This window comes from Aliiroseovarius marinus, assembly GCF_050881025.1.
In the GTDB taxonomy this organism is placed as follows: domain Bacteria; phylum Pseudomonadota; class Alphaproteobacteria; order Rhodobacterales; family Rhodobacteraceae; genus Aliiroseovarius; species Aliiroseovarius marinus_A.
In genome coordinates, this window is sequence record NZ_JBNNXQ010000001.1 from 228,910 (window position 1) to 285,496 (window position 56,587).

56 protein-coding genes (2 of these 56 running past the window's edge) are annotated in these 56,587 nt (G+C 60.4%); 21 read left to right on the top strand and 35 right to left on the bottom strand.

Going from position 1 to position 56,587, the window contains the following annotated elements; translation table 11 throughout:
• The 21 genes from ACRY08_RS01010 to ruvC form a co-directional block, all read right to left on the bottom strand.
• On the bottom strand, window positions 1–1,348 hold the 5' portion of the coding sequence (locus tag ACRY08_RS01010; RefSeq protein ID WP_432447947.1) for a methyl-accepting chemotaxis protein. It extends 1,022 nt beyond the left edge of the window; the window shows 1,348 of its 2,370 coding nt (coding positions 1–1,348); the start codon lies at window positions 1,346–1,348; the stop codon falls past the left edge of the window.
• 269 nt (window positions 1,349–1,617) lie between these two features.
• Window positions 1,618–2,508, bottom strand: coding sequence for a bifunctional methylenetetrahydrofolate dehydrogenase/methenyltetrahydrofolate cyclohydrolase FolD (folD, locus tag ACRY08_RS01015; RefSeq protein ID WP_432447948.1), 891 nt, complete (start codon window positions 2,506–2,508; stop codon window positions 1,618–1,620).
• 17 nt (window positions 2,509–2,525) lie between these two features.
• Entirely contained in the window at window positions 2,526–3,419 is an 894-nt protein-coding gene (locus tag ACRY08_RS01020) for a bifunctional 5,10-methylenetetrahydrofolate dehydrogenase/5,10-methenyltetrahydrofolate cyclohydrolase (protein WP_432447949.1), read from the bottom strand.
• Between the two features lie 198 nt (window positions 3,420–3,617).
• Window positions 3,618–5,294, bottom strand: coding sequence for a formate--tetrahydrofolate ligase (locus ACRY08_RS01025; protein ID WP_432447950.1), 1,677 nt, complete (start codon window positions 5,292–5,294; stop codon window positions 3,618–3,620).
• A gap of 221 nt (window positions 5,295–5,515) precedes the next feature.
• Window positions 5,516–6,094 (bottom strand): MOSC domain-containing protein, encoded by a 579-nt coding sequence (locus ACRY08_RS01030; RefSeq protein WP_432447951.1) that lies wholly within the window; start codon window positions 6,092–6,094, stop codon window positions 5,516–5,518.
• A 120-nt stretch (window positions 6,095–6,214) separates the two neighbouring features.
• On the bottom strand, window positions 6,215–7,282 hold the full coding sequence (locus tag ACRY08_RS01035) for a Hint domain-containing protein (protein ID WP_432447952.1): 1,068 nt from the start codon (window positions 7,280–7,282) through the stop codon (window positions 6,215–6,217).
• 104 nt (window positions 7,283–7,386) lie between these two features.
• Window positions 7,387–8,226: a hypothetical protein gene (locus ACRY08_RS01040; RefSeq protein ID WP_432447953.1), complete on the bottom strand. Its 840-nt coding sequence runs from the start codon at window positions 8,224–8,226 to the stop codon at window positions 7,387–7,389.
• A 163-nt stretch (window positions 8,227–8,389) separates the two neighbouring features.
• Complete coding sequence (gene ftsH / locus ACRY08_RS01045; RefSeq protein WP_432447954.1) at window positions 8,390–10,306, bottom strand: ATP-dependent zinc metalloprotease FtsH; 1,917 nt, start codon at window positions 10,304–10,306, stop codon at window positions 8,390–8,392.
• 88 nt (window positions 10,307–10,394) lie between these two features.
• Entirely contained in the window at window positions 10,395–11,639 is a 1,245-nt protein-coding gene (gene tilS / locus ACRY08_RS01050; protein ID WP_432447955.1) for a tRNA lysidine(34) synthetase TilS, read from the bottom strand.
• Window positions 11,630–12,460, bottom strand: a complete 831-nt coding sequence (gene ybgF, locus ACRY08_RS01055; RefSeq protein ID WP_432447956.1) for a tol-pal system protein YbgF — start codon at window positions 12,458–12,460, stop codon at window positions 11,630–11,632. Before ybgF ends, tilS begins: the two co-directional genes overlap by 10 nt.
• Window positions 12,461–12,485: 25 nt before the next feature.
• Entirely contained in the window at window positions 12,486–12,995 is a 510-nt protein-coding gene (gene pal / locus ACRY08_RS01060) for a peptidoglycan-associated lipoprotein Pal (RefSeq protein WP_432447957.1), read from the bottom strand.
• A 137-nt stretch (window positions 12,996–13,132) separates the two neighbouring features.
• The gene (gene tolB, locus ACRY08_RS01065) at window positions 13,133–14,464 is read right to left on the bottom strand and encodes a Tol-Pal system beta propeller repeat protein TolB (protein WP_432447958.1); all 1,332 of its coding nucleotides are present in this window, start codon (window positions 14,462–14,464) and stop codon (window positions 13,133–13,135) included.
• A complete protein-coding gene (locus tag ACRY08_RS01070; protein ID WP_432447959.1) occupies window positions 14,461–15,489 on the bottom strand; it encodes a hypothetical protein in 1,029 nt (342 codons plus the stop codon). Before ACRY08_RS01070 ends, tolB begins: the two co-directional genes overlap by 4 nt.
• Window positions 15,490–15,496: 7 nt before the next feature.
• Window positions 15,497–15,982 carry an ExbD/TolR family protein gene (locus ACRY08_RS01075; RefSeq protein ID WP_432447960.1) on the bottom strand — a complete coding sequence of 162 codons (486 nt, stop codon included), beginning with the start codon at window positions 15,980–15,982 and terminating at the stop codon, window positions 15,497–15,499.
• 1 nt (window position 15,983) lies between these two features.
• Window positions 15,984–16,679 (bottom strand): protein TolQ, encoded by a 696-nt coding sequence (gene tolQ, locus ACRY08_RS01080; protein WP_432447961.1) that lies wholly within the window; start codon window positions 16,677–16,679, stop codon window positions 15,984–15,986.
• Between the two features lie 111 nt (window positions 16,680–16,790).
• On the bottom strand, window positions 16,791–17,174 hold the full coding sequence (gene ybgC, locus ACRY08_RS01085) for a tol-pal system-associated acyl-CoA thioesterase (RefSeq protein WP_432447962.1): 384 nt from the start codon (window positions 17,172–17,174) through the stop codon (window positions 16,791–16,793).
• 61 nt (window positions 17,175–17,235) lie between these two features.
• The gene (locus ACRY08_RS01090; protein ID WP_432447963.1) at window positions 17,236–17,658 is read right to left on the bottom strand and encodes a hypothetical protein; all 423 of its coding nucleotides are present in this window, start codon (window positions 17,656–17,658) and stop codon (window positions 17,236–17,238) included.
• Window positions 17,659–17,705: 47 nt separating this feature from the next.
• Complete coding sequence (locus ACRY08_RS01095) at window positions 17,706–18,371, bottom strand: hypothetical protein (RefSeq protein ID WP_432447964.1); 666 nt, start codon at window positions 18,369–18,371, stop codon at window positions 17,706–17,708.
• Window positions 18,372–18,425: 54 nt separating this feature from the next.
• Window positions 18,426–19,481, bottom strand: coding sequence for a Holliday junction branch migration DNA helicase RuvB (gene ruvB, locus ACRY08_RS01100; protein ID WP_432447965.1), 1,056 nt, complete (start codon window positions 19,479–19,481; stop codon window positions 18,426–18,428).
• A 17-nt stretch (window positions 19,482–19,498) separates the two neighbouring features.
• Window positions 19,499–20,224, bottom strand: coding sequence for a Holliday junction branch migration protein RuvA (ruvA, locus tag ACRY08_RS01105; RefSeq protein ID WP_432447966.1), 726 nt, complete (start codon window positions 20,222–20,224; stop codon window positions 19,499–19,501).
• On the bottom strand, window positions 20,221–20,727 hold the full coding sequence (gene ruvC / locus ACRY08_RS01110; protein ID WP_432447967.1) for a crossover junction endodeoxyribonuclease RuvC: 507 nt from the start codon (window positions 20,725–20,727) through the stop codon (window positions 20,221–20,223). Before ruvC ends, ruvA begins: the two co-directional genes overlap by 4 nt.
• Window positions 20,728–21,089: 362 nt before the next feature.
• Between ruvC and ACRY08_RS01115 the strand changes: the two genes are divergently transcribed.
• The gene (locus ACRY08_RS01115) at window positions 21,090–21,287 is read left to right on the top strand and encodes a DUF1127 domain-containing protein (RefSeq protein WP_432447968.1); all 198 of its coding nucleotides are present in this window, start codon (window positions 21,090–21,092) and stop codon (window positions 21,285–21,287) included.
• A gap of 89 nt (window positions 21,288–21,376) precedes the next feature.
• Here the strand turns inward: ACRY08_RS01115 and ACRY08_RS01120 are convergent, their stop codons facing one another.
• From ACRY08_RS01120 to rpiA, 7 genes are all read right to left on the bottom strand, one after another.
• Window positions 21,377–22,858 (bottom strand): Do family serine endopeptidase, encoded by a 1,482-nt coding sequence (locus ACRY08_RS01120; protein ID WP_432447969.1) that lies wholly within the window; start codon window positions 22,856–22,858, stop codon window positions 21,377–21,379.
• A 212-nt stretch (window positions 22,859–23,070) separates the two neighbouring features.
• A complete protein-coding gene (locus ACRY08_RS01125; RefSeq protein ID WP_432447970.1) occupies window positions 23,071–24,105 on the bottom strand; it encodes a fatty acid desaturase in 1,035 nt (344 codons plus the stop codon).
• Window positions 24,106–24,210: 105 nt separating this feature from the next.
• Window positions 24,211–24,402: a DUF2065 family protein gene (locus ACRY08_RS01130; RefSeq protein WP_432447971.1), complete on the bottom strand. Its 192-nt coding sequence runs from the start codon at window positions 24,400–24,402 to the stop codon at window positions 24,211–24,213.
• Entirely contained in the window at window positions 24,402–25,262 is an 861-nt protein-coding gene (hflC, locus tag ACRY08_RS01135) for a protease modulator HflC (protein ID WP_432448829.1), read from the bottom strand. Before hflC ends, ACRY08_RS01130 begins: the two co-directional genes overlap by 1 nt.
• Window positions 25,263–25,270: 8 nt before the next feature.
• On the bottom strand, window positions 25,271–26,404 hold the full coding sequence (hflK, locus tag ACRY08_RS01140; protein ID WP_432447972.1) for an FtsH protease activity modulator HflK: 1,134 nt from the start codon (window positions 26,402–26,404) through the stop codon (window positions 25,271–25,273).
• Between the two features lie 178 nt (window positions 26,405–26,582).
• Window positions 26,583–28,001: a glutathione-disulfide reductase gene (gene gor, locus ACRY08_RS01145; protein WP_432447973.1), complete on the bottom strand. Its 1,419-nt coding sequence runs from the start codon at window positions 27,999–28,001 to the stop codon at window positions 26,583–26,585.
• A 111-nt stretch (window positions 28,002–28,112) separates the two neighbouring features.
• The gene (gene rpiA, locus ACRY08_RS01150) at window positions 28,113–28,895 is read right to left on the bottom strand and encodes a ribose-5-phosphate isomerase RpiA (RefSeq protein WP_432447974.1); all 783 of its coding nucleotides are present in this window, start codon (window positions 28,893–28,895) and stop codon (window positions 28,113–28,115) included.
• 131 nt (window positions 28,896–29,026) lie between these two features.
• Between rpiA and ACRY08_RS01155 the strand changes: the two genes are divergently transcribed.
• Complete coding sequence (locus ACRY08_RS01155) at window positions 29,027–29,710, top strand: glutathione S-transferase family protein (protein WP_432447975.1); 684 nt, start codon at window positions 29,027–29,029, stop codon at window positions 29,708–29,710.
• A gap of 7 nt (window positions 29,711–29,717) precedes the next feature.
• Here ACRY08_RS01155 and ACRY08_RS01160 read toward each other — a convergent pair whose 3' ends face one another.
• Window positions 29,718–30,308, bottom strand: a complete 591-nt coding sequence (locus tag ACRY08_RS01160; protein WP_432447976.1) for an EF-hand domain-containing protein — start codon at window positions 30,306–30,308, stop codon at window positions 29,718–29,720.
• 143 nt (window positions 30,309–30,451) lie between these two features.
• Between ACRY08_RS01160 and ACRY08_RS01165 the strand changes: the two genes are divergently transcribed.
• On the top strand, window positions 30,452–30,832 hold the full coding sequence (locus tag ACRY08_RS01165; RefSeq protein ID WP_432447977.1) for a YbaN family protein: 381 nt from the start codon (window positions 30,452–30,454) through the stop codon (window positions 30,830–30,832).
• Between the two features lie 119 nt (window positions 30,833–30,951).
• Window positions 30,952–32,331: an L-serine ammonia-lyase gene (locus tag ACRY08_RS01170; protein WP_432447978.1), complete on the top strand. Its 1,380-nt coding sequence runs from the start codon at window positions 30,952–30,954 to the stop codon at window positions 32,329–32,331.
• Here ACRY08_RS01170 and ACRY08_RS01175 read toward each other — a convergent pair whose 3' ends face one another.
• The gene (locus ACRY08_RS01175; protein WP_432447979.1) at window positions 32,332–33,009 is read right to left on the bottom strand and encodes a thiamine diphosphokinase; all 678 of its coding nucleotides are present in this window, start codon (window positions 33,007–33,009) and stop codon (window positions 32,332–32,334) included.
• Window positions 33,010–33,151: 142 nt separating this feature from the next.
• On the opposite strand from ACRY08_RS01175, the gene ACRY08_RS01180 reads away from it, so the two are divergent.
• Complete coding sequence (locus ACRY08_RS01180; protein WP_432447980.1) at window positions 33,152–35,560, top strand: hypothetical protein; 2,409 nt, start codon at window positions 33,152–33,154, stop codon at window positions 35,558–35,560.
• A gap of 57 nt (window positions 35,561–35,617) precedes the next feature.
• On the opposite strand, the gene ACRY08_RS01185 is transcribed toward ACRY08_RS01180, so the two are convergent.
• Both ACRY08_RS01185 and ACRY08_RS01190 read right to left on the bottom strand, forming a co-directional pair.
• Window positions 35,618–35,893 (bottom strand): DUF2842 domain-containing protein, encoded by a 276-nt coding sequence (locus ACRY08_RS01185; RefSeq protein ID WP_432447981.1) that lies wholly within the window; start codon window positions 35,891–35,893, stop codon window positions 35,618–35,620.
• Between the two features lie 4 nt (window positions 35,894–35,897).
• The gene (locus tag ACRY08_RS01190; RefSeq protein ID WP_432447982.1) at window positions 35,898–37,211 is read right to left on the bottom strand and encodes an adenylosuccinate synthase; all 1,314 of its coding nucleotides are present in this window, start codon (window positions 37,209–37,211) and stop codon (window positions 35,898–35,900) included.
• A 194-nt stretch (window positions 37,212–37,405) separates the two neighbouring features.
• Here ACRY08_RS01190 and secG point away from each other — a divergent pair, with 194 nt between their 5' ends.
• The 13 genes from secG to ACRY08_RS01255 all read left to right on the top strand — a co-directional run bounded on the left by secG (window position 37,406) and on the right by ACRY08_RS01255 (window position 49,175).
• Complete coding sequence (secG, locus tag ACRY08_RS01195; RefSeq protein WP_432447983.1) at window positions 37,406–37,771, top strand: preprotein translocase subunit SecG; 366 nt, start codon at window positions 37,406–37,408, stop codon at window positions 37,769–37,771.
• Window positions 37,772–38,091: 320 nt separating this feature from the next.
• Window positions 38,092–39,735 carry a CTP synthase gene (locus ACRY08_RS01200; protein WP_432447984.1) on the top strand — a complete coding sequence of 548 codons (1,644 nt, stop codon included), beginning with the start codon at window positions 38,092–38,094 and terminating at the stop codon, window positions 39,733–39,735.
• A gap of 104 nt (window positions 39,736–39,839) precedes the next feature.
• Window positions 39,840–40,220, top strand: a complete 381-nt coding sequence (locus tag ACRY08_RS01205; protein WP_432447985.1) for a TerB family tellurite resistance protein — start codon at window positions 39,840–39,842, stop codon at window positions 40,218–40,220.
• A complete protein-coding gene (locus tag ACRY08_RS01210) occupies window positions 40,217–40,918 on the top strand; it encodes a hypothetical protein (protein WP_432447986.1) in 702 nt (233 codons plus the stop codon). The genes ACRY08_RS01205 and ACRY08_RS01210 overlap by 4 nt, the downstream gene beginning before the upstream one ends.
• 14 nt (window positions 40,919–40,932) lie before the next feature.
• Window positions 40,933–41,226 (top strand): DUF1330 domain-containing protein, encoded by a 294-nt coding sequence (locus ACRY08_RS01215; protein ID WP_432447987.1) that lies wholly within the window; start codon window positions 40,933–40,935, stop codon window positions 41,224–41,226.
• Window positions 41,227–41,277: 51 nt separating this feature from the next.
• Entirely contained in the window at window positions 41,278–41,718 is a 441-nt protein-coding gene (locus ACRY08_RS01220; protein WP_432447988.1) for a TerB family tellurite resistance protein, read from the top strand.
• Window positions 41,719–41,828: 110 nt separating this feature from the next.
• Window positions 41,829–42,758 (top strand): ABC transporter ATP-binding protein, encoded by a 930-nt coding sequence (locus ACRY08_RS01225; protein WP_432447989.1) that lies wholly within the window; start codon window positions 41,829–41,831, stop codon window positions 42,756–42,758.
• A 38-nt stretch (window positions 42,759–42,796) separates the two neighbouring features.
• Window positions 42,797–43,519 carry a transporter substrate-binding domain-containing protein gene (locus ACRY08_RS01230; RefSeq protein ID WP_432447990.1) on the top strand — a complete coding sequence of 241 codons (723 nt, stop codon included), beginning with the start codon at window positions 42,797–42,799 and terminating at the stop codon, window positions 43,517–43,519.
• 91 nt (window positions 43,520–43,610) lie between these two features.
• Window positions 43,611–44,495, top strand: a complete 885-nt coding sequence (locus ACRY08_RS01235; protein ID WP_432447991.1) for an ABC transporter permease — start codon at window positions 43,611–43,613, stop codon at window positions 44,493–44,495.
• Window positions 44,492–45,298 (top strand): ABC transporter permease, encoded by an 807-nt coding sequence (locus tag ACRY08_RS01240; protein WP_432447992.1) that lies wholly within the window; start codon window positions 44,492–44,494, stop codon window positions 45,296–45,298. Before ACRY08_RS01235 ends, ACRY08_RS01240 begins: the two co-directional genes overlap by 4 nt.
• Window positions 45,299–45,591: 293 nt before the next feature.
• Window positions 45,592–46,278, top strand: a complete 687-nt coding sequence (locus ACRY08_RS01245; protein ID WP_432447993.1) for a type 1 glutamine amidotransferase — start codon at window positions 45,592–45,594, stop codon at window positions 46,276–46,278.
• The gene (locus tag ACRY08_RS01250) at window positions 46,275–47,654 is read left to right on the top strand and encodes a glutamine synthetase family protein (protein ID WP_432447994.1); all 1,380 of its coding nucleotides are present in this window, start codon (window positions 46,275–46,277) and stop codon (window positions 47,652–47,654) included. The genes ACRY08_RS01245 and ACRY08_RS01250 overlap by 4 nt, the downstream gene beginning before the upstream one ends.
• A 303-nt stretch (window positions 47,655–47,957) precedes the next feature.
• Complete coding sequence (locus ACRY08_RS01255; RefSeq protein WP_432447995.1) at window positions 47,958–49,175, top strand: DegT/DnrJ/EryC1/StrS family aminotransferase; 1,218 nt, start codon at window positions 47,958–47,960, stop codon at window positions 49,173–49,175.
• A 109-nt stretch (window positions 49,176–49,284) separates the two neighbouring features.
• Here the strand turns inward: ACRY08_RS01255 and ACRY08_RS01260 are convergent, their stop codons facing one another.
• Together ACRY08_RS01260 and ACRY08_RS01265 are read right to left on the bottom strand one after the other, a co-directional pair.
• Entirely contained in the window at window positions 49,285–50,247 is a 963-nt protein-coding gene (locus tag ACRY08_RS01260) for a LysR family transcriptional regulator (protein ID WP_432447996.1), read from the bottom strand.
• A 183-nt stretch (window positions 50,248–50,430) separates the two neighbouring features.
• On the bottom strand, window positions 50,431–52,491 hold the full coding sequence (locus tag ACRY08_RS01265; protein WP_432447997.1) for a ComEC/Rec2 family competence protein: 2,061 nt from the start codon (window positions 52,489–52,491) through the stop codon (window positions 50,431–50,433).
• Between the two features lie 193 nt (window positions 52,492–52,684).
• Here ACRY08_RS01265 and gltX point away from each other — a divergent pair, with 193 nt between their 5' ends.
• The 3 genes from gltX (at window position 52,685) to ACRY08_RS01280 (ending at window position 55,917) form a co-directional block, all read left to right on the top strand.
• Entirely contained in the window at window positions 52,685–54,091 is a 1,407-nt protein-coding gene (gene gltX / locus ACRY08_RS01270; protein WP_432447998.1) for a glutamate--tRNA ligase, read from the top strand.
• Between the two features lie 60 nt (window positions 54,092–54,151).
• Window positions 54,152–55,447: a citrate synthase gene (gltA, locus tag ACRY08_RS01275; RefSeq protein ID WP_432447999.1), complete on the top strand. Its 1,296-nt coding sequence runs from the start codon at window positions 54,152–54,154 to the stop codon at window positions 55,445–55,447.
• Between the two features lie 107 nt (window positions 55,448–55,554).
• Window positions 55,555–55,917, top strand: coding sequence for a hypothetical protein (locus tag ACRY08_RS01280; RefSeq protein WP_432448000.1), 363 nt, complete (start codon window positions 55,555–55,557; stop codon window positions 55,915–55,917).
• Between the two features lie 176 nt (window positions 55,918–56,093).
• Here the strand turns inward: ACRY08_RS01280 and ACRY08_RS01285 are convergent, their stop codons facing one another.
• Window positions 56,094–56,587 carry the 3' portion of an enoyl-CoA hydratase-related protein gene (locus tag ACRY08_RS01285; RefSeq protein ID WP_432448001.1) on the bottom strand. The gene runs 283 nt beyond the window's last position, so 494 of the gene's 777 nt are visible here — the last part of the coding sequence; its start codon lies beyond the right edge, outside the window; it ends in the stop codon at window positions 56,094–56,096.

Here is a 56,587-nt window from a genome sequence, read left to right on the forward strand (position 1 = left end):
CTGCCCGTTTCGAAAAATCACCACGGGTCGCGGCTTTCATCAGAGTCCCAATCTCGATCTGGACCCGCTCCAATTCGGCAAGCCGTTCTTGTTCGGCCTGCGCTTTGGCATCCTGCTCTGCGCGAGCCTTGCGTTCCTGCGCGATGTTTTGAGCCTGAAGCTCACGTTCACGCTCGGCGGCGGCCTTCTGGTCTTGTTCCAGCTTGCGGGTTTGCAGGATACTGTCGCGAAACCTTCTTGCAGCCGCCGCGATGGCGCCGATTTCAGTGGTTTCATCCTGATCGATAATCTCCACATCTGTGTTGCCTTCGGCCAGCTGCTTGAGATCATCCGCAATACGGCGTGCAGGTTCGGAGATTCGGCGTAGCAACACATGTGACGACGTCCAGACCATCACACCGCCGAAAACAGTCACGAGCAGCGCCCCGGCAATTGCTGCGCGTTGCGCCATCAACAAGACTCGATCAAGGTTACGCCCGGCAGCGAGCGCATCCACATCCAACGCCTCTGACAGGGAGGCCAATCCATCCAAAGCCGGTGCATCGGACACTTTCACGGCCGCATCAATATCTGCAACGCTCGCCCCGCCAGCCGCCATCTCCCGTACGCGTTGCACGCCTTTTTCATACTCCATCATCACAGCTTCAATGGCCGCAATTGCCGCGCTTTCTTCTTCACTGATCCCAAGCGCCTGATAGTCTGACAGGGCCGCCCGCGCCGCGACAAGATTGGCCTCAATCTTGGCAATACGGGGTTCATCAACACGCAACACATAGTTCTTGAACTGATGAATGAGACCGCCATAGCCCATTGCACGTTTCAACCTGATCAAGTGAAGATTTTTGGTTTTATCCCCTTCAAGCTCGTCACTTAGTATGGAGTTCGCAATCACATCCAACCCGGCAAGCGCCTCCGTGTCGGGGATCGTCACGCTGGCGTCAATCTGGCGGCTGTCTTTGCCCAGTGTCATGCCTGCGCGAACCTTCTTGGCCGCTTTCGTATACTGTTTGACCGTCGCGCGAACGGCGTCCAATGCGGCAAGATCCTCTTGTGACCGGGCCTGCATCGCCAGCCGATCCAATGCCGCATAGGCTGCATTCGCATCTTCTTCGATGCGGTTTGCATGTTTCTTGGAGCCGCGGATCACATAGTTTTTGAAGTTGTGGATCATACCACCATAGCCAAGGCTGGAGACAAGATCGCTCATTGCGCGTGCGCGCGCCGCGTTCGCATGTTTGTAGGTGTTCCAGGACATCCGACTGTTGTTGATCTGATAGGTCAGAAGCAAGGAGCTGACGAGAAGGACCAAAGCGGCCACGCCCGTCATCCACGTAAGATAGCGTGACATTTTGGTAATCGACCAATTTCCAGCCATGGGGTCCTCATATCTGAAACGAAGCGGTTCAGGGCTGAAACTAGGGCCGGTAAATGAAGATACTGTTATCAAAAAACCCGGTTCGAAAGTCGAACCGGGTTGGATTTGATAAAATTTATCTAAAGCGTCCGACCTTTAACCAGAGCCAGGAAAAGGTCGGGTGCTGCGCAACATATCAGTGTTTCGCGCGCCCTGCCCCAAACCCGTCATTCGGGTTTATGGCAGGACGTTTTATTGCTGGCTCAGGCTGTGAGCCCCTCGGGTTCGGCCAGACCATTTGCACGACAACAGGCCGTGACCGTGTTGGCCAACAGACAGGCGATGGTCATCGGACCGACGCCGCCGGGCACTGGCGTAATGGCGCCCGCCACCTTCGAGGCGCTGTCAAAGTCCACGTCGCCAACCAGCTTGTTTTTGCCGTCACGCTCGATCCGATTGATGCCCACGTCGATCACAGTGGCACCCTCTTTGATCCAGTCACCGGGCACCATTTCCGGGCGACCTACGGCGGCGACAACGATGTCCGCGCCGCGCACCACGTCTGGCAGGTCCTTGGTGCGGCTATGCGCGATGGTGACGGTACAGCTGTCGCCCAGCAGCAATTGTGCCATCGGCTTTCCAACGATGTTTGAGCGACCAATGACTACGGCGTTCAGCCCCGAAAGCGAGCCGTGATGGTCGCGCAGCATCATCAGGCAACCCAGCGGGGTACAAGGCACCATCGATTTCTGACCAGTGCCCAGAAGGCCCACGTTCGAGATATGGAAGCCGTCCACATCCTTGGCCGGGTCAATGGAGTTGATCACAAGGTCTTCGTTCAGGTGACCGGGCAGCGGCAGCTGCACCAGAATGCCATGCACATCCGCGTCATTGTTCAACTTGTCGATCAGCGCCAGCAAATCCTCTTGCGAGGTGTCGGCATCCAGCTTGTGTTCATAGCTGTTCATGCCCACTTCGACGGTCTGCTTGCCCTTCGATCGCACATAGACCTGACTGGCGGGATCTTCGCCCACCAGCACCACGGCAAGACCCGGTGTGATGCCGTTTTCTTCTTTCAGGCGTGCCACGTGGCCCGCGACCTTCTCGCGTATTGTTGCCGCAAAGGCCTTGCCGTCAATGATCTGAGCCGTCATCGTGCTCTCCTTACCTATCAGTCGAAATCCGAACGCGCAAAAGCGTCCCGATAGTGATTCATCTGCATCTCTGTTGCCATTACCGCGTTCGACATAAGCGTGGCAACGGTCACGGGGCCAACGCCGCCCGGCACAGGGGTGATCCAGCCGGCCACCTGACTGCAGCTTTCGAAATCCGCGTCGCCCACGGTTTTGCCATCCACACGGTTGATGCCAATGTCGATCACCGCGCAACCGGGTTTCAGCATCTCGCCCGTGACCAGCCCGGGCTTGCCCACGGCGACGAACACGGCATCCGCAGCGCGGCTATGCATCGCGACCGAGCGGGTCATGTGGTGGCACACGGTGACTGTCGCCCCCAGCCCCATCAGAAGAAAGGCGATGGGTTTGCCGACGATTTCCGAATGGCCAATCACGGTGACGTTCAGCCCTTCCATATCCAAGGGCAGGGTCTTCAGGATTTCCACAGCGGCCACGGCCGTACAGGGCCCAAGCGCCAGATCGTTATAGACAATATTGCCGATCGAGGCCGGGTGCATGCCTTCCACATCCTTCAGCGGATGCACAAGTTTTTGCAGCGTTTTCACCGGGATATGATCGGGCAACGGACGCTGAATGATGATGCCGTTCACGCGCGGATCGGCGTTCAGGCCTTGGATGATGCCCGTCAGCTGCTCCAGCGAGGTCTCGGATGGATAGTTGCGCGCCTCGAACTCGACCCCGGCGCTTTCCGCTGTCTTCTGCTGGTTGCGCACATAAAGCTCTGCCGCGGCGACATCGCCTACGGACAGGGAAATCAACGTCGGCTGCCAACCTTTTTCGGCCAGCAAGGCCGCCTTTTTGGCAACATCTGTCTTCATATCAGCGGCAATGGCTTTGCCGTCGATAAGGGTGGCACGGGTGCCCATCATGGCCCTCTCCTTCTTAAAGCGTTTCGACTTATTGTTGAGGCACAACAATGAGACGAAACGCGCGGAACCTACCCACGTTGTGGGCGTTTCGAAATCAACTTGTGTCTCAAGTTAATCTCGAAACGCTTTAGCGGGGATTTGGGTGAGGTCTTGAAATGCGAAGGGCGGGAATTTCCCGCCCCCCGTTAAACTTCCGGATCAGAACAGGCCTTCGACCTCGCCATCCGCGTTGATCCCGATCGACAGAGCCGCCGGTTTGCGCGGCAGGCCCGGCATGGTCATGATCGACCCGCAGACCACCACGATGAAACCAGCCCCCGCCGACAGGCGGACTTCGCGCACCGGAACCGAGTGGCCCGTGGGCGCACCGCGCAGGTCCGGGTCGGTCGAGAAGGAATATTGCGTCTTGGCCATGCAGACCGGCAGATCGCCATATCCGGCGTCTTCCCAGTCTTTCAGCTGGTTGCGAATTTTCGCATCGGCCAGAACCTCATCCGCGCGATAGATACGCTTGGCGATGGTCTCGATCTTCTCAAAGAGCGGCATTTCATCGGGGTAGAGCGGCCCGAAATTGGCCACTTCTGCATCTGCAATCTCGGCGACGCGGGTGGCCAGATCGGCAGAGCCTTCCGAGCCCAGCTCCCAATGGCGCGACAGGATGGCTTCTGCACCATGGCTGTCAGCGTAGTCTTTGACGGCCTGCACCTCGGCATCGGTGTCGGTGACGAAGTGGTTGATGGCCACCACAACCGGCACACCGAAGGATTTGAGGTTTTCGATGTGACGGCCAAGGTTGTCGCAACCGGCTTCAACCGCCGCGACATTCTCTGCGCCCAGATCAGCCTTGGCCACGCCGCCGTTCATTTTCATCGCACGCACAGTGGCGACCAGCACGACGACCGAGGGCGCAAGACCCGCTTTGCGGCATTTGATGTTCATGAACTTTTCGGCACCAAGGTCCGCACCGAAACCAGCTTCGGTCACGACATAGTCGGCCAGTTTCAGCGCTGTGGTGGTCGCGATGACCGAGTTACAGCCGTGTGCGATGTTGGCGAACGGGCCGCCATGTACGAAAGCCGGGTTGTTTTCCAGTGTCTGCACCAGGTTCGGCTGCATCGCGTCTTTCAGCAGCACGGTCATGGCACCATCAGCACCGATGTCACGGCAATAGATGGCTTTACGCTCGCGGGTGTAGGCCACGATGATGTCACCCAAACGCTTCTGGAGGTCTTCCAGATCGTTGGCCAGACACAGGATCGCCATAACCTCGGAGGCCACGGTGATGTCATAGCCGGTCTGACGCGGGAAACCGTTGGCCACGCCGCCCAGCGAGCAGACGATGTCACGCAGGGCACGGTCGTTCATGTCGACCACGCGGCGCCAGGCCACGCGACGCTCGTCAATCTCCAGCTCGTTGCCCCAATAGATGTGGTTGTCGATCATCGCCGACAAGAGCGAATGCGCCGAGGTGATGGCGTGGAAGTCACCAGTGAAGTGAAGGTTCATCTCTTCCATCGGCACGACTTGCGCGTAACCGCCACCCGCAGCACCACCCTTCATACCGAAGTTCGGGCCCAGCGAGGCTTCGCGGATACAGACCATGGCGTTCTTGCCAATGCGGTTCAGACCGTCACCCAGACCAACGGTGGTGGTGGTTTTGCCTTCGCCCGCAGGCGTTGGGTTGATCGCGGTCACCAAGATCAGCTTGCCGTCTTCTTTCGACTGGACAGAGTTGATGAACTCCTGGCTGACCTTCGCCTTGTCGTGGCCATAAGGCAGCAGATGTTCGGTCGGAATGCCCAGCTTGTCGCCGATTTCCTGAATCGGGCGTTTCTTTGCTTCGCGGGCAATTTCGATGTCAGATTTATAGCTCATGGCCGTTCCTTCAGAAAAGAAAGCAAAATTCACACGGCGCGCGCCCCTGTTGAAACGCGCCCGTTTCTACCCTTTTACATATCGCCAAGAATCCCGGCACACAGGGTGAAATCCGACATGTTTGCCGCGGATCACGTCGAAATGCAGATCAGCGGTTTCCGATAGACCACCGCGTTTCTTGCATGCCGCCCCGGTTTCCCGCCGCAGCACTTGCCCCGTGATCAGGGCTGCCAGCTGCGTTGGTCAGGAATATGCAGGCGCAAACGATCCCCAACCCGAAGCACACCGGGGCGTTCCACCGCGCAGGTCACCCCGCGCTTGCCGATGGCGGCAGGTTTGAACCCGATCCCGTGACCGGGGCGCGCCTTTTCGACCTCGCGACTGACCAGATTGCAGGGGCGGTTTTGCATATCAACCACCAAAGTGGCACCATCTTCCGCCTGCAGTCGGGACGACGGCGGCAGATGGCTGAAATCGGGCAGGCCTTCGACCACAACAGAGGCCCCCAACCATTGCGGATCAAGTGCCTCCAATTCCAGATCATGCGCGATCTCGGCCAGTTCTTCCGCCGAAAGCATGGAAATCTGCCGGGCATTGCGAATTTCAGTGCCAAGCGGGTGCTGGCTGGTCACACGCGGGCAAGACGGGCGCGTCACACCCGAACGCGCCTCGCCCATGATGCCGTCAAATCCCAGCGTGACAGAGGCGCATGACTGGCTTGTCAGCGTGTCCGCGCGGTCGGGGGTTTTGCCCAACCATGTGATCGTTGCGTGGTAATCGGTGGGAAGAAGGGCTGGCATGGGCGGCTCCGGCATCGCGAATTTCACGTCAAACTGAAGCGACACCTTCCCTTTGACAAGTCACGTTCCATGTCAGCGATGTAATGCCCGTGAGGCAATATCCCGATGGAGACCGACGCTTTACGCCGCCCTTGCCTGCCGAACCTCTTGCGGTGAATACGCGCGCAAAATACGTCGTGCTTCTCCGACTGTCAGGCAGGGCAGAACCGGACGGCAAGGCACGGCCCCGTGGAGCGCATCCGGCAATGCGGCCTTGATCTCTGCGCGTGCCTCTGCGCTCAGGCCATGCAAAAGCACGGGTCCGGGCAGCAGGCTTTCGGATGCCAAGCCGTCGACCAAGGCGACACTATGTGTATCGCATAGGAAATGGTGCCATCTGATCGAACGCCGCCCTTGCATGAAGCGCACGGATTTCAGCGCAACAAGAGATTTCGCAGGCACCATGACCGGCGCCTCAAACATATGCGTCAACTGCCCAAAGCCGCCCACAACGATCCGATGCTGGCCCGACACAATCATGTCGCGCACTGGCCGCCCCGGGCCCAACGCATCCTTGGATATCAGAACAGGTTTCTGGTCCCGCCTCAGATCATCCAGGGGCTGATCATCGCTCCAGGTCCAGAGAATTGGGTGTTGTTCCCCGCTGGGCGTGACCACGCAATCCCCCACGGACAGGTTTTCAACTGGCTTCATCCCATCAGAAGTCAAAACAATGCTGCCCGACGCATAGCAGGCCGGAATGACGCCGGAGTTGGTGGAGGGCTGTGTATAGTAGCTCGTGCCCCCATCATCCGATTGAAGAGAGCTTTCTGCATCCGCCGTGCCCACATCCGTGCTGGTCATCCCAGCGGCTGGGCCTTCGGTTGCGGTGACCGTATTGTCCCAATAGGAAACGAACTGCACCACATTGCCATCCGGATCCACCAAGGCAATTGCATCATCCGGATAAAGGTTCCCCGTGGGATCAGACGTGGGAAACCCAAGGGATGTATCATCAATCACATAGACATCATGTCCCCCCATGGTGCCTTCGGCAGTGTCCAGTGAAAAGCTGTTATAAATCGTCCCATCATATTGATAGACGATGACCTGATAGCCGGTCGGGTCCGTGCCCTGGGGCAACGCAATCTCGATAAACTCCTGCGTAGAGTCACCGTAATACTGAAACTCTGAAATATACTCGGGCATGAGGTCTTTGGTCCTTTGTTGCCCGATATTGTCCAACATCCCGATTTATACAGGTTAAAGCCGGGACAGAATATGATTAGGATTTTCGCAGAATTGATCAGACCCTATCCGGTCTGCGCGTTTGTGTCGGCTTTCATCTCGGCGATGCGCGCCAGTGCTTCGTCCCGCGTGTTGCGGATATTGGGCCGGAACGCCTGACTTTCGGCACGCAGGCGAATATCGGCTTCCGTTTCTGATCCGGGCGCATAGCGTACCGACCCGAGCGACCAGTTTAGGTTCAACACCTTGCCCCGCGCCGCATAGCGCACCCAGGCAGGCGCCTGAATACGGGTGTCTTCGTAATTGATGAGGAAAAACCACTTCTGACCGGTGGCGGCAACCTCTTCTTCGATCACGTCATAAAGCAGGTCCACATCCCCGGAATGCTCCAAAGACAGGCCCGTGAAATCCACATCCATAATCTGCGCTTCAGGCATGAAAGACAGACGCGCGCGCAAGGTCTCTGCATCATAATTCGGCGTATGCTGCAGCTTTTTCTTTCGCTTGGACGGCAGGCGTGCCAACCGTGCCAAAGCGCTGTCACGATCATAAAACAGGTTGGGATTGAACTCTGCCGTGCCCTGCGTCTGTTCGATCTGTCGGCGTGTGACCTCTGAGGCATCAAAGCGCACAGAGCCCATGGAATGGGCCAGGTTCAGCGCCTTGCCCCGACGGGCAAAAGCAACCCAGGCTGCGCTGTCGATGCGGGTGTTGCGGTAATCTACGAGGAAGAACCACAGCTTTTCGCCGGTCTCGGCAATGCGGTCTTCAACCCGGTCATAGAAGGCGTTCACCTGCGCGGAATTGGAGAAAACCAAATCGTTGAATGACACTTCCATGATCTCAGAGGCCAGATGGAATGTGATCCTTGCGTCGATTTCGTTCAGGTCCAATTCTTTTGTCATCTTCCCCCCTCGTGACACTATACGCACAGAACAGCCGCTTTCAAATTTCAACTATAAGACGCGGATCGCCCTAAAAATGCAATTTTTTTGAAGACATCTGCCGCCCCAAACAAAAAGCCCCGGAGAACTGGCTCCGGGGCTTTTGGTCATCATCGCTGGGGGATCAAGCCGTGGGTTCCGGCTCCAACCCGCCCTCGCCCGAAGGCTTCTTGCGTGGTTTTGTTTTCGGGATCGCGGCGACCGATGGGGCGTTTCCGTCTTCCGGCGCATCGTCGTCATCAGAAGCAGACGGCGGATCGCCCTTCATGACACGCTCGATCTCGGCCCCGGTCAGGGTTTCATATTCCAAAAGCCCCTGAGCCAGATTTTCCCACTCATCCTTGTTGTCAGTCAGGATTTTGAACGCGGTGTCATAGGCTTCCTGAATGAAGCGTTTCACCTCTTCCTCGATCAGCTCTTTGGTATGCGCCGAGACCGAGAAACCGGCGGTGTTGCCCGAATACCCTTCGGCCGCTTCGGCGTAATCGATATTGCCCACCTTGTCGGACATGCCCCAGCGCATCACCATGGCACGCGCCAGACCGGACGCCTGCTGGATATCTCCAGCCGGGCCGTTCGACACGTTTTCTTCGCCATATTTGATGATCTCGGCCGCCTTGCCGGCCATGGTCATGGCAAGCTTTTCTTCGCATTCCGACAGATGCCAGTTCAGGCGATCAATCTCGGGCAGGCTGACAACCATGCCCAAGGCGCCACCGCGCGGAATGATCGTGGCCTTATAGACCGGATCACATTGCGGCAGTTTCAGACCAACCACGGCGTGGCCAGCCTCGTGATAGGCGGTCTTTTCCTTCTGGTCATCGGTCAGAACCATGGACCTGCGTTCGGCCCCCATCATGACCTTGTCTTTCGCGTTCTCGAAATCTTCCATGGTCACGAAACGACGACCCACGCGGGCGGCCATCAAGGCGGCCTCGTTCACAAGGTTCGCCAGATCCGCGCCTGAGAAGCCCGGCGTACCACGCGCGATGATGCGCATGTCGGCGTCAGGACCCAGCGGCACTTTGCGCGCATGCACGCCCAGAATTTTTTCGCGGCCCTTGATGTCAGGGTTCGGCACGGTGACCTGACGGTCGAAACGACCGGGGCGCAGAAGCGCGGGGTCCAGTACGTCACGACGGTTGGTCGCGGCCAGAATGATCACGCCTTCATTGGCTTCAAACCCGTCCATTTCAACCAGCAACTGGTTGAGCGTCTGTTCGCGTTCGTCATTGCCGCCACCATAGCCAGCGCCACGCGAACGGCCCACGGCGTCGATCTCGTCGATGAACACAATGCAGGGCGCGTTTTTCTTGGCTTGCTCGAACATGTCGCGCACACGGCTTGCGCCGACGCCCACAAACATCTCGACAAAGTCAGAGCCCGAAATGGTGAAGAAGGGCACGCCCGCCTCGCCCGCAATTGCGCGCGCCAGAAGCGTTTTACCGGTGCCCGGAGGGCCCACCAGCAGCGCGCCTTTGGGGATCTGACCGCCAAGGCGGCTGAATTTCTGCGGGTTGCGCAGAAACTCCACGATCTCTTCCAGCTCTTCCTTGGCTTCATCAATACCTGCCACGTCGTCAAAGGTCACACGCCCCTCACGTTCGGTCAGCATCTTAGCTTTGGATTTGCCAAAGCCCATGGCGCCCCCGCCCCCGCGACCTTGCATCCGGTTCATCATGAAGAACCAGAAACCGATCAGCAAAATGACAGGAAGCAACAGGGTGATCAGGCTCATGAAGCCCGATTGCTGTTGCGGCTCGGCCTTCACCTCGACCCCTTTGGCGATCAGCTGGTCACTGACCGCGGCATCACGGGGCACAACGGTCTGAAAGACCTTGCCCGCGCCATCCTGATAGACAACTTTCTCGCCGTCGATCGTTGCCGATTTCACATTCCCGCCCTCAACAGCGGTCACAAACTCGGAATAGGTGGCCTGCGAGGCAGCAAGCCCGGCCTGACCGTTGGAAAACAGGTTGAACAAGGCCAGGATCAGCAGAAAGAGCACGATCCAGAAGGCGAAATTTCTCGCGTTGCCCAAGAGGGATCTCCTTTGAAGTCACGACGACACGTCGCTGGGGCGATCACCCCTGCGCTGTGTTCCTAAAATAGGGATGATCCCCATATGTTCAATGCGATAAAATGGACTTTAGGAATTCAGCGGCCGATGGGGCGGTTTTCAGCACGTTTTTGTCCCCAAAACCCGCCTCAGGCGCGGCAATCAGCGTGTTTTCGTCAAAAATTGCAGGGGTCGTCATCAAACAATCCCGTGACACGCCCGTGTCGCGCCATGTGTCGCAGGCATTGATATCGGGGCCAAGCGCCCGGATCACCTGCCCCGGCGCGACCTGCAAGCGCCAGCGCCCGTCCCAGACCCCGCCTGCCGTGCCGACCACATCGCGCAATGCCGAAAGCTCACGTCCGATGCAAAGACTGTCCTTTTGGCGGGTCAATACACAGCCCGCCAGAGTGCGCTTTTTGCCCGCCAGCGCCTGAGCTTCTGCCGCACATAGCGCGTCATATCGCGGCCGGTACGGGTTTGATGCCACATAGCGCAGCGCCGCGGCCAGCAGCCGATGGCGGGTTTCCACGGGCAGCGCCTCATAGGGCGCGCAGGCGAAGATCACATCTCCCGCCTCGACCCGAACACAGGTTTTCGCCGCATCATATGCCGCCTTTTGCAAGACCTCGCGCGCCGCCCCCATGTGGCGGGCCGTATCGATCAGCCGATCCCGGTCCAACCCCAATGCGGCCAGATCAGACATGGCCTGCCGGACACGCACCCGATCAAAACGCGGGTCATCGTTGGACGGGTCATCGACCCAGCTTTGCCCACGCGCGCGCAGATCACCGCGCAAATCGCTGCGCGAGGCCGCCAGAAGCGGGCGCAGCCAACGCGCGCCCTGATGGCGCCAATCATCGCGCATCGGTGCCAACCCATCCACGCCGGACCCGCGCGCAAGGCGCATGATGAAGGTTTCGGCCTGGTCATCCCCCGTATGGGCCAGCGCCACAGCGTCCACCCCCTGCGCCCCGGCCCAGCCCGACAGCAGGTGATAGCGCGCCCGACGGGCCGCATCCTGCAGATTGCCATCCGGTGCATCTGCCCATGTCAGGACGTCATGTGGGATGCCAAGCCCCTCGCAGGTTTGCGCGACCATGGCGGCCTCGGCGCGGGCCTCCGGGCGCAACCCATGATCTACGGTTGCCACGGCGAGCGACCCTGCGCTGGCCTGCGCCCAGTCATGGGCCAGAAACAGCATCGCCATACTGTCACCTCCGCCCGACACGGCCAGCCCCAGATGCGAAACGGGCCCGCGCGCGCGGGCCCGGTCAAGAGCAGCGGAGAAGATCTCGTAAGGCGTCACGGGCATCCCAGCGCGTTGCGCGAAGACGCGGCATCCGCAACAGCGGGTGCGCCGGGGAAGCGTTTGCCCACCTCGGCCAGGGTTGCGCAGGCTTCAGATACCTGCCCCAAACCGCCCAGCGCATGGCCCAAACGGTAAAGCGCATCTGGTGCCCGGTCACCATTGGGCGCGCCTGAGAAGGCGTTCAAATAGGCCCGCGCCGCGTTTTTGATGTCGCCCGATCCGGTCAACGCCTCGCCGCGCTGAAAATGCGCCTCGGCGGTCAGCGGGCTGCCCGGATAGGCATCGATGAAACGTTCGTAAAGACTGGCAGCCGTCGCAAATTCACCGGCTTCCAGCGCAGCGCCCGCCGCGTCGAAATCCTGCTTTTCACCCACCGCAAGCTCCTGCGCGGGTTGCGTGGTCACCGGGGCCGCAACGGGGCCTTTCGGGGCCTCGCCGCCACCCAGCGTGGTGGTTTCGCCCAGCTTGGTCACGTCACCGCCCTCAAGCTCGACCAGACGAAACTCCAGATCGCCGATCCGGTTGGTGCCGTCCTTGACGATGGAGTTGATACGAAACTCCAGCGTCTCGATTTTCGAGGTCAGCCGCGTCATCTCGCCTTCGATCGCGTCCAGACGCTGGGTCGGGCTGCCTGCCACTGTGGGCGCAGACACTGCCCCCGTGGTCGACAGCTCGGTGCGCAATTTCTGCACTTCGACGTAAAGAACGGTCAGTTCCTGCCGGATATCCGCCAGTGACTGCGCCCGATCCTGTGACATGGCAGGCAGCGCTGCGCCAGCAATCGCCAGCCCCAGAATGCCCGCTTTCAGATGTCTCAACATCATAAGACCCCCTTTTACCCGGCCAAATTCAGCTGCTGAGCGCGCCCGCGGCCAACACGGTCACCGCACGGCGGTTCTTGGCATAGCAGGCTTCCTGCGAGCAAATCTCAAGCGGGCGCTCCTTGCCATAGCTCACGGTCTGCAATCGGTTCGGCGCCACACCGCGTTCGATCAGGTAATTTTGCACAGCCGAGGCACGACGCGCGCCAAGGGCGAGGTTGTATTCCCGTGTGCCCTGCTCATCCGCGTGGCCTTCGATCACCGCCGTGTAGCTGGTGTTTTCGATCAGCCACGCCGCTTGCTTGGCCAGCACCTCGCTGCCCTCGGGCGTCAGCGTCGACTGGTCCACCAGGAACAAAACGCGGTCCCCGATGGTCTGGTTGAAATAGGCCGGCGAACGTGGGTCAGAGGCACTGCCGGGCACGATATCGCCCGCATTTGCTCCGGCACCCGCGCCGTAATCATTGTCGAACCGGTTCTTCGAACAAGCCGACAGGGCCAGTGTGCCGACAAGCACCGCAATAGCGAGATGTTTCATGATCTTTCCTGTATCCACTCATCGCCCGGATTGCGGGCCGTTGTTCTTGTTGTTGGGGCAAGACTAGCATTTTGCAAGCCCGTTGAAAACGTATCACGCTGGGGCAAGTGTCATTGGCTGATCCTTGCCCATCCTCCTTATTTCAAAAGCGGTGACCAGGCCGGGTCAGACGCAGCCCCATCCGTGACCACCCGGCGTAGATTGCGCCCGGAGATATCCACCGAATAAAGCGCAGCCTCGCCCGCGGCCCCCTGACTTTCGCGGGTGAACATGATCACCCGGCCATTGGGCGACCATGTGGGCCCTTCGTCAAGGAACGATGCCGTGAGCAACCGCTCTTCCGAGCCATCCGTGCGCATGACGCCAATATGAAAGCGCCCCGCGTTTTGCTTGGTGAAGGCGATCAGGTCACCGCGCGGCGACCACACGGGCGTGCCATAACGCCCCTGCCCGAAGCTGATGCGCGTCGCCTCGCCGCCGCCGGCGGGCATCACGTAAAGCTGCTGGTTGCCAGAGCGGTCACTTTCAAAGACGATCTGGCTGCCATCGGGTGAAAAGCTGGGCGCGGTTTCGATCGAAGGCGCCTGCGTCAGGCGACGCGACTGCCCGCTGGCAATATCCATCGTGTAGATGTCCGTATTGCCGCCTGCCGACAGCGAATAGACCACCGTGCGCCCATCGGGTGAAAACCGGGGGGCGAAGGTCATCGTGCCTTGCTGGCTGGACAGCGCCTGCCGCCCGACCGTGGCCACATCAAGCAGATAAACCTGCGGAAAGCCCGTCTCGTAGCTTGTATAAAGCACCCGGTCGCCGGTGGGCGAGAAGCGCGGCGCCAGAACCAGTGCCGAACTGTCGGTCAGAAACTGCACATTCGCCCCGTCATAATCCATCACCGCCAGACGTTTGCGCCGCGCGTTCTTGGGGCCGCTTTCGGCCACATAGACCACGCGGCTGTCGAAATACCCTGTCTCGCCGGTGATCCGGCTGTAAACGATATCGGCCACCTTATGCGCCATGCGCCGCCAGCTTGCGGCAGTGCCATTGAACTGAAGCCCCTCGCCCAAAGGCTGGCCTGAAAACACATCGAAGATGCGGAACTTCACCGCGATATTGTCACCCGATGTGGACACCGCCCCGGTGATCAGCGCCTGCGCATTGATCGCTTTCCAGTCGGCATAGGCCACGGGGCTTGCGAAACTGGTCACCGACGAAACAAACGCATCCGAGGGGATTTCGCGAAACAGTCCCGTGCCCGCAAGATCCGCCGCGATCACCCGCGACACCGACCGCGCCAGGGCCGAGGCCCCACCGTCTTCGGGTTGGAAATCCGGGATCGCAAAGGGCAAAGGCTCGATCACACCATCGGTGATTTCGATCCTCAGCGGGCCTTCGGCAAAGGCGGGAAGGCTTGGGGCCACAAGGGCGGCACCTGCGACAAGAATGGCTTTCAGGGCGTTGGTAAAGCTCATTTTATCCTCATCTTTTCAGGGTTGAATGTCATTTCGATCTCGCGCCACTGGCCATATTTCTCGGCAGGCAGGTCAAACCCGCGTGCGCCACATCGAATGATGGCGCGCCGGGCCGCCTGAAACGCCGTATTGGCAGCAGCTTGGCTGGGTCCGTCCCAACTGTCCAGTCGGATCGCTTCGGGGCGGCCTTCGCGGCTCATCGTGACCAGAACGACGACCGTGGTGGACATGGCTTCGGTCGACGAGGACCCAAGATTCCAACATTGGCTGACCGCCACGCGCAACCCGTCCTTTTCACCGCGTGTCAGGGGCGGGCCTTCGGGCACGTTCTGATCGGCACTGTCCTGCGCGCCGGAGGCCACTTCATTGGCCACGGCATTGGCCACCGCATTTGCGGTGCTGGGCTGTGGCGTTTCAGGTTCAGCGACCTGCGGTTTGGGGCGCGACGGGCGTGATTTGGGGCGGGTCGAGGTCGCGGGGGCAGCCGAGGGCGCCTCGGCCGGCTCTTCCGCTTCGGTCACGATCTCTGTCGTGGCCTCGGGCGGCGCGGCGGGGGTGACCTCTTCGGGTTGCGGGGTCGGGTCTGGTGAGGGGTCCGGCGTCACAGCCTCGACCGGCGCGGGGGCCTCTTCAGACGGGACCTCTGGTTCCGGGGCAGCTTCCGGGGCCACGCGCGGCGCAGGCGCGGGCGGCGCCGTTTCGGTCACCGGATCGGGTTCTGGGGTGGGGTCCGGCTCAGGCTCAGGTGCGGGCACGGGGGCCGGTTCAGGCTCTGGGGTCGGTTCTGGAACGGGTTCAGGTTCCGGCTCAGGTGCGGGCCGCGGTGCGGGGGTCGGACTGTTATCCGGGGCCTGTGCCTGAGGCTTTGGCGCAGACAGCGCGGCAAATTCATCTTCCGAGATAAAGGACACATCCGCGACCGGCACAAGCTCTTCGTCGCGATCCCATTTGAAGACCCCGCCAAAAAGCACCCACAGGATCACAATCCCATGAGCGGCTGTCGAGATATACAGCCCCCTGCGCATCGTTCCCTCAGTTCCCCTGCCCACTCAGCGTCGGCCCGCCACCTTCGGTCACAAAACCGATTTTGGAAAAGCCCGCAGCGTTCAAAGCGCCCATGATCTGGGCGGTGTTGTTCCAGGCGACCTCGCCGTCAATGCGCAGGAAAATCTTGTCATCCGCCCGTTCAGCGGCAATGGCGCGCAGGCGCGGGATCAAGTCATCGCGCGCAATTTCTGTGGTTTGCAAGAAGACCTCGCCCGCCTCGGTCAGAGTGATGGCCAGCGGCTCCTCTTCAGGCGCCTCCAGCGATTTCGCCGCGGTTTTGGACAGCTCCACCGGCACGCCGACAACCGACAAGGGCGCGGCCACCATGAAGATGATCAAAAGCACCAGCATCACGTCGACAAAGGGTGTCACGTTGATCTCAGCCATCACGCGGCGATGCTTGCCCCGCCGACGCCCGCGCCGGGCACGCCGATCCGCGCCACCCCCGCCTGATTGCACATTCGCGCCCATCTCAGCTGTCCAACTGGCGGCTGAGGATGGTGGCGAACTCGTCTGCGAAGGCCTCATAGCCCGCCAGAATATTGTCGCTGTCGACGCTCAGCTTGTTGTAAAATACCGCCGCCGGGATGGCGGCCAGAAGACCAAGTCCGGTGGCCAAAAGCGCCTCGGCGATGCCGGGGGCGACCACGGCCAGATTGGTGTTTTGCTGCTGCGCGATTTCGATGAAGGCATTCATGATGCCCCAGACGGTGCCAAAAAGGCCCACAAAGGGTGCAGTCGAGGCCACCGTGGCCAGAAAGCTCAGCCCCTTGTTCATGCCCTCGCCTTCCTTGGCGATGGCCACATCCATCGACCGGTCAATGCGCGACTGGGCATTGGCGATCAGCCCACCATCGGCCCGGTGCGAGCGCCGCCACTCCAGCATACCTGCCGAAAACACTTTCTCGGCCGACCCGCTGGGACTGGCCCCGATCTGGTCGAAAAGCTCATCCAGCGGCTCGCCTGACCAGAACTTTCGGTCAAAGACCTCGGCCTCGGCGCGTGCGCGGCGAAAGGCCATGAATTTCGTGATGATAATCGCCCAGGACCAGATAGATGCGATGATGAGCAACAGCATCACCAGCTTGACCGTCAAAGTTGCGCGAAGAAAAAGGGCGAAGAAGGAGAAATCAATCTCCGCCGCCGCCTGAAGCGTTTCCGTTTCCATAGCTCTGCCTCTGTACCGCTACCTCTTTGGGCAGCTTTTCTGCCTGAATATTAGCGCAAAGACAGGGGGAAAGCCATCAAAACCACGTCATCGGCGGCATTCACCGTGTTTTCAGTGAACAAACCGGCGAATATTTGCCGGAAGTCGCGCAGGCGCACCACTGTCCGAGACGCAAACAATGGTCACAACGGCTTGAAACAAAGGCTGTTCGTCGCGCTTCACGACCTGATCCAGCACCAGACGCGCCCCGCTGACCTGTTGAACAGATGTTTCAACCTGTAACGCATCGTCAAACTTCGCAGGCGCCAGATAGTCCGCTTCGACCCGGCGCACGGCAAAAACCTGCCCGGCGTCCCGCATGGCGTTCTGGTCCACACCAAGCGTGCGCACCCAATCGGACCGCGCCCGTTCGATATAGCGCAGATAATTGGCGTAATAGACGATGCCCGCCATATCAGTGTCTTCATAATAAACGCGGATCGGGAAATGGTGCATGGGGACCTCGTGATTTTCGGGATTGAAAATGCAATCAAACGCAGCCCTGCGCAATGCTGAGTTATAGGTTTAATCGAACGAACTGACTAGTCATGAATACCGTCGCCAGAACCGAAACGCCAATCGCCCAGATCTTTGAACGGCGCGCGCCAGCGGCACTCGTCCAACCCTCTTCCAAGAACAATTTTTCAAGACGATTTAGAAATATGTGAATCCCACAGGACAAAAGGAGCATTCCAACAAGTAGTGCTGCCCCCTCTGGGCTGTTCAACTTATGGCTCTTCCCCTCTTCTATGAAGAGCATTGGAATGAAAAACCCTATAAAATAGGGCCATGATCTAAGGAAGGAACCAAGGAAAGCGGGGATCTTTTTCCTGACCGGAACATGAAACACCAAGACAAACAAATAAGCTTGAAGACGGCCAATCAAGAAACCGAAAGCTGCCACAAAACAAAAAACGAAAATCCACCCAATAATCTGCATAGACACCTCAACAAACTATCGAAAATGGAATTTCATACAACAACACATCAATACTGCGTCTCCTCCTCAGGAGGCGCCACCTGCATGCGCGCATAAAGGCGCAACGCATGGGACGCGTCATCCGCAGCGACCGGCAACATCGGGTCATAGGCTGCTTTGATCAGCGCCGCGATTTCAGGTTTCAGGATGGTTTGCCCATCGGGCAACAGCGCCAGCGGGCTTTGATTGGCGAATATCGCGTCGCTCCACAAAAGCACCGCCTGAACGGCTTGGGTCAGGGCAATGGCCTCGGCGGGCAGCGCGGACATCTCGTCGGTCATGCACACAAAGGTGAAACAGGCCTGAATGGCGTTTTCATCATCAAAGCGGAAGGCGCGATACTGGCTGGCGCCCGCAGCTTTCAGACGTGCAACGGTGGCGCCAAGATCGGGGATCATCTCGCCCAGCTTCGGCACTTCGAGCAGCTCGTCCCAGTCGCGAAAGAAAAACACCATCAGGTTGGCGCCAAGCTCGGGGTCGGTCTCGGCCATCTTGTGACCGGCCAGAACCACCACCGCTTCGACCGCACCCTTCACGACCTCAAGCGTTTCCTCCTCCACGCCAAAGACCACCGGCACGATCGGGCGGCCCCATCGGGCAAAGGTGAAACTGCCATTGGCGCGGGTGAAATGTGCGGTCACATCTTCGGGGGTCATCAGCGGCGCGTCGGTCATATGGGTCTCCTTGATCGCGCCGGGTGTCCCTTAAACGGGCGCGCGTTTCAAGACTTATCCGTCAAAGAGCTGCCCCTGCCCGGGCTTTTGTGTTTCAGGCACCGCAAGGCCCAGATGTTTCCACGCCCGTTGCCCCAACATGCGCCCGCGCGGGGTGCGTTGGATCAGGCCCTGCTGCAACAGGTATGGCTCGATCACCTCTTCCAGCGCGTCCCGACTTTCAGACAGCGCGGCAGAGAGCGTTTCGATCCCCACCGGGCCGCCGCCGTAATGCTCCGCCATCAGCCCCATATAGCGCCGATCCGCCCCATCAAGGCCAAGGTTGTCCACGCCCAGACGGGTCAGCGCATTGTCGGCAATATCTCGGGTGATACGCCCGTCGCCCTCGACCACGGCGAAATCGACGACGCGGCGCAACAGGCGGCCTGCGATGCGCGGCGTGCCACGGGCGCGTTTGGCGATCTCGCGCGCGCCGTCCTCGTCGGCAGGCGCGCCCAGTTTGATGGCATTGCGCGAGACGATCTCGTGCAGCTCGTCCACGGTGTAAAACTGCAGCCGCGTCGGAATGCCAAAGCGGTCCCTGAGCGGCGTGGTCAAAAGACCCAGACGCGTGGTCGCGCCCACCAGCGTGAAGGGCTGAAGTTCGATGCGCACGGTGCGCGCGGCCGGGCCTTCGCCGATCACCAGATCCAGCTCGAAATCCTCCATCGCGGGGTAAAGCACCTCTTCGACCACCGGATTGAGACGGTGAATTTCATCAATGAACAAGACGTCATTGGTTTCGAGGTTCGTCAGGATCGCGGCCAGATCGCCGGCCTTGGCCAGCACCGGCCCAGAGGTCATGCGGAAATTCACCCCAAGCTCGCGCGCCATGATCTGCGCCAGCGTGGTTTTGCCCAGACCGGGGGGGCCGTGAAACAGCACGTGATCCATCGCCTCGGACCGTTTGCGCGCACTTTCGATGAAGACACGCAGATTGGCGCGGGCCTCGGCCTGACCGATGAAATCACCCAGGGCCTGCGGGCGTAGGGCACGTTCAAACTCTGCCTTGTCTTCGGGCGTCGGGGTTGGCCGCAATGTGGGGTCGGGCTGAGGATCGAAATCGGTCATGGGTCTTGCTTACTCCCCTAGCCTTTCGGCGCAAGCAATTTCAGCGCGGACCGGATCAGCCCCGCGGTGTTCAGGGACGCATCCTCGCCCAAAGCCTGCGCCACGGCTGAAGCCGCTTCGCCCGGCGCATAACCCAGATTGGTCAGCGCCGACAGCGCCTCGGCCTGCGCGGCCGGGTCAATGTCTGGCAGGTCAGGCACAGCAGACGCACCCGGTGCCCCCGCGCCGGGTGTCTCGATGACCGTGTCATCGAGATCAGGCTCAGGCGCGGCAGCGCCTGAGCCTGCCCCGCCCGCGTCAGGTGCCAAAGCCCCCGATCCGGTCCCCGCCAAAGCCATAACGCTGGCCGCCTTGTCTTTCAGCTCGTTCACCACGCGTTGCGCGGTCTTGGGCCCCACACCCTTGGCCGCTTTCACCGCGTTCCAGTCGCCCAGCGCAATCGCCCGGCTGACCCCATCGGCCCCCAGACTGCCCAGAATGGCCATCGAGGCTTTCGCCCCGATCCCCTGCACGCTCATCAAAAGCCGGTGCCATTCTTTTTCCACCAGCGAGGTGAACCCAAAGAGCTGCAGATTATCCTCGCGCACCAGAAGGTCGGTATAAAGCGCCACCGCCTCGCCGGGGCCGGGCAGCGCCGACATGGTGCGTTCCGAGACATAGACCAGATAGCCCACACCCTTCACGTCGATCAGCACGTGGTCTTCGGCACGGTAATCAATGCGCCCTGCAATCCGTCCGATCATGCCGTGGCCCTCCTGACAGCATCGTCCAGCCGGCCCGCGCTTTGGGCGTGAAAGGCATGGCAAATGGCGATCGCCAGCGCGTCCGCCGCGTCCGGCCCTTCGATCTCTACACCCGGCAGCTGCATGCGCACCATGTGATCCACCTGTTGCTTATCCGCATGGCCCACGCCAACCACCGCTTTCTTGACGGCATTGGGCGCATATTCCCCGATGGCAAGCCCCGCCTGCGCAGGCACCAAAAGCGCGATGCCACGCGCCTGCCCCAGCTTCAGCGTACCCACGGCGTCCTTGTTCACAAAGGTCTGTTCTACTGCGGCCGTGTCTGGCCCAAACCGCGCCAACACATCCGACAGCTGTTCATGCAGCGACAAAAGCCGGGTGGCCAGATCGCCCGTGCGCGAGGTGCACACCCCATTGGCCACATGGCGCATCCGCGTGCCCGAGGTGTCAATCACCCCCCAGCCCATATTCCTTAGCCCCGGATCAATGCCAATCACACGCATCTCATCTGCCCTGCTCACTGCCCGCGACACATTTGCGTGCCGCTTATTACTGTTGCGCAAGAACTAGCACGAAACAAGAACATTGGCCAGAAGGATTTACCTGCCGTTTACCTAACCCACGTGACCGCGAAGAAATATCTGAGTGGCATTTCCGTCTCATGGTTAAGGAAACCTTACCAAATTCCGCCCCCACAACCGGCAATCTGGACCGTTTTCGACCCCGGATATTCCAAAAGCGACCCGTTGCAAAAACCGCATATGTGACATGCAAAAATCCCGCTTGTCGTTCGGTATTTTCAATCCTAATTGGCGCATTAGAGCTGTGAGGCTCGTTCAACCTCTTTTTTGTGAAGGACACGAAAATGGCTGCTTTCGAAACCACCATGACCCACGCAACCGGTGGCGTCTTCGGGGGCCGTCTGTCCGACGCCATGCGCGGCATTGTTGCCACCATGGTCGCCTGGAATGACGCTCGCGAGACCCGCAACGCCCTGTCGAAGCTGACGGATCGCGAGCTTGAAGATATCGGGCTGTGCCGCGGCGACATCGACCGGATGTAACCGTTTGCCAAACAAAAAACCCGCGCAATCTGCGCGGGTTTCACGCCCCGCACAGGACAGCCTGTGCGGGGTTTTCTTTTACTTTAGGGTCATTCGCCCAAGGACAGCGCCACGAAACGGGGGTTGCCATCGCGTTGCACCAACAGCAGCACGGATTTGCGCCCGCCATCACGTGCAGCGTCAAAGCGCTCCTGCAGCTCATCGATAGAACCGACAGCCTGCTGTCCCGCCTCGACGATCACATCGCCTGCGCGAATGCCCTTTTCAAAGGCTTCGCTGTCCTCGTCGATATCGCGCACCACAAGGCCCGAAGCTGTGGGGCTCATGCCCAGATCGTCGCGGGTGGCAGCATCAATCTCGGACAGGGTCATGCCAAGGATCTTGCTCTGCTCGGGCTCTTTCGGGGTCTCAGCGTCGTCGTCCCCCCCTGCATTGCCAGCCACCGCATCTTCGCGGCGCCCCAGCGTGATCTTCAGCGTTTCGGTCTTGCCATCACGCAGCACCACGACACGCACCGCTTTGCCCACCGGGGCATTGCCCACAATGCGCACCAATTCGCGCGTATCCGTCACATCGACCCCATCGAAGGACAGGATGATGTCATTGGCCAACACGCCAGCATCCTTGGCCGGCCCATCGGGCACCACGGTCACCAGCGCCCCATCGGTGCTGTCCAGACCCAGCGCCTCGGCGATGTCATCGGTGATGTCCTGAATGCGCACACCCAGCCAGCCGCGGCGGGTTTCCCCAAACTCTTTCAGCTGGCCAATGACCCGTTCAACCACGGTCGAGGACATGGCAAAGCCGATGCCGATCGAGCCGCCATTGGGGCTGAGGATCGCCGTGTTCACCCCGATAACGTCGCCATCCATGTTGAAAAGCGGCCCGCCCGAGTTACCCCGGTTGATCGCCGCATCGGTCTGGATGTAGTCGTCATAGGCGCCCGACAATTCGCGGTTGCGCTGTGACACGATCCCGGCAGAGACCGAAAAGCCCTGTCCCAGCGGGTTGCCGACAGCCATCACCCAATCACCCACGCGCATCACATCGCTGTCACCAAAATTGACGAAGGGCAGCGGCGCGTCGCTTTCGACTTTCAAAAGCGCGATGTCGGTGTTGGGGTCGGTGCCGATCACCTTGGCCTGAAGCTGTTCACGCGCCCCTTCCCCACCGGGAAAGAACTCGATCATGATCTCGTCTGCACCTTCAATGACGTGATTGTTGGTGACGATGAACCCGTCTTCGGAAATCACGAAACCCGAGCCCAGCGCCTGACTGCGGCGCTGGCGACGTTCGCCCTCCTCGCCGTTGCCATTTGGCCCGCGCTGGTTGCGATCAAGGAAGTCGCGGAAGAACTCTTCGAACGGGCTGCCTTCGGGGATCATCGGCTGCGGCCCGCCTTCACGCTGGGCCACAATGGTCGAGGTGGTGATGTTCACCACCGCCGGGCTGACCGCTTCGGCCAGATCAGCGAAACTGTCCGGTGCGCCGCGCGCCTCGGCCCGACCCGCCAGCGCAACGACCGCGGCAACGGCCATGACCAGCGCCATAAAGCCCTGCATGAACCGCATCTGAATATGTTGGGGAGCTATTGCCTGCACTCTCACACGTCTCTCCTCTGCTTAGAAACTGCGGGGCCACTGATCCGGCAACGGGGGCCCGTTTGAACGACAGTTTCTAGATAGGAACGAAAAAGCGCAACGCAAACTTCGCACACGCCTTTTCACCGGCATGTGAAAGCCTGTCACACGCTGTGAGCCATCCGCGCCAAGCGCAGCCCAGATCAGCCGTAAATCGCGCGGGCTTGTGTGAAGGACAAAAGCTGACGGCGTTTTTCATCCCACAGATGCAGCCGCGCGCAGGCAAGGCTTTCGGGGATGGTCAGGCGATTGGCCTGTGCCAGTTCGGCATGATCGCGCAAGACCTCGGTCAGGCGATAGAAGGGAATGCGGCTGTAAAGGTGGTGCACATGGTGAATGCCGATATTGGCGCTGAACCACTGCAGCACGCGCGGCATGACGTAATGCGAGCTGCCCTCAAGGGCGGCATCATGCAGCTGCCAGTTTTCTTCACTGTTCCAATGGGTGTCTTCGAACTGGTGCTGCACGTAAAACAGCCACATGCCCGCCGTGGCGGCCAACAGGGTCGACGGCAGGAAGATCAGAAGAAGGGCTGCAAAGCCGCCAAAATACCAGATTGTGATCAGGGCCGCGACGATCACCAGATTGGTGCCCATGGCGCTGATCCAGTAGCGGGCATTGTTCATCAGCCCGAAGGGCAGACGATTTTGCAGCAGGAACAGGTAGCTTGGGCCAAACCCAAAGAGCACAACCGGATTGCGATAAAGCCGGTATTTGAACTGCTCATAGCGCGACAGCGCCGCATATTCATCCACCGTCAGGGTCAGAATATCCCCAATCCCGCGTTTGTTCAGATTGCCCGCGGAACTGTGGTGGATCGAATGGGTGCGCCGCCAGACCGCATAGGGGGTCAGGGTCAGCACACCGATCACGCGACCCACCCAATCACTTGCGGCGCGTTGTTTGAAAAACGCCCCATGGCCGCAATCGTGCTGGATGGTGAAAAGGCGCAAGAGAAACAGCGCATTCACCAGCGAAATGCCCAGCGTCAGCCACAAGCTGATCGACATCGACCACCAGGCCAGCGCCCAAAGCGCCACGAAGGGCACAATGCTGACGGCCAGTTCGAAACTGCTGCGCCAGCCATTGGGGTCGCGATAGTGGGCAAGGATCTTAACCCAATCCCGTCCGGATTTTGGTGTGTCAGCGGAAGGGGCGATGTCGGGTGTATGTTTCATGGGCCTGCTTTTCGATACTTGCCGCACGCATATAGAAGTTGGGCCGTTTCGCAAGCCATTCCTGCAAAATATGGCTGAGTTTCGAATATGTCGCAGGCCCGCGCCTTAACGCCCGGCGCCCGACAGCCAGACCAAGACCACCCCGGCGGCCAGCGCAACCAGCCCCAACAAACGCCGTTGATCCCGGCTCATCGCGGCCATCATCGCCACAAGGTCGTCCAAACGCGAAGGGGCCAGTGCGAACACCAGCCCCTCGATCACGAGCACAAGGCCCAATCCCAGAAGGATCAGAGACATCAGCGCCCCGTATCCGATTTCAGATAGTCGAAAAACTCGCTGTCGGGCGTGATGACCAGCGACGAGTTTCCGCCCGTGAGCGATTTTTCGTAAGCCTCCAGCGAGCGCAGGAAGGCATAGAATTCCGCATCACGGCCCAGCGCCTCGGCCAGGATCGCGTTGCGGCGGGCATCGGCCTCACCGCGGATGATCTGGGCCTGCTTGCGGGCTTCCGACACGGTTTCGACCACGGTCCTGTCTGCGGTAGCACGCAGACGCTGAGCGGCCTCGTTACCACGGGCGATCTCGTCTGCGGCCAGACGCTGACGTTCAGCGCGCATCCGTTCAAAGGTGGCTTCAAGGTTCTGCTTGGGCAGATCGGCGCGCTTGATGCGCACGTCGATGATCTCGACCCCCAAAGACAGCGCTTGGTTGCGGGCCTGATCACGGATCTGGTTCATCAGAACCACACGATCCGCCGACAGGACAACGCCTGAGTTCACCTTACCCAGCACTTCGCGCAGTTCAGCGTTCAGGATGCGTTCAAGACGCGGTGCAGCACCGGCGATCGAGCTTGCGCCCACCGCCCGGCGGAACTGCTTGGCATCGGCCACGCGCCAGCGCGCAAAGGCGTCCACTTCCAGACGACGCCCATCGGCCGGCGTGACTTCCAGTTTGCGCGTATCCAAAGGCAGAATACGGTCGTCATACTTTACGATCTCGTGGAAGAACGGAACTTTGAAGTTCAGGCCAGGATCCCTGATTTCAGCGGTCACTTCACCAAACCAAAGGCGCAGCGCGGTTTCGCGTTCGTCCACGATATAGATCGCCTGCATCGCAGCAAACACCAGCGCGATCAGGACAAAAAGAGAGGCTTGCATACGGCGCATCAGTTCGACCCTCCGCTGGATTTGTTCAGCTCATTGAGCGGCAGATAGGGCACGACACCGCCGTCCCCCCCGACGCCTTCGTCCAGAATGACCTTGTCCACGTTGGACAACACCTTCTCAAGCGTTTCCAGATACAGACGCTTGCGCGTCACATCCTGCGCCTTCGCGTATTCCTCATAGACCGAGATAAAGCGCGCGGCTTCACCTTCGGCCTCATTGACCACCTGCGCACGATAACCTTCGGCCTGCTCAAGCTGCTGGGCCGCTTCACCACGCGCCGCTGCCAACACACGGTTGGCATAAGCATCAGCCTGCTTTTGCAACGTGTCGCGGGTCTGTTCGGCCGCCTGCACTTCGCGGAAGCTGTCGATCACCTCGGCGGGCGGGTCGGCGCGGTCAAAGTTCACACGCACGATGTTCACACCCGACTGATAGCCGTCCAGCGTCGACTGGATCAGCTCTTCCAGCTCCTGCGCAATCACACCACGATCCGACGTCAGGATCGGGGCCAGACGCGACCGCGCGATAATCTCGCGCATGGCCGATTCGGACACCGCCTGAATGGTGTTTTCGGGGGCTGCCAGATTGAACACGAACTTCTCGATATCCGAGATGTTCCAGACCACCTGGAAATCAATGTCGACGATGTTTTCATCGCCGGTCAGCATCAGCCCCTCAGAGGTGCCATCACCAATATTGATGACGTTCTCGCGGGTCACTGGATAGATTTCCTTGGTGACAACTGGCCAGGGGGCGAAATTCAGCCCCTCTTCCCCCACGCCATAGCTCTCGCCGAACAAAAGCTCGACCGATTGTTCGGACGTGTCCACGCGATAGACACTGGCAAAGAGCCAGACCGCAGCCGCAACAAGCGCGATCAGCAGGATCGAGCCACGGCCAAAGCTGGGACCTTCCGATCCTGCGCCGCCACGCCCGCCGCCTTTGCGCGCGTCGCCACGGCCACCCATGAGCACACGCAGTTGCTCTTGGCCTTTCTTCATCAGCTCGTCAATTTCGGGCATCTGCGGCGGCTCGTTGCCGCCACGGTTACCGCCACCGTTTGAGGGGGGACGCCCGCCAGAGCCGCCACGGTTTTCACCGCCGCCCCAGGGACCGCCATTATCGCTGGCCATCTGGTCCATTTCCTTCCGTGTCAAAAACAGGGTTTCGCGCTCATAACTGGCCCGTCGGGGCGCAGATTTCAAGGCAAAGGGGGCAATATACGCCCCCTTTTCATATGTTTGTCGTGATTGTCGCGGATGATCCGTCGCCCGATCAGCCACCGGATCAATCACAGGGTCCGCTCCCCGGTCAATCGCTGCGGGTGGGTGACTTCATCAAAACGATCTCTTCCGACATGGTCGGATGCACCGCCACGGTGCGGTCGAAATCGGCTTTCGTCGCCCCCATTTTCACCGCCACGGCGGCCAGCTGGATCATTTCACCCGCACCGTCGCCCACGATATGCACACCCAGCACTTTCTGCGTGGCCTGTGATACGATCAGTTTGAACAGCACCCGTTCATTCGACCCAATGAAGCTTTTCTGCATGGGGCGGAAAGCGGCGCAATAAACGTCGATCTTCTCGGCCGCGCGCGCATCTTCCTCGGACAGGCCCACGGTGCCGTATTCTGGCTGGGTAAACACCGCCGAGGCCACGTTTTCATGGTCGGGCTTCGTGGGGTTACCGTTAAAGACGGTTTCGACAAAAGCCATGCCTTCGCGGATCGCCACCGGGGTCAGCGTGATACGGTTGGTCACATCCCCCACTGCATAGATCGAGGGCACCGAGGTCTGGCTGTAGTCATCCACAACCACCTCGCCGCCACGGCCCAGTTTCACGCCGGTCTCTTCCAACCCAAGCCCGTCCGTGTTGGGCACGCGGCCGGTGGCAAAGAGCACCTGATCAAAAACCTCTTCGCGCCCATCCGTGCCCTTGACCCAGATTGCACCGTCGCGCCGCTCCATCTGCTCGACCTCAAGGCCGACATGCAGGTCCACACCACGCTCGCGGATGTGCTCGGCCAAGAAGCCGCGCACTTCGTCATCAAAGCCGCGTAGGATCTGCGCGCCGCGATACCATTGCGCAACGTGACTGCCCAGACCGTTGAAAATGCAGGCAAACTCTGTGGCGATATAGCCGCCACCGACGATCAGCATGCGCTTGGGAAATTCCTCGAGGTTGAACACCTCGTTCGAGGTGATGCCCAGTTCAGCCGCGCCCGGTGTGTCGGGGATGAAGGGCCGCCCGCCCGTGGCCACAAGGATATGTTTCGCGGTGACAGTTTCGCCGGTCGACAGCGCCACCGTATGGGCATCTTTCACCACGGCGCGTGCGTTGAAGATGGTGGCGCCCGAGTTGCCCAGATTGCGGGCATAGATGGCCTCAAGCCGTTCCAGCTCTGCATGTAGCGCGGGGCGGAACGTGCCTTTCCAGTCAAAGTCACCGCGCGCATTGCCCTGCCAGCCATAGGCCGCGGCATCCGCGGCTGCCGGCCCGTGCTGCGAGGCAAAGACCATCAGCTTTTTGGGCACGCAGCCCCGGATGACACAGGTGCCGCCCATGCGGAACTCTTCCGCCAGCGCCACTTTCGCACCGCCTTCAGCCGCCACGCGACCGGCGCGCACGCCGCCCGATCCGCCGCCGATTACAAAGAGGTCATAGTCAAATCCGCTCATCATCTCTGCCCTTCCTGAGCCCGGCGCGTCGGCGCGGGCGCGTGTTGTCATCCGGCGAAGCTATGTGCTGGCCGCTGGGATTTCCAGAGCGCACCCTGTCACAGTCTTCACAAAACCGCGTGCTGTTCGCACGACACAAATGCGCGCGCTTTGCGGGGATCGTCAGAGGTCGGCGAAAATATTGTCGCTGTCGACAAACTCGATCCGCTCTTCTTCATGGGTGCCTTCATTGATGTCCGTCACCTCGACCCGCCCGTCGCCATGACCGATCACAACCACGTCACAAATGTCGATAAACAGCCCATTTTCCACCACGCCGGGGATCTGGTTCAGAACCAAAGACAGCTTGCGCGGATCACCGATGCGTTTCACATGCAAGTCGATGATATGGTTGCCTTCATCCGTGACATAGGCCGCCTGCCCGTTCATGCGCAGCGTCGCATCGGTGCCAAGCACATCCATCGCACCCAGCATTTCTTCCACCAACGCCTTGGTGGTCTGCCAGCCAAAGGGAATAACCTCGATCGGAAGCGGAAAAGCGCCCAGATGTTCCACCGCTTTTGACGGATCGGCAATCACCACCATCCGGTCCGACGCCGTGGCCACGATCTTTTCTTGCAGCAAAGCCCCGCCGCCCCCTTTGATCAGGCAAAGGTCCTCGTCATATTCATCAGTGCCATCGATGGTCAGGTCCAGCCATTTCGCTTCGTCCAGAGAGACCACGGGAATGCCCACCTGACGCGCCAGCTCGGCGGTGCGTGAACTGGTGGGCACGCCGGTGATGTCCAGCCCCTCTTCGCGCACCCGTTCGCCCAGACATCGCACCATCCACGCGGCGGTGGACCCGGTGCCCAACCCCACACGCATGCCGTCTTCGACATATTGCACGGCTCGCTTTGCAGCGACGAATTTCGCGGTGTCGATGGGGGAGAGTTCGCCGGACATGGAGCGATTCCTTTCACAGGACGGTGTAAGACTTCATGTGTTATAGGCGCATGAGGCAGCGCTGGCGAGAGTGGATGCAAATGGTCGCCTTTCGGCTGGCCAACAGCGCAGGATTTTGTTTCCCTATCCCCATGCTGAAACTTCATTACGCCCCCGACAACGCCTCGCTGATCGTCCGCCTTGTGCTGGAGGAGCTGGGCCTGCCTTATGAGACCCTGTTGGTGGACCGCGCGGCAAATGCCCAGCGCAGCGCGGCCTATCTGAAGGTGAACCCGATGGGGACGATCCCGGCTCTGGAAACACCGGACGGGGTGGTGTTTGAAACGGCAGCCATCCTGCTTTACCTCGCCGATCGCGCCGCTGCCCTAGCTCCGGCCCTGACCTCGCCTGAACGCGGTCCCTTCCTGTCGTGGCTCTTTGCCACCTCAAACGGTTTGCAGATGGACCTGCGCCAACATTTCTACGCCGAACGTTACGCGTCTGGCCCAGCTGCAGCGCATCGCGAAATCGTGTCAGACCGCTTGCGCGTGCATCTCGGGCGCTATGAAGCTTTGCTGGAAGAGGCGCATCCTTGGTTTGGAGCTCCACAACCAACGCTTCTGGATTTCTACGTGGCTGTGCCTTTGCGCTGGTGCGCGCTGTATCTGCAAGGTGAAGACTGGTTCAATCTGGCAGATTGGCCGCACCTTTACGCGCTGGCGGAACGGATCGAAACACGGCCCTCGATGCGGGCCGCCATGCGTGCAGAAGGTTTGGGTGACAGGCCCCTGAGTGCACCCGTGCCCGCCAGCCCCCCCGAGGGCGTGGCGCGCTGACGCCGCATCATACCTTCTGTTCCAGCATCTCCAGGGCAACAATCATTTCAGGAATGGACAGCCGCCCATCGTCATCCTGGTCAAGTTTCAATATAGATTTGAGGATCTCCTCCTCGTCCTCATCAACTTCCTCCAGCGCCTTGGCCTCGCCATAGGCGCGCCGTTCGACGTCCGTCAGAATACCATCTTCATTCAGGTCGGATTTCGTAAACCCGATCAACAGTCGACCGCGCGCCGACGCCCGTTCCGTGGCCATCAACACATCAAGTTCGGCCCGCGTTATCTGCCCATCCCCATTTAGGTCCGCCAGATCAAAGCGGCGTATTTCCCGCGCCCGTACCTTGGCGCGTTTCAGCGCGATGTAGTTTTCGATCCCCTGCACACCGATGGACCCGTCCTGCCCATAGCCAAGGATCAGCATGGTGCCTTCTTCGATGAAACGAGCGGGATCTTTGGTCAGCCTTTTGATCGAGGGGCCGGGCAATGCATCAAGCATATCCTGCACAACTTGCGACGACAGGGACGTCTGCTGTGCCATCGCCATAGGCGCATACATCGTCACGAAAAGTGAAAGAAAAAGAAGTCGTAGTGATCGCATGACAGTTCTCCTTGTTTCTGCACAACTATAACATCATGGTAAACACGGGCTTAACGCTCATCTTTCACGCCCATCGTTCACGCCTGACGGGACCGCCATCATGGCGCTGGACAAACACGGCGCGGCCCGCCATTGCTGGGCGCATGATCCGGGCGAAAGGCGCAAGCAGCATGGGCAAGCTCTTTTACATCGCATTGGGCTGGGGCGCGGTGGCGCTGGGGCTTTTGGGCGTGGTGTTGCCGGTTCTGCCGACCACGCCTTTCCTTCTGGTCGCGGCCTTTGCCTTTGGCAAAAGCAGCCCGCGTGCGCGCGCATGGTTGATTGATCACGCCCATTTCGGTCCCGCCATCGCCGATTGGGAAGAGCGCGGCGCCATCTCGCGCCGGGCCAAGACCCTGGCCGTCTCCATGATGTCGCTGGTATTCGTTGCGTCACTGGTCATGGGGGCGCCTTGGGGCGTACTGGCCGCGCAAGCCCTGTTGATGGGCGCAGGGGCAGCCTTTGTCCTGACCCGCCCAGACTGACCCCCGAGGGGCGCTTTTTTCGCCCGGAACGCTCTCGTGACAAGAAATGTCGCTTTCGCACTGACAGTGACGGGTAATAAAACGCAATCTGGACAAGACGAAACGCGCGAGGTCTGAAAATGTTCCTGTCTGTCTTTGACATGTTCAAGGTTGGGGTTGGCCCCAGCTCGTCCCACACGATGGGGCCGATGGTGGCGGGGGCGCGCTTTCTGGATCACCTGCGCGCCCAGCCGTTCAAGGTGCACGGGCTGAAAGCCTCTTTGCATGGCTCGCTGGCCTTTACCGGGGTCGGCCATGCCACGGATCGCGCAACGATCCTTGGCCTTGCGGGTTTTCTGCCCGACAGCTACGACCACGCCGCCGCAGAAGCGGCCATGGCGAAGATCGAAGCCAGCGGCACCGTCACGCCAGACGGGCTGGGCACGCTGCAGTTTGCGCCGAAAACCGATCTGATCTTTGACTACGATCACCCCCTGCCCGGCCACGCCAATGGCATGCAGCTGATGGCCACGGATGCGCAGGGCGATATCGTGGTGCGCGAGACCTATTATTCGATCGGTGGTGGCTTCGTCGTGACCGAGGCCGAACAGGCACAAGAGGCCGCGCTTGACGCAGCCGACGCCCGCACCCACCCGTTTCCCTTTGAAAACGCGCAGATGATGCTGGACATGGCGAAGGCCTCCGGCAAATCCATCGCAGATATGAAACGCGCCAACGAGCTGGAGCATATGGGACCGGCCTCGCTGGCCAAGGGTTTGGACCGGATCTGGGAGGTAATGGAAAACTGCATCCTGCGTGGGCTGGATCAGGACGGCATCCTGCCCGGTGGTCTTCTGGTCAAGCGCCGCGCCAAGGCGATCCATGACAGCCTGAAAGCCGAGCAGGGTCTGAACATGACCGCGCCGCATACGATCAACGACTGGATGAGCGTCTATGCCATGGCGGTGAACGAAGAAAACGCGGCCGGGGGGCAGGTCGTGACCAGCCCGACCAATGGGGCCGCCGGCGTGTTGCCTGCGGTGATTTATTACTGGCTCAACCACGTGCCCGGCGCGGCGCCCTCGCGCATTCACGACTTCCTGCTGACCGCTTCGGCCATTGGCGCCATCGTCAAGCACAACGCGTCGATCTCGGGCGCCGAAGCGGGCTGCCAGGCCGAGGTCGGATCGGCCAGCGCCATGGCCGCTGCGGGCCTCTGCGCCGTGATGGGCGGCTCGCCTGAGCAGGTGGAAAACGCCGCCGAAATCGCTTTGGAGCACCATCTGGGCCTGACCTGTGACCCGGTGCGCGGGCTGGTGCAGGTGCCTTGCATCGAACGCAACGGGCTGGGCGCGATCAAGGCTGTCTCGGCCGCCTCGCTGGCGCTGCGCGGTGACGGCACGCATCTGGTGCCGCTGGACGCCTGCATCAAGACCATGTTCGAAACCGGACAGGACATGATGGAGAAGTATAAAGAGACCTCGCTGGGTGGGCTTGCGGTGAACGTGCCCAATTGCTGATCAGCTGACCGCCGTGGCGGCCGTAACGGCCGCGATCACCGCATCCAGATGCGTGCGCGGCACAATGACCAGCATGCCCGGCCCATCGGTTTGAACGCTCACCCGCGGGCCGGTCACGATGTTTGACGTGCCAATCCGCGCCCAGGGGGCCATCTCCATACCCGTGGCAGGCCATTTCAACCCGGTCGAGGTCACGCGGCATTTCGCCATTGGAAACAATGCAAAAGCCGAGTCCTTCGGCAGCGTGATGTCCAGCGGGCGCGACAGGTGGAAAACAATGTCGCTCTCGCCGACCAAAATCACCGGCTTGTCGGGCTGACGGATCAACGTATTGAAAGCCGCCAGCGTGTGATCCATGCGCTTGCCCATGAAGCCAAGGCCAAGAATCAACGGAGCCTCGATCAGCGACAATGCCTTGTCGAAATCGGTGCGGTCCTGATCCGGCGTCTCGTAAAACGCCTGCGCCCCAAGGGCTTCGCGCGCCCGATCCGACACGCTGTCCATATCGCCGACCACAGCCAGCGGGCGTTGTCCAAAGCCCAGCGCCAGATCCGCGCCGCCATCCGCCGCCACAAGATCAGGTGCGCGCGTCAAGCATTCGGAAAGATTCTCGGGGGTAACCTCTCCTCCACCCAAAAGGGTCACATTTTGCGTAATTGGAAGAAAATGCTGTATCATGGGGACCTATTGTTGCCATTTCAGAAACTAAACACATTCCTGCCCGGAAAAAATACCGTGAATTTCGCGGTTTTGTGCAATTTCCCGAGACAACACATGGTAAACACAGTGTTGCTGGATCGGGGGAGAAAGCGAGTTAACTATGGTGAGTAACAGCAAGATTCTCACTGTATCTTACGGCACGTTCTCGTGCACGCTGGAAGGGTTCGATGAACCCTTTAACACGATGAAATCCATCGCGGAATATTTCCGTGATCTTGCAGCTGACGATCGCTACTTCGGGGCCGAACCGCCGACGCCGGATGCCGACATGCTGCATCGAATCGCAGAGCGCGAGATACAGAAACGGGTCGAAACCCGCATTGAAAACGACGAGATTGTACTGCGACAGCGCGGGGCCGAACTGCCTGCCGTGACCAAGACCGGTGCGACCCATGTCGAAGGCGAGCAATTGCTGGCCGAGACGGCAGCGGATCAAGCCGACGCTCCCCAGGAAACCGCAACACAAGAAGCGAAACCCGAACCGGTGCTTTTTGCAGCCCCCGAGCCGGGTAAAAAACCCACGCGTGTTGACCTGACACCGAAGGCCGCCGAAGCGGGTTCTGGCGATGAGGGTGTGCAACAAGCCGCGCAGGAAATCACGCAGTCTGAGGCCGCTGAAAAAGACGCGGACGCAGACAATGACAGCGCCGCCGCCAAGCTGCGCCGCCTGCGCGCTGTGGTATCTGCAGCTCAGGAAAGCGGTGACTATGTCGAAGACCAGCACGCCGCGTCATTCTTTGGTGCCGCTGAACAGGATGTATTCGAAGATGACACCGCGCTTGACGTGAATGTTGAGGACACGTCTGAGCTCGTCGCTGAGGTTGAAGACGCAGAGGTTGAAGCCCCTGCCCCAGCGCCGCAGGAAGAGCTGGTTTCGGAAGACACCGCTGTCGCCGCTGACGCGGTGGAGCCTGATCTGGCCGATCTTGAGGTGGCGCCCGAACAGGCCGACATGCAAGACGCGCAAGACACTGTGGCTGAAGTTGAGGACGCAACTGACGTTGACCCGGCAGATATTGCCGCTGACGCGGATGGGTCTGACGACGTGATCGGTTCAGTTCTGGGCCGCATGGAGGACGCGCCCGCCGACGCTGCGCAAACGGATGAGGACGTGCGTGCCGACGCTCCGACCGAAGCCCCGCAAGAGGATATTCCGCCTGCGGATGATGCCTCGGATATCGCTGAAGACAACGCGATTGAAAGCGACGTGGACCTGGAAGCGCTCGATGCGGTTTTGATGGCCGAAACCGGCGCACAAGATGCGGCGAAAGACGTTGTTGAACCCTCTGAGGACCTGGACGTTGATGCGCTGGCTCAAGAGCTGGCTGAAGACGTGGTTGAAGACACTGCCGACCAGCCCATTGACGCCCCCGAAGACCAAGGCGACGCCCTGCCCGTTCAGGCCGAAGCCGCCCGTCCTTTGGCCCGCGTGGTCCGTGTCAAACGCCTGCGCAAGTCAGATGGCAGCGAAGAAATCGCCCTGACGCAGCCCGAAGAAACACTCGCAGAGGACATTCTTGATCAGCCCATGCCCAAAGTGGCAGAGGCCGAGCCTGACGTCGACGCGGATGCCCAGATGGGTCTGAGCGCCGAGGAAGAAGCCGCCTTGCTGGCCGATCTGGCAGAGGTTGAAGCCGAACTGTCTGACACTTCGAAAGACGCCGACGCCCAAGCCCCCGCCCCATCGGGCGACGATGCCGAGGTGAACGCCTTTCTTGCCGCACTGGACGAGGACACATCCGAGACAGCCACACGCGGCGCCAATGTGTTTGACGACGTTGCCAATGGGCAAGCGGATGACACGCTGGATCGTATTCTGGCTGAGACGAACTCGCAGATGGAAAGCCAGGAGGTCACTCGCCGCCGCAATTCCATCGACCACCTGAAAGCCGCGGTACAGGCCAAACGCGCTGACGCTGAAGTTGGCGAAGACAGCACAAACGAAGATCGCCCGGAAGACGCCTATCGCGATGATCTGGCCATGGCAGTGCGTCCGCGCCGCCCCGGTCGTTCGGCTGAAAAATCAGGCCGCCGCCGCATGGCACCGCTGGTTTTGGTATCTGAACAGCGCATCGACACGGATGAAGACGAGGCGGCATCAAAGGCCGCGTCCGACACGCCGGTTCAACCGGTGCGCCCGCGCCGCGTCAACCGCGATGACATGGTGGCGGACGCAGCTCAGGGTCCGCGCGCGGTTGCAGCGCAGGCGACCTCGGGTGAAGCCCCGGATTTTGCCAGCTATGTCACCGGCGCAGATGCGTCCGACATGACCGGCCTGATGGAGGCCGCAGCCCGTTATGCAACGGATGTCGAGGGCCGCGACCAGTTTGGTCGCCCGCTCTTGGTGCGTATGTTGATCGGTCTGGAAGTCAATGGTGGCATCAGCCGCGAAGAAGCGCTGCGCGCCTTTGCCAAGCTGATGAAGGATGGTCGCATCGTGAAAGTCGCACCAGGCCGCTTTGCCCTGGCGAAAGATGATCGCAAGGAAGATGACCGTCAGACCGCGTGATCCTTCGGGCATCATAAAAACCGAACAAAGAAAAAGGGGCCTGAGGAGGCCCCTTTTTTATTCCTCGTCGTCTTTCAGGGCGTATTTCCCTGCCGGATCATGGGGATAGCTTGCGGGGTCCGCATCCGGGTCCGCTTTACCAACCCCCAAAAACACTTTGCGAAACGGGGCCATCCACAGAAAACCCAAAACCGCGTAGATGATCAGCTCCAGCCAGCTTGGCGGGCGGTCAAACAGGCTGACCACAAACACGGCCGCGACGATATAGATCGGCAGCCCGACCAACAGCACCACCAGTGCCCAGCGTTTGCGTGCTTTGTAGCTCAGAGCCATGTGATCAATCCGCGAACGGGTCGGTCACCAGAATGGTGTCGTCCCGTTCCGGGCTGGTGGACAGAAGTGCCACCGGGCAGTCGATCAGCTCTTCCACGCGTTTCACGTATTTGATCGCGTTGGCGGGCAGATCATTCCAGCTGCGCGCGCCTTCGGTCGATTCCGACCAGCCCGGCATCTCTTCATAGATCGGTTTGCAGCGCGCCTGCTCATCGGCGGCTGTGGGCAGATAGTCCAGCTCTTTGCCGTCCAGCTCGTAGCCCACGCAAATCTTCAGCGTTTCAAACCCATCCAACACGTCCAGTTTGGTCAGCGAAATACCCGACACGCCCGAGGTTGCGCAGGTCTGGCGCACCAAAGCCGCATCAAACCAGCCGCAGCGGCGTTGACGCCCGGTGGTGGTGCCAAATTCATGCCCGCGCGTGCCCAGCCGGTCGCCATCAACATCCGGCGTGCCATCGGCGTTCAGAAGCTCGGTCGGGAACGGGCCTTCCCCCACGCGCGTGGTATAGGCTTTCACGATGCCCAGCACATAGTCGATCGAGCCCGGCCCGATGCCCACGCCGGTCGCCGCCTGACCCGCGATGACATTGGATGATGTCACAAAGGGATAGGTGCCGAAATCAATGTCCAGAAGCGCGCCCTGAGCACCCTCGAACAAGATGCGTTTGCCCGCTTTGCGCTTTTCGTTCAGCACTTTCCAGACGGGGGCCGCATATTTCAGGATTTTCGGCGCCACATCCTGCAGTTGGGCAATCAATGCGTCGCGGTCGATGGGGGCAATGCCCAAACCTTTGCGCAGCGGGTCATGGTGCTGCAGCGCGCGATCAACGCGGGCTTCCAGCGTGGCGGGGTCCGCCAGGTCAGCCACACGGATCGCACGGCGCCCCACCTTGTCTTCATAACACGGGCCAATGCCGCGCCCGGTGGTGCCGATCTTGGTGCCTTTGCTGGCGGCCTCTTCGCGCGCGCGGTCGAGTTCACCATGGAAGGGCAGGATCAGCGGGGTGTTTTCTGCGATCATCAGCGTTTCAGGCGAAATATCGACGCCCTGCCCGGTGATCGTCTCGATCTCTTTCAGAAGGTTCCACGGGTCCAGCACCACACCATTGCCGATCACCGACAGCTTGCCGCCGCGCACAACGCCAGACGGCAGCGCGTGCAGCTTGTACACCTTGCCGTCGATCACAAGAGTGTGGCCTGCATTATGCCCGCCCTGAAAACGCGCAATCACATCCGCACGTTCGCTGAGCCAGTCAACGATCTTGCCTTTACCTTCGTCGCCCCACTGGGCGCCTACGACGACAACATTTGCCATGGTCTGATCCTATCTCAAAGAAAACCCGTGCTGTCATAACGACACAATGCCCGGCGGGAAAGGAGAAAACGTGCAGCCGGCACGATTGCACGGCGAAAGACAGCATTGGGCCCACAGCGCCGCTTGCACCCTTGCGCCTTTTCCCCTACATACCCCCGAGATCGAAACCACCCAGATACGAAAAGCGTGCCCGCATGGAAAACGTCATCCTCGTCATTCACCTGATCCTGGCGCTTGGCCTGATCGGCATCGTGCTTTTGCAGCGCTCTGAAGGCGGCGGCCTTGGCATTGGTGGCGGCGGCGGCGGTGGCGTGATGTCCTCACGCGGTGCAGCCACGGCACTGGGCAAGCTCACCTGGGGCTTTGCCATCGCGTTTCTGGTGACCTCGATCACGCTGACGATCATCGCGGCGAAAAACGCATCGGACGGATCGGTTGTGGACACGCTGGGCGTGGCGGAACCCGCTGCAGAAGGCGAGGCGCCGGTGGTGCCGGATGTGACCGACCTGCTGCCGCCTGTTTCAGACGACGAAAGCCTGACACCGCCCCGCGCGGATTGATCGGCGGCTTCATTTGCTGCAGCGCAGCCCGCTGATGCTGCACCAGACATTGGCCGGTTTCCGCCTTGGGAACCGGGCCGGACACGACCCACACAATACCTAGAGGCGGGGCAGAATATACCCCCATCATCTTGACGATCCGGTTGCACGGGAGGCCGGTTTCTGATATTTCTTTACTCCCGTGGAGTGCGGATTCGCACGGGTCGCTTCTGCGATTCTCTTGCGGCTCCCCAAACCAGAAGACCGGCCAGACAATCGGCCAGATAACAGGCGGCGCGCTTCGAAATCGACGCGCTTTTTTCACGGGGGCAGCCAACCATATGGCACGATACATCTTCATCACCGGCGGTGTTGTTTCTTCTTTGGGCAAAGGTCTGACCTCGGCCGCGTTAGGCGCGCTGTTGCAGGCACGCGGCTATTCAGTGCGTCTGCGCAAGCTGGACCCTTACCTGAACGTCGACCCCGGCACGATGAGCCCCTTTGAGCATGGCGAAGTTTTTGTCACCGATGATGGCGCCGAAACCGATCTGGACCTGGGCCATTACGAACGTTTCACCGGCGTGGCCGCCCGCAACACGGATTCGGTCAGCTCGGGTCGCATCTACACCAATGTTTTGGAAAAAGAGCGCCGCGGGGACTATCTGGGCAAGACCATTCAGGTGATCCCGCATGTAACCAATGAAATCAAAGACTTCATCGAAATCGGTGATGATGAGGTAGATTTCATGCTCTGTGAAATCGGCGGCACGGTCGGCGATATCGAAGCCCTGCCCTTCTTTGAAGCGATCCGCCAGTTCAGCCAGGAACGCCCGCGTGGCCAGTGTATTTTTATGCACCTGACCCTGCTCCCGTATCTGGCAGCATCCGGCGAGTTGAAGACCAAGCCAACCCAGCACAGCGTGAAAGAGCTGCGCTCGATCGGTATTGCGCCTGACGTGCTGGTTTGCCGCTCGGAACACCCGATCCCGGATAAGGAACGCGCCAAGATCGGTCTGTTCTGTAACGTGCGTCAGGAATCGGTCATCCCCGCCTATGACCTGAAGTCGATTTATGAAGCCCCGATGGCCTATCACAAAGTGGGTCTGGATCAGGCCGTTCTGGACGCGTTCCAGATCGCGCCCGCACCCAAACCGGACCTCAGCCGTTGGGAAGACGTCGAAGACCGCATTCACAACGCAGAAGGCGAGGTCCGCGTGGCCGTGGTGGGCAAATACACACAGCTTGAAGACGCCTATAAGTCGATCAAAGAAGCGCTGACCCATGGCGGCATGGCCAACCGGACCCGCGTGAAGCTGGAATGGGTGGATGCCGAGCCCTTCGACAAGGAAGACCCCGCGCCCTATCTGGAAGGTTTCCACGCCATCCTCGTCCCCGGCGGCTTTGGCGAACGCGGCACCGAAGGCAAGATCAAAGCAGCACAGTTCGCCCGCGAACGCAAAATCCCCTATCTGGGCATCTGTCTGGGCATGCAAATGGCCGTGGTCGAGGCCGCGCGCAACGTGGCGGGCATCTCGGATGCGGGATCGGAAGAATTTGACCACGAGGCGGGCGAAACCCGCTTCACCCCGGTTGTCTATCACCTGAAGGAATGGGTGCAGGGCAACTACAAGGTCAAGCGCAAAGTATCCGACGACAAGGGCGGCACCATGCGTCTGGGCGCCTATACGGCAGCGCTGACCGAAGGGTCGAAGGTGGCCGAGGTTTACGGTGCCGAGACCATCGAAGAACGCCACCGCCACCGCTACGAGGTAGACACGCAGTATCGCGACAAGCTTGAAGCCTGCGGGCTGGTCTTTTCGGGCATGTCGCCCGATGGCCGCCTGCCAGAGATCGTCGAATGGAAGGATCACCCGTGGTTCATCGGCGTGCAGTTCCACCCGGAGCTGAAGTCGAAACCCTTTGATCCGGCACCGCTTTTCGCTGATTTCGTGCGCGCCGCGAAAGAGATTGAGCGGTTGGTCTGATCGACGACAGTTCCAGTCAGATTGCAAATCACGGGCGGGGTTTCCCCGCCCTTTTCATTGCCTCACCGCTTCACTAGGCTTCGGACCAGCAAGGAGACCCGGCAATGACAGATCAAACCTGGACCAAAGATGCGCAGCAGGCCATGGGCGTGCTTTTGGTGCGGCTGGCCAAGGCCGATGCGCATTATGCGCAGGCAGAGATCGCCCGTATCGACCGCTTGTTTGCCCGCCATTACGATATGAACCCGATCGAGGCCGCACAGCTTCGCGCCACCTGCGAAACGCTGGAGAAAACAGCCGGCGAAACAGATGCACTGGCCGGTCAGGTGCGCAATCTGATGACGCTGGACCAACGTACCAGCATCGTGACCGCGCTGTGGCAGGTGTCCCTGGCAGATGGCGTGGTGCGCAATGAAGAGGCCGATCTGGTCGCGCGCGTCGCCGAGGCCGCAGACGTGCCTAAAAGCGAGCTGCCCGCCGGATGATACGTGCGGTGCTGTTGGCGGCCCTGTGTGGGCTGGCGCTGCCCGCAACTGCGCAGACTGTCACGCAGGCGATCACCCAAGAAATCACTCAGGTGCCCTATGACAAGGTGGTGTCCCAAACCGCGGGGCAGCTTGATTTCGAAAGCTTCCCCACCCTGCCTGAGCCCGGTCAGGCCGTGCCCGGGCTGGTCCGCGTGACCGGCCTGACGCTGGGCGACAGCCTTGCCGGTCAGGCAAGGCGCGCGGTCGACGGGTTCGATACCCTCGACCGCGCGCCCCGCGCGCCGGTCACCGTGGTCGCGGGGGGCAGCCCGGCCCTCGCCGTGGCCTATCACACGGGGTTTGGATCAAACGCGGCCTTCCCGATTGGGCCGGACGGGTTTGCGGCACGCTCTGGCCGGGGCGAAGGGGCGCTGGCCATGGGCTTTGACGCAACGGTGCACGCCTTTGGCCTGCGCCTGCATGCCGACTATGCGGACCCGCTGGGCAGCCGACCTGCCCCCGGGCCGGTCTGGCTGGACTTCTATGCAGGTGACGGCACCAAGCTGCATCGCGCCGAATTGCGGCCCGATCACGGCGTACAGAGTTACGGTTTTCTGTCGACCGCCCCCATCAGCGCCATCACCCTCACCCATCGCGATCCCGGCGGAATTGCGATTGACGACATCCGCTATTCGCTGGACAGTCTGACCAACTGACGAAAGGACATGATATGGCCAAAGGCTATTGGATCGGGCGGGTGGATGTCGAAGATCTGGACCGCTACATGGGCTATGTGAAAGCCAACGCCGCCGCGTTCAAGGAATATGGCGCGCGGTTTTTGGTGCGCGGCGGCGCCTTTGAAACCCGCGAGGGCCAATCCCGGTCGCGCAACGTGGTGATCGAATTTCCAAGCTATCAGGCCGCGCGCGACTGCTATGACAGCCCCGTTTATCAAGCGGCCAAGGCCATTCGCGAACCGGTGTCGATCTGTGATCTGATCATCATCGAAGGTTATGACGCATAAGTGAAGGAGAGCGGGCTGGCAGGTATCCCCTGCCCGCCCCAGATAGAGCCTATGATACGTGCCCTCTTGGACAAGCTGACCCAACCTGCTCCAACCCCGCTTGATGGCGCCGACGCGCGCCTTGCCATGGCCGCGATCCTTGTGCGACTGGCGCGGGCGGATCATGACTATTCCGCCAGCGAAACCGCCGAGATCGACCGCATCCTCGCCCGTCTGCATGGGCTTTCCCCGGATGACGCCCGCGCCCTGCGTTGCGAAGCCGAAGCGTTGGAGGCCGAGGCCCCCGACACCATCCGCTTCACCAATGCGGTCAAGGCAGGTGTCCCGATCGAAGACCGCATCGCCCTGATCGAAGCCGCATGGTCGGTGGTTCTGGCCGACGGGGACCGTGCGGCCGAAGAAGATGCCCTGATGCGCATGATCCCGCGGTTTCTTGGGATCAGCGATGTGGACAGCAATATGGCCCGTCAGCGCGCGGCGGCGCGGCTTTAAGCAATCCCCTCAGGCCGGGGCAAAGCGGGCTCCAACGGTCTTGACCCAACGTTAGGCGTGTTTCCCCGGCATTTACCACCAGAAGTCGATTGCAGCGTCTTTCAACGACAATGCGCCTGACCAACCGCCCATTTACCCGCATTAACGTGACCTCACCGTCATTTCGCCGTTGCAATCCGGTGGAAATTGCTCCCTACTCGGTGGCCAAATTGCCCTGTTCTGCTGACGGAAACCACGTGCCTGAAGACATCTCTGCCACCACCGCTGCTGACGCCACCCCGGTGATCGAAATTCGCGACCTGCATAAAAGCTATGGCGCGCTCGAAGTCCTGAAAGGTGTCGACCTCGTGGCGCCCCGTGGTCACGTCGTATCCCTGATCGGGTCGTCGGGGTCCGGCAAATCCACGCTTCTGCGCTGCGCCAACCTGCTGGAAGACAGCCAACAAGGCGAAATCCGCTTCAAGGGCGAACCCATCACCTGGAAGGGTCACGGGCTGCACCGGCACCCCGCCGACCGCGCCCAGGTCACCCGCATTCGCACCAACCTGTCGATGGTGTTTCAGCAGTTCAACCTGTGGTCCCATATGACCATCCTGCAAAACGTGATGGAGGCGCCGGTCACCGTGATGGGCCGCGACAAGGCTGAGGTCGAAGAAAAGGCGCGCGGATATCTGGCGAAGGTCGGGATCGGCGACAAATGCGATGTCTACCCGGCGCAGCTGTCGGGCGGCCAGCAACAGCGCGCGGCGATTGCGCGCGGGCTGTGCATGGAACCTCAGGCGCTTTTGTTTGACGAACCGACCTCGGCGCTGGACCCCGAGTTGGAGCAAGAGGTCGTTAAAGTGATCAAGGACCTGGCCAGCGAGGGGCGCACCATGGTCATCGTGACCCATGACATGCGCATGGCGGCGGATGTGTCTGATCACGTGGTCTTCCTGCATCAGGGTCTGATCGAAGAAGAAGGCGCGCCCGACGCGCTGTTTGGCGCGCCCAAAAGCGAGCGCCTGAAACAATTCCTGTCGGCCACACAGCCGGCTTGATGAACCAAAAGAACGAAACTTAACTAGGGAGTAAACCAATGAAAAAGCTGATCGTTTCGACGGCTGCTCTGGCGATCTCGGCGGGCTTTGCGCTGGCTGATGGCCATGGCAAGACCGTGCGTCTGGGCACCGAGGGCGCCTATGCCCCGTGGAATTTCCTCAACGATGACGGTGAGGTTGATGGCTTTGAACGCGAGCTGGGCGACGAGCTGTGCAAACGTGCCGAGCTGAAATGCGAATGGGTCACCAACGAGTGGGACAGCATCATCCCGAACCTCGTATCGGGCAACTATGACGCCATCATCGCAGGCATGTCGATCACCGACGAACGCGACGAAGTCATTGATTTCACGCAAAACTACACGCCGCCCGATCCCTCGGCCTATGCTGCCATGTCGGCAGACGTGGACCCGGCCAGCGGTATCGTTGCCGCACAGGCCACCACCATTCAGGCGGCTTTCGTGGCTGAACAGGGCTGGACGCTGGTCGAGTTTGCAACCCCGGAAGAAACCGTGGCTGCTGTGAAAAACGGCGAAGCTGATGCGGTTCTGGCCGACAAGAGCTTCCTTGACACCATGGTCGGCTCGGACGGTCTGGTGATGCTGGAGCGCATGGAGCAGATCGGCGGCGGCGTCGGCATGGGCATCCGTGAAAGCGATGGCGAATTGCGCGCCATGTTCGACAAGGCCATCCAGTCGATGAAAGACGATGGCTCGCTGAACACGATGATCGCGAAATGGGAAGTGGCTTCTCAGTTCTGATCTGATCAATTGGCCCGCGCGCAACCCGCGCGGGCCTTTTCTGCCGCACCTGCTTTTGCCGCTCCTGTGGCCCCAATCACCGAAATGCGCGATGTTTTCCTACTGCACCGATCCTTCCACGCTTGAGGGCCTGACATGGCTCAGCTGCTACCTGACCACGGGCAAGCATATGGCGTTTTACCAGTCCTTCGGGACGGTCATGGTGCTGTTGGCAATCACCGCGCCCGTGGCGCTGGCCTTTGGTTTTGCCGGCGCTACGGCGGCGCGGTCACGCTTTCTGCCGCTGAGCATTTTGGGCAAGCTTTACACCGCCATTGTGCGCGGCGTGCCGGACATTGCCTTTTTCATGTTCTTCGTCATCGCGCTGGATCAGGCGTTTGAATATCTGCGCCACAAGGTCAAATGCCCCGACTGGTCCGAGCCGATCCGTCAGGGCAGCGATTTCGTGGTCTGCAGCCAAGCCAAGCTGCCCTTGTCGGACAGCCCCCAGTGGGTGCACGAGACATATGGCTTTTCGCTGGCGGTCCTGACCTTCGCCATCGTCTTTGGCGCCTTTGCCGCCAACGTGCTGTTTGGCGCAATGAAGGCCGTGCCACGCGCGCAGCTGGAAACCGCCGAGGCCTATGGCATGTCGCCGCGCCAAAGTTTCTGGCGCGTTTTGGTGCCCCAGATGTGGATCTATGCCCTGCCCGGCCTGTCGAACCTGTGGATGATCCTTGTGAAAGCCACGCCACTTTTGTTCCTTCTGGGCGTTGAGGATATCGTCTATTGGGCGCGCGAGCTGGGCGCGACGAAGACCGCCAAATTCACCCAATACCCGCATGGCAACTGGATGGCTTACTACTTCTTTGGCCTTCTGGTCTTTTACCTGATGCTCACCTCGATCAGCGAGCGGGTGTTCAAACGCCTGACGATCCGCCTGTCTCACGGGCAGGCCACTGCTGCCGGTGAAGCGCAAAGAAAGGCCGCCCAATGAGCTGCGCACAGACCATTCAGGATTACGCGTTCCGTTCGATCGGCTATGGCGAACGGCTGTTGCCGCGCGAGGATTTCACCCTGTGTGAACAGGTCACGCTGATCGGGTCCGGCATGATCTGGAACATCTATTTCGGCCTGCTGGCGATCGCGTTTGGGTTCTTTTCCGCAACCGGGCTGGCGCTGGCCAAGAACAGCCATACGGGCTGGCTGCGCAAACCGGCGGAGTTTTTCATCTATGTGTTTCGTGGCTCGCCGCTCTTCATCCAGATGTTCTTTGCCTATGCGGTGTTCTTGTCGCTGAAGCAAAGCTTTCCCATCATGGCGCCCTTCACCTCGGCCTTTCTGGGGGCCACGGTGGTCTTGTTTCTGAACACCACCGCCTATACGGCCGAGATTTTCTACGGCGCGCTTCAGTCTATCCCCAAGGGCGATCTGGAGGCCGCGGACGCCTATGGCATCACCGGTTGGACGCGGTTCAAACGCATTGTCTGGCCGTCGATGCTCCGGCTGGCATGGCCCGGCTATACCAATGAAGCGATCTTCCTGTTTCACGCCACGGCGCTTGTGTTCTTCTCGGGCTTCCCGGTGTGGCAACAACGCGGAGACGCGCTCTATTACGCCAGCTATTTTGCCGACAAGACGTTCAACCCGTTTGTGCCCTACCCGATTCTTGCAGGCTTCTTCATCGTCCTGACCCTGATCGTGATCACGGTGTTCGGCATCATCGGCAAGCGTTTGAACCGGCATTTGCCGCAGGCCGCGATCCGCCGCCCCAGCTTCATGAAAACCCTGTTCCGTTAAGGGGTTCCGCCCCGCTGCAGGCCGCTGCCGCGCCCTTTGGGGGCGGTGGGGAGCCGTGCGTTTTACGCACGGTTCCTACGGCCTGCTGCACGCCAAAATCGCTCGCATCAAAGCGTTTCCAGATATTGCCCGATCACAGCAATACCTGGAAACGCCCACCATCCTGACATGTTGCGCGGCGTTTCCACATCACGTTCACTCAACGTAATATGGAAACGCTTTAAATTCCCCCCTTGCCCGTGAATTGCCTCTCGGCTAGGGTCGCTGTGAAATTTGATCAAATTTGGTGACTCATGAGGATCGGCATCCTGCAAGCAGGCCACTCGCCTGACGAACTGCGCGACAGCGTCGGTGACTACGGCGAAATGTTCACACGTCTTCTGGACGGACATGGCTTTGAATTTGAAATCTACTCGGTGGTGGACAACCAGTTTCCGTCCGGCGTTTCAGACGCGGATGGCTGGCTGATCACCGGGTCAAAACACGGCGCTTACGAGGAACACGGGTGGATCCCGCTGCTGGAAGATCTGATCCGCGACATCAAAGCTACCGGTCAGCCCTTGGTGGGCGTCTGCTTTGGACATCAGATCATCGCGCAAGCCCTTGGCGGCAAGGTCGAGAAGTTTGCCGGTGGATGGTCTGTCGGGCGCACCGAATATGATTTCGGGGATGGTGAAACCATGAAGCTGAACGCCTGGCATCAGGATCAGGTGACCCAATTGCCCGAAGGGGCAGAGGTCATCGCCTCGACCGATTTCTGCGCCAACGCGGCGTTGGTCTATGGCGATCAGATATTGACCATCCAGCCGCATCCCGAGTTTACCTCCGAGCTTGTCTCGGGGCTGATTGAACATCGCGGACGCGGCAATGTGCCCGAGGCGCTTTTGAACAACGCCCAAGCCCAACTGAACGATACAACAGACAATGCACGTTTCGCGGCCCGCATGGCGGAAGTCCTGAAACGGGGAGCAAAATCATGAGCAATGATAAAACCGACCGCAACGCCTGGATGACGGCTTTACCCGAGGCCGCACAGGACTATCTTCACGGCAAACGGCTGGACGAGGTGGAATGCATCGTATCAGACCTTCCGGGCATTGCCCGTGGCAAGGCCGTGCCCGCCGTCAAATTTGCCCGGCAGGACTACTTTCACCTGCCCGACAGCATCTTTTACCAAACCATCACCGGAGGTTGGGGCGAGGCTGCGGGGGACGAAGGGTTCATTGAACGCGACATGACCCTGCGCCCGGACATGAAAACCGCATCGGCAGCACCCTGGACTGGCGACTGGACGTTGCAGGTGATCCATGATGCGTTTGACCGCAACGGCGAACCGATCCCCTATAGCCCGCGCAATGTGCTCAAGCGCGTGGTCGAGCTTTATCGCGCAAAAGGCTGGGAACCGGTTGTGGCGCCCGAGATGGAGTTCTATCTGACCGCGCGCAATCTGGATCCGGCCGAAAAGATCAAGCCCATGATGGGCCGGTCAGGCCGCCCTGCCGCCGCGCGTCAGGCCTATTCCATGACCGCCGTGGACGAATTTGGCCCCGTCATCGACGACATCTATGATTTCGCCGAAGCCCAAGGGTTCGAGATTGACGGCATCACGCAAGAAGGTGGCGCGGGCCAGCTTGAGATCAACCTGATCCACGGCGACCCGGTGAAGCTGGCCGACGAGGTGTTTTACTTCAAACGCCTGATCCGCGAGGCCGCCCTGCGCCACGATTGCTTTGCGACCTTCATGGCCAAACCCATCGCGGAAGAGCCGGGATCGGCCATGCATATCCACCATTCGATCATCGACATCGAGACGGGCGAAAACATCTTCTCTGGCCCTCAGGGTGGCGAAACCGACGCGTTTTTCCACTTTATCGCGGGCATGCAAAACCACCTGCCCAGCGTGGTCGCCGTGCTGGCGCCCTATGTGAACAGCTACCGGCGTTACGTGAAGGACAACGCGGCCCCCATCAATCTGGAATGGGGCCGTGACAACCGCACCACGGGCATCCGCGTGCCCATCGCATCGCCCAATGCCCGCCGGGTGGAAAACCGTATCGCGGGCATGGATTGCAACCCGTATCTGGGCATCGCGGCCTCGCTGGCGGCGGGGTATCTGGGGCTGATCGAAGAAGAACGCCCGCGGGCGCAATACAAGGGCGACGCCTATGAAGGCGAAGAAGATATCGCCCGCGATCTGAGCCACGCGCTTGATCTGTTTGATGAGGCCGAGAAGATGCACGAGGTGCTGGGCCCCGAATTTGCCCGCGTCTATTCCATCGTGAAGCGCACCGAATATGACGAGTTCCTTCAGGTCATCAGCCCATGGGAACGCGAACATCTTCTGTTGAACGTGTAACCGCCCCCCACCACGGGGAGAATGCGCAAACGGCCAGTCATCACGCTGGCCGTTTTCTGTTGGCCAGGGCAGCGCATCGCACAACATCCGCCCGCACACCTGTCTGAAACAGACCCGCCCCTTGCCCGGTCTTGTTTCAACCTCTCGGACCGAATTTTTTCTGGTTTCAGGATTGAATTTCACCTACAGTTTTTCGAAAGAGATGTTTCGGAAAATCCGAAAAGAGTGGTGGATCGTCCCAACGCACCCGCCCCTTCGGACCGACAACCGGGCATCGCGAAGCTGGACATACAGGACCGTAAAATGACACTCGCACCCAATGTCTATGACGCAGAACCCATCCCTGACGCAGCCCGCGCCGAGATTGACCGGATGCTCGCCTCGGGCGACCTGTTTCGCTACACCGCGCCCGAAGATGCGCCGGTTGCCCTGCTAGAGGCAGAATTCGCCGAGATGATGGGCGCAAAATATGCGCTTGCCGTGGCAAGCTGTTCGGCGGCGCTGTTTTTGTCGCTGAAAGCGCTGGATTTGCCGCGCGACGCGAAAGTGCTGATCCCGGCCTTCACCTTTGCCGCCGTGCCCAGCGCGGTGGTGCACGCCGATTGCCAGCCCGTCCTTGTGGATGTGGGCGACAACTACCGGGTCGACATGGAGGATTTCGCCACCAAGCTGACCAAGGACGTGGGGGCCGTGATCATCAGCCATATGCGCGGGCATACCTCGGACATGGATGCGATCATGGATTTGTGCACGAAAGCGGGTGTTCCGGTCATCGAAGATGCCGCCCATTCTCTTGGCACGCTTTGGAACGGGCAAAAGATCGGCACCATTGGCAAAATCGGTTGTTTTTCCTTCCAATCCTACAAGATGCTGAACGCAGGCGAAGGGGGGATCATGATCACCAATGATGCCGATCTGGCCGCCCGCGCCGTGATCATGTCAGGCGCGTATGAGCATAACTGGAAAAAGCACAAAACACCTCATGGCGAGAACTCGTCTGACCTGGCCGATGCCTTTGCCCGCTGGCAAAACAAGCTGCCGCTTTACAACACGCGCCTGTCCAACCTTTCGGCCGCGGTGATCCGCCCGCAACTGGCCGAGCTGGAGCGGCGGGTGACGGACGGTTTGAAAAACCACGACTATGTCGCAGACAAGCTGAACCAGAGCAGTTGGATCGACGTGCCGCCGCCGCTGGCGCCCGAAACCCGTGCACCAGATTCGATCCAGTTCAATCTGGTGGGTATGAGCGACGAACAAACGCGGGCGTTTCAGGATTCGGCCAAAACGCGCGGTGTCTCGGTTCAGGTGTTTGGCATGAGCACGGACAATGCGCGCGCCTTCTGGAATTGGGAGTTCATTGGCGAGCAAGGCCCGCTGCCCCGGACCCGCGACATGCTGGCACGCGCCTGTGACACGCGCCTGCCGGTGCGACTTCAGAAGCCGGAATTGGATTTCATTGCCGATGCGCTTGTGGCGGCGGCGGCGGATGTGATGGAACGCAAGGCCGAAACCGCGGCCTGAGCATGAGCCCAGCCCTTACCTGACAGGGCAAGAGCCTCCCGCGCCCTAACGACCCTATGGTCGACGGGCTTGGGGGTGGCCCAAACCTACGGTTTGGGTGCGGGCGTCGTCACAACACGCGCAACAGGCCCTGCAGCCATGGGTATTCTGCCACGACCGGCTCAACAATCAGCTCATCCAGCAATTGCTTCATCTGCTCTGCCATATCCTTTGGCAGCCCGCCCAAAAGCTCGGCCCGGGCGGTAAGGTTGATCCGGCGGTGGAAGGGCGCAAATGGCAAAGGGATCAGATCGGCCGCATCCCGGAACCTCTGGGCGCGTAGAAATCCCAAAGGTGTGATGATGGTCCAGCCCTCGCCCGCCGCCACCATCGCCATGATCGCGTGATAGCTGTCCAGCTCGTATCGGTTGTCCAGCCGCAGATTTTGTCGCGCCAGATGCTGTGAGATCACCTGCCCCATGTGATGGCGCGCGGTGTATTGCACCAAGGGTAAAGCACGCAGCACCTCCAGCGGTTCGCCCCCCTGCGTCAGCCCTTTCGGCACCGCGACGACAAAGGGTTCTTCCATCAAGGCATGTGTTTCCGTCCAGGTGGGGACCGTACCTGTTTCGGCTGCGATCACCACATCCAATGCCCGCGCGTCCAACTGGTCATGCAAGCGGTGCGACGCCCCTGTTTCCAGCAAAAACCGGGTCTGCGACAGCTGGCCGGACAGCTGCGTCAAAAGCCTGGGTGTCACATCAGCATCGAAATCTTCGATCATGCCAAGGCGCAGCCGTGACATTTGCGACAGCGCCCCAAGTGCCAGTTCGGCGCGCGCCTGTTCTGCCTCGTTCAGGATCGCCTGCGCGCGCTTTAGAAACAATCCACCCGCCGGGGTCAGGGTCAGCGGGCGTGCGGACCGGTCCAGCAATGCAGACCCCAGCGCCGTTTCCAGATTGGTCAGTTGCTGGCTGACGGATGAGGGGCTGGCCCCAAGCCTGCGCGCCGCAACCGAGATCGAGCGCTCTTCTGCAGTGGCGACGAAGACTTCGACCCCCCAAAGGCTGATTTTGCCTGCCGTCTCGACCATGCGCCTTCCTTCCCTTGCGCAGAGGCTACGGGGTTTTGCGAAAAACAGGAAGGGCTGATGTGGCGGCCACTAAAGCGTTTCGCCTTAGTGTTGAGGCACAACAATAAGGCGAAACGCGCGGAGCCTACCAATGTCGTGGGCGTTTCGAAATCAACTTGTGCCTCAAGGTAATCTCGGAACGCTTTAGCGGCTCCATAACCGCTTGTGGCTGGGGTGTCTGACCGGCTCAATGCGCAGCTTCTCTGCCCCGCCGCGCCCCGGCCAAAGCGCAACCGCGCCCGTGTCTTTCAAGGCAATCCGATCAATCACGCGGGTTTTGGCGCAGGCATCCGGCAGGTCTTGTTTCCGCCAGGCCGACAACACCACCACATCCGCCTCTGTGCAGGCGTTGGGCAGTTTTTCTTCGGCCGCACGGCCCGAGATTTGCACAAGCTTTACGGCGCCAAGATCCACCATCAGGTATCCCTTCTGGCCTTCAAACCCATCGCGCAGGCTGGCCATGCTCTGGTCGGCTTTGTCCCCGTCGTTTTCCAACCACGACCGGGCCGAAAACCCTTCGCCGCGTGGCTTGGACAGGGCACGCCCCTGCCCGGTCATCACGCCCACAAGCCCGCCGCCTTCACTGATCAGAACCGGGGGGCGTTCGGCCCCGGCCCACAGCAAAAACGCCGCACAAGCCGGGGCCAAAGCCAAGGCGCGTTCCCGCCCGCGCAAGAGGACCAGCATCAACCCGCCCAGCGCCACGAGCGGCAAAACCGCGCCGGGAGGCGACACCACTTTGCCAATCGCCCCGTCCAGTGAAGACACAGCCCCCGCGACCCAGATGATCCAGCGGATGGGCCAGTCCATCAGCAAGACAGCCCCCCAACCCAGCCCGACCGGGGCCAACACCGCAGCCAACACGGCCAGCGGCATGATCACGGTGCCCATAACGGGGACGGACAGGATATTGGCCACAAGACCATAATGGCTGACCTGATTGAAATGCGCAGCGCCAATGGGGGCGGTCGCCAGCCCCGCAATGGCCGAAGACATGGCCACCGCCACGACCGGGCGCGCCCATTTGGGCAGGCGGCGGGCCGTGTCATCACGCGCGCGTTCACGCAGCCAGCCAAACACCGCCACCAGAGCGGTGGTGGCGGCAAAAGACATTTGGAACCCCGGCTCGGTCAGAGCCTCGGGCGTCAGGCACAGGACAATGAGCGCGGCAAGGGCCACGGCCCTGAGCGTCAGCGCGCGGCGATCAAACAGGATGCCCACGAACATGGTCGTAACCATGATAAACGCCCGTTCCGTGGCAATCGCCCCGCCGGACAGAGACAAGTAGAATGCGCCGGCCCCAATGGCGATGATCGCCGCCAGCTTTTTGACCGGATAGCGCAGGGACAGCATCGGCCACAGCCCCAAAAGCAACCGTGCCGCCTGAAAGACAAAGCCCGTCAAAAGCCCCATATGCAGCCCGGAAATGGCCAGAAGATGAGCCAGATTGGACCCGCGCAGCGCTTCGATCGTGTCCTGGCTCATCGCCGAACGGTCGCCGGTGGTGATCGCGGCGGCGAATGCCCCCGCCTCGCCGGGCAGGATCGACCGAACCCAATGCGAGATATTCTGCCGCATACGCGTCACGGCCAGATCCCAGCTGCGATCAGGCGGGGTCAGAACAAGGGCCGGAACACGCGTATACCCAACCGCGCCGATCCCGCGAAACCAGGCCATACGCTGGAAATCGAACCCGCCCGGTTCCACCGGTCCATTGGGGCCGGATAAATGCGCCGTCATGGCCACGCGCTGGCCGATCCGGGGGGTGAGATAGCCCTGCTCTCCATGCAGCGAGACACGCACGCGTCCGGGCAGTTTTCGCGGCGCCACATCGTCCAGACGCACCTGATCGAGCGTCAGCCGCACCGCCTGTGACTGCGAGCGGTCCACAACCACGATGCGCCCCTCGACCGGGCCGTAATATCGAAAACCCAGCACCGGGTCGCCCACCAGATGCGCGCGGGCACCCGCAAGGCAGAACCCAAACGCGGTAAGCGCCACGGCCAGCGCCATGGGGCCATATCCCCACGGCCAGCGCCACGCCATGGCAATGCACGCCAGAATTGCACAGGCCAGAAAGGTGTAGAGCACAATGCCGGGTTCGCGCGCCATGGCGAAATACAGCCCGATGCCCGTGCCAAGAAAAAGCGGTGCCCAGATCACGAGCCGCCCGCGTTCTTCTTCGATCCGGGACAGGAGTTTCACGGCCAGCACCCTTGTTCACGGCCTCCCTTTTGCGTAAAGCGTTGCCAGATCACGTTGACACGCAAGTATCCTGAAAACGCCGCCACCTTTGCCCGGTTGCCCGCGTTTGACCCGGGTCTTGGGTCTCAACACACGCCGAACCGATATTCACACCTGCTTAACCCCAGCATGGTTTCCAAAAGGTTAATGCCCGATGTCCCAAACCGATCAGATCGTCACCCGTTTCGCCCCCTCGCCCACCGGTTATTTGCATATCGGTGGCGCCCGCACGGCACTGTTCAACTGGCTTTATGCCCGTGGCCGCGGTGGCAAGTTCCTCTTGCGCATTGAGGACACCGACCGCGCGCGCTCGACCCCCGAGGCCACCCAAGCCATTCTGAAGGGTATGGCATGGTTGGGGTTGGACCATGACGGTGAGGTCGTGAGCCAGTTTGACCGCGCAGACCGCCACGCCGAAGTGGCCCACGAGATGCTGGCCAAGGGTCACGCCTATAAATGCTTTGCCACGCAGGACGAAATCCAGGCCTTCCGTGACGAGGCCAAGGCAGCGGGCCGCTCGACCCTTTATCAAAGCCCGTGGCGCGATGCAGACCCTGCCACCCACCCGGACGCGCCCTATGTGATCCGCCTGAAAGCCCCGCGTGACGGCAAAACCGTCATCCAGGACGAGGTGCAGGGCGATGTCACCATCCGCAATGATCAGCTCGACGACATGATTTGTTTACGTTCTGATGGCACACCCACCTACATGCTGGCCGTTGTTGTCGATGACCACGATATGGGCGTGACCCATGTGATCCGGGGCGATGACCACCTGAACAATGCCGCGCGCCAGACGCTGCTCTATCAGGCGATGGGCTGGGACCTGCCGGTCTGGGCGCATATCCCGCTGATCCACGGCCCGGATGGCAAGAAACTGTCCAAACGCCACGGCGCGCTGGGGGTCGAGGAATACGAAGCGATGGGCTATCCCGCCGCCGCGATGCGCAACTATCTGGCCCGTCTGGGTTGGAGCCATGGGGATGACGAATTCTTCTCGGACGCGCAGGCTCTGGAATGGTTCGATCTTGGCGGCATCGGCAAAAGCCCGGCGCGCTTTGACTTCAAGAAGCTCGACAACCTGTCGGGGCAGCATCTGGCCGCAATGCCGGATGATGCGGTTCTGGCCGCATTGGAAGGCTATATGGCTGCCGCAGGCGAGGCACCTTTGCAGGCGCAGAAAAAATCTCTTGTCGAAGCGGCCATGCCTGTGCTGAAAACTTCGGCAAAGACACTGCCGCAAATGCTTGAAAAGGCTCGATTTGCGACGGTTTCCCGCCCCATTGACCGGGACGAAAAGGCCGAGAAATCTCTAGATGATGTATCCCGCGGTATACTGAAAGAATTGACGCCGCAGCTGCAAAATGGTAGCTGGGACCGCAACACGCTTGAGGGCATCCTCAATGGCCTCGCCGAGGCGCATGACCTCAAGTTCGGCAAACTGGCAGCGCCCCTGCGCGCCGCCCTCGCCGGACGGGCCGTCACGCCCAGCGTATTTGATATGATGCTTGTGCTCGGACGGGACGAAACCATCGCCCGGTTGGAGGATGCAAGCGCATGAAGCACGGGCGCCTGCCCAACGGGGCAGGCTGCTGCCAACACGAACACGAAGGAATGATACATGGCTGAACAAACCGGAACCGCGAAACTCACTTTTGGCGACAAGGAGCTGGAACTGCCCATGTATTCCCCCACTGCGGGGCCGGATGTGATCGACATCCGCAAGCTTTACGCGCAGGGCGACGTGTTCACCTATGATCCCGGCTTCACCTCGACGGCGAGCTGCGATTCGACCATCACCTTCATTGATGGCGACAAGGGCGAGCTTTTGTATCGCGGCTACCCAATCGACCAGCTGGCCGAAAAATCGCATTACCTCGAAGTGTGCTACCTGCTGCTTTACGGTGAACTGCCGTCGGCCACAGAATTGCAGGATTTCGAAAGCCGCGTGACCAATCACACGATGGTGCACGAGCAGATGACCAAGTTCTACTCGGGCTTCCGCCGCGACGCACACCCGATGGCGATCATCACCGGTGTCGTGGGCGCCATGTCGGCCTTCTATCATGACTCGACCGACGTGAATGACCCGTGGCAGCGCGAAGTGGCGGCGATCCGCATGATCGCCAAGCTGCCGACCATTGCCGCGATGGCCTATAAATACTCGATCGGGCAGCCGTTCGTGTATCCGAAGAACGATCTGGACTATGCGTCGAACTTCCTGCGCATGTGCTTTGCCGTGCCGGCCGAAGAATACGAAGTGAACCCGATCCTGTCGAAAGCCATGGACCGCATCTTCACCCTGCACGCCGATCACGAACAGAACGCCTCGACCTCGACCGTGCGTCTGGCAGGTAGCTCGGGCGCCAACCCGTTTGCCTGTATCGCGGCTGGCATCGCCTGCCTCTGGGGCCCTGCCCACGGTGGCGCCAACCAGGCTTGCCTTGAAATGCTGCGCGAGATTGGCTCGGTCGACAACATTCCGGAATACGTGGCCCGCGCCAAGGACAAGGACGATCCCTTCCGCCTGATGGGCTTCGGTCACCGCGTCTACAAGAACTTCGACCCGCGTGCGAAGGTCATGAAGGAAAGTGCTGACGAGGTGCTGGGCCTTCTGGGCATCGAAGACAACGAAACCCTGAAAGTGGCCAAGGAACTGGAGCGCATCGCGCTGGAAGATCCTTATTTCGTCGAGAAGAAGCTCTATCCGAACGTGGACTTCTATTCGGGCATCATCCTCGAGGCGATGGGCTTCCCCACCTCGATGTTCACCCCGATCTTCGCCCTGTCGCGCACCGTCGGCTGGATTTCTCAGTGGAAAGAAATGCTGGGTGATCCGGGCCAGAAAATCGGCCGTCCGCGCCAGCTGTATCTGGGCGACACGACACGCGACTATATTGATGTCGCCAAGCGCTGATCTACACACACAGGCTTAAGAAAACGCCGCCCAATGGGCGGCGTTTTTTGTTTTTAGCGAAGAATGTTAGCCTACACTCACTTTATCAATCTTTTAGGAGAAAACGAATGGGTGGAGACGTCGGGAATGCATCCGAAAGCCATATTCTGAAGGTCACAGATTACGAAATCTCGTTGGGATGCCGTCAGGAAGGCATCAAGGGAAAAGTGGAAACCCGTCCAACATTGATCCTGAAAGGAAGACCTCTGCTTGGTAACGCGAAGACCGCGCTTCTGCGCGGCAGTCTGGACGCCCAACTGCGCGCGCCGCTTTACAACGCGAAGGCCAAACATATCGAGTTTTTCTTCCCGTTTGAGATCTGGCCCACATATCTCGAGCTCGTACAAAGCGAGAGCCAACTATATGTGCATTTCAGTCAACGCGAGAACGGCTCGTTGTTTGCCACGCTTACGACTGCCCGCAGCCTCTAGCGCGATGGCATGCCCCATGCGGTTGCGCCCGCTAAGCGGTCGCGATGGTGTTGGAGGGTGTGGGCCTGCCCCGGGCGCCCGCCCACACCGCGACGCACCCGTTGCATTGCCAAATGCAAAAGGGAGCGGCGCAACACCACTCCCCTGCTGATCTTACATGGTGATCAATTGGCGGCTCAGCGCCCTTCGTAATTCGGGCTGCGTTTTTCCAAGAACGCCAATACGCCTTCTTTGAAATCCCGCGACTTGCCGCATTCACCCTGCAGGCGCGCCTCAAGCGCCAACTGCTCGTCCAGCGTGTTGTTCATGGACTGGCGCAGCGCCTTTTTGATGTTGCGATAGGACAGGGTCGGCCCTTTGGCCAACTGCTCTGCCCGCTTGCGCCATGTGGCCTCGAAGGCATCATCCGCGACGCATTCCCAGATCAACCCAAGGTCAGCCGCTTCCTGCGCTGGCATCTTTTCGGCGAACAATGCGGCCCCCATCGCTTTGGCAAAGCCCATCTGGCGCGGCATCCAATAGGTGCCACCTGCATCCGGGATCAGGCCGATACGCGAAAACGCCTGCATGAAGAAGGCGCTTTGCGTTGCAATGACCACATCTGCGGCCAGTGCGATATTTGCCCCGGCTCCAGCCGCCGCCCCGTTCACTGCCGAGATGGTCGGGATCG

Excerpts from the sequence above, each read along its gene's own strand:
- ACRY08_RS01115 (WP_432447968.1), top strand. The coding sequence starts at position 21,090 with ATGGCTGCTTTCGAAACCACCATGACCCACGCAACCGGTGGCGTCTTC.
- ACRY08_RS01255 (WP_432447995.1), top strand. The coding sequence starts at position 47,958 with ATGACACTCGCACCCAATGTCTATGACGCAGAACCCATCCCTGACGCA.
- ACRY08_RS01020 (WP_432447949.1), bottom strand. The coding sequence starts at position 3,419 with ATGATGGGCACCCGTGCCACCCTTATCGACGGCAAAGCCATTGCCGCT.
- gltX (WP_432447998.1), top strand. The coding sequence starts at position 52,685 with ATGTCCCAAACCGATCAGATCGTCACCCGTTTCGCCCCCTCGCCCACC.
- gltA (WP_432447999.1), top strand. The coding sequence starts at position 54,152 with ATGGCTGAACAAACCGGAACCGCGAAACTCACTTTTGGCGACAAGGAG.
- ACRY08_RS01240 (WP_432447992.1), top strand. The coding sequence starts at position 44,492 with ATGAGCTGCGCACAGACCATTCAGGATTACGCGTTCCGTTCGATCGGC.
- secG (WP_432447983.1), top strand. The coding sequence starts at position 37,406 with ATGGAAAACGTCATCCTCGTCATTCACCTGATCCTGGCGCTTGGCCTG.
- pal (WP_432447957.1), bottom strand. The coding sequence starts at position 12,995 with ATGAAACATCTCGCTATTGCGGTGCTTGTCGGCACACTGGCCCTGTCG.
- ACRY08_RS01280 (WP_432448000.1), top strand. The coding sequence starts at position 55,555 with ATGGGTGGAGACGTCGGGAATGCATCCGAAAGCCATATTCTGAAGGTC.
- ybgF (WP_432447956.1), bottom strand. The coding sequence starts at position 12,460 with ATGATGTTGAGACATCTGAAAGCGGGCATTCTGGGGCTGGCGATTGCT.
- ACRY08_RS01180 (WP_432447980.1), top strand. The coding sequence starts at position 33,152 with ATGGTGAGTAACAGCAAGATTCTCACTGTATCTTACGGCACGTTCTCG.
- gor (WP_432447973.1), bottom strand. The coding sequence starts at position 28,001 with ATGACAACACGCGCCCGCGCCGACGCGCCGGGCTCAGGAAGGGCAGAG.
- ACRY08_RS01210 (WP_432447986.1), top strand. The coding sequence starts at position 40,217 with ATGATACGTGCGGTGCTGTTGGCGGCCCTGTGTGGGCTGGCGCTGCCC.
- hflK (WP_432447972.1), bottom strand. The coding sequence starts at position 26,404 with ATGGCCAGCGATAATGGCGGTCCCTGGGGCGGCGGTGAAAACCGTGGC.
- ACRY08_RS01190 (WP_432447982.1), bottom strand. The coding sequence starts at position 37,211 with ATGGCAAATGTTGTCGTCGTAGGCGCCCAGTGGGGCGACGAAGGTAAA.
- ACRY08_RS01170 (WP_432447978.1), top strand. The coding sequence starts at position 30,952 with ATGTTCCTGTCTGTCTTTGACATGTTCAAGGTTGGGGTTGGCCCCAGC.
- ACRY08_RS01090 (WP_432447963.1), bottom strand. The coding sequence starts at position 17,658 with ATGCAGATTATTGGGTGGATTTTCGTTTTTTGTTTTGTGGCAGCTTTC.
- tolB (WP_432447958.1), bottom strand. The coding sequence starts at position 14,464 with ATGAGCTTTACCAACGCCCTGAAAGCCATTCTTGTCGCAGGTGCCGCC.
- ACRY08_RS01030 (WP_432447951.1), bottom strand. The coding sequence starts at position 6,094 with ATGCCAGCCCTTCTTCCCACCGATTACCACGCAACGATCACATGGTTG.
- ACRY08_RS01075 (WP_432447960.1), bottom strand. The coding sequence starts at position 15,982 with ATGGGCGCGAATGTGCAATCAGGCGGGGGTGGCGCGGATCGGCGTGCC.
- ACRY08_RS01120 (WP_432447969.1), bottom strand. The coding sequence starts at position 22,858 with ATGCGGTTCATGCAGGGCTTTATGGCGCTGGTCATGGCCGTTGCCGCG.
- rpiA (WP_432447974.1), bottom strand. The coding sequence starts at position 28,895 with ATGTCCGGCGAACTCTCCCCCATCGACACCGCGAAATTCGTCGCTGCA.
- ACRY08_RS01215 (WP_432447987.1), top strand. The coding sequence starts at position 40,933 with ATGGCCAAAGGCTATTGGATCGGGCGGGTGGATGTCGAAGATCTGGAC.
- hflC (WP_432448829.1), bottom strand. The coding sequence starts at position 25,262 with ATGCAAGCCTCTCTTTTTGTCCTGATCGCGCTGGTGTTTGCTGCGATG.
- ACRY08_RS01130 (WP_432447971.1), bottom strand. The coding sequence starts at position 24,402 with ATGTCTCTGATCCTTCTGGGATTGGGCCTTGTGCTCGTGATCGAGGGG.
- tilS (WP_432447955.1), bottom strand. The coding sequence starts at position 11,639 with ATGCCCGTGACGCCTTACGAGATCTTCTCCGCTGCTCTTGACCGGGCC.
- ACRY08_RS01040 (WP_432447953.1), bottom strand. The coding sequence starts at position 8,226 with ATGACAAAAGAATTGGACCTGAACGAAATCGACGCAAGGATCACATTC.
- tolQ (WP_432447961.1), bottom strand. The coding sequence starts at position 16,679 with ATGGAAACGGAAACGCTTCAGGCGGCGGCGGAGATTGATTTCTCCTTC.
- ACRY08_RS01250 (WP_432447994.1), top strand. The coding sequence starts at position 46,275 with ATGAGCAATGATAAAACCGACCGCAACGCCTGGATGACGGCTTTACCC.
- ACRY08_RS01185 (WP_432447981.1), bottom strand. The coding sequence starts at position 35,893 with ATGGCTCTGAGCTACAAAGCACGCAAACGCTGGGCACTGGTGGTGCTG.
- ACRY08_RS01160 (WP_432447976.1), bottom strand. The coding sequence starts at position 30,308 with ATGCGATCACTACGACTTCTTTTTCTTTCACTTTTCGTGACGATGTAT.
- folD (WP_432447948.1), bottom strand. The coding sequence starts at position 2,508 with ATGACGGCTCAGATCATTGACGGCAAGGCCTTTGCGGCAACAATACGC.
- ACRY08_RS01225 (WP_432447989.1), top strand. The coding sequence starts at position 41,829 with ATGCGCCTGACCAACCGCCCATTTACCCGCATTAACGTGACCTCACCG.
- ACRY08_RS01155 (WP_432447975.1), top strand. The coding sequence starts at position 29,027 with ATGCTGAAACTTCATTACGCCCCCGACAACGCCTCGCTGATCGTCCGC.
- ACRY08_RS01095 (WP_432447964.1), bottom strand. The coding sequence starts at position 18,371 with ATGACCGACGCGCCGCTGATGACCCCCGAAGATGTGACCGCACATTTC.
- ACRY08_RS01235 (WP_432447991.1), top strand. The coding sequence starts at position 43,611 with ATGTTTTCCTACTGCACCGATCCTTCCACGCTTGAGGGCCTGACATGG.
- ACRY08_RS01035 (WP_432447952.1), bottom strand. The coding sequence starts at position 7,282 with ATGCCCGAGTATATTTCAGAGTTTCAGTATTACGGTGACTCTACGCAG.
- ACRY08_RS01205 (WP_432447985.1), top strand. The coding sequence starts at position 39,840 with ATGACAGATCAAACCTGGACCAAAGATGCGCAGCAGGCCATGGGCGTG.
- ACRY08_RS01245 (WP_432447993.1), top strand. The coding sequence starts at position 45,592 with ATGAGGATCGGCATCCTGCAAGCAGGCCACTCGCCTGACGAACTGCGC.
- ACRY08_RS01175 (WP_432447979.1), bottom strand. The coding sequence starts at position 33,009 with ATGATACAGCATTTTCTTCCAATTACGCAAAATGTGACCCTTTTGGGT.
- ACRY08_RS01125 (WP_432447970.1), bottom strand. The coding sequence starts at position 24,105 with ATGAAACATACACCCGACATCGCCCCTTCCGCTGACACACCAAAATCC.
- ACRY08_RS01165 (WP_432447977.1), top strand. The coding sequence starts at position 30,452 with ATGATCCGGGCGAAAGGCGCAAGCAGCATGGGCAAGCTCTTTTACATC.
- ACRY08_RS01260 (WP_432447996.1), bottom strand. The coding sequence starts at position 50,247 with ATGGTCGAGACGGCAGGCAAAATCAGCCTTTGGGGGGTCGAAGTCTTC.
- ACRY08_RS01200 (WP_432447984.1), top strand. The coding sequence starts at position 38,092 with ATGGCACGATACATCTTCATCACCGGCGGTGTTGTTTCTTCTTTGGGC.
- ACRY08_RS01220 (WP_432447988.1), top strand. The coding sequence starts at position 41,278 with ATGATACGTGCCCTCTTGGACAAGCTGACCCAACCTGCTCCAACCCCG.
- ruvA (WP_432447966.1), bottom strand. The coding sequence starts at position 20,224 with ATGATCGGACGGATTGCAGGGCGCATTGATTACCGTGCCGAAGACCAC.
- ruvC (WP_432447967.1), bottom strand. The coding sequence starts at position 20,727 with ATGCGTGTGATTGGCATTGATCCGGGGCTAAGGAATATGGGCTGGGGG.
- ybgC (WP_432447962.1), bottom strand. The coding sequence starts at position 17,174 with ATGCACCATTTCCCGATCCGCGTTTATTATGAAGACACTGATATGGCG.
- ACRY08_RS01230 (WP_432447990.1), top strand. The coding sequence starts at position 42,797 with ATGAAAAAGCTGATCGTTTCGACGGCTGCTCTGGCGATCTCGGCGGGC.
- ruvB (WP_432447965.1), bottom strand. The coding sequence starts at position 19,481 with ATGACCGATTTCGATCCTCAGCCCGACCCCACATTGCGGCCAACCCCG.
- ACRY08_RS01025 (WP_432447950.1), bottom strand. The coding sequence starts at position 5,294 with ATGAGCTATAAATCTGACATCGAAATTGCCCGCGAAGCAAAGAAACGC.
- ACRY08_RS01070 (WP_432447959.1), bottom strand. The coding sequence starts at position 15,489 with ATGCGCAGGGGGCTGTATATCTCGACAGCCGCTCATGGGATTGTGATC.